The organism is Saccharopolyspora sp. NPDC047091, assembly GCF_040643635.1.
Taxonomy (GTDB): domain Bacteria; phylum Actinomycetota; class Actinomycetes; order Mycobacteriales; family Pseudonocardiaceae; genus Saccharopolyspora_C.
On record NZ_JBEYUS010000006.1, the window covers coordinates 57672 to 114822 of the forward strand.

The 57151-nt window shown below is 72.3% G+C and carries 52 protein-coding genes and 2 tRNA genes (1 of these 54 running past the window's edge); 14 read left to right on the forward strand and 40 right to left on the reverse strand.

Translation table 11 applies throughout. The features are described 5' to 3' along the window. Together ABZ805_RS04955 and ABZ805_RS04960 are read left to right on the forward strand one after the other, a co-directional pair. Positions 1-11, forward strand: partial view of a RecQ family ATP-dependent DNA helicase gene (locus ABZ805_RS04955; RefSeq protein ID WP_358434488.1) — the final stretch only. Its footprint begins 2107 nt before the window's first position; the window shows 11 of its 2118 coding nt (coding positions 2108-2118); its start codon lies off the left edge, out of view; its stop codon occupies positions 9-11. Between the two features lie 83 nt (positions 12-94). Continuing rightward, the gene (locus ABZ805_RS04960; protein WP_358434491.1) at positions 95-1375 is read left to right on the forward strand and encodes an MFS transporter; all 1281 of its coding nucleotides are present in this window, start codon (positions 95-97) and stop codon (positions 1373-1375) included. On the opposite strand, the gene proB is transcribed toward ABZ805_RS04960, so the two are convergent. From proB to rplU, 4 genes are all read right to left on the reverse strand, one after another. Then, complete coding sequence (gene proB, locus ABZ805_RS04965; RefSeq protein WP_358434494.1) at positions 1372-2496, reverse strand: glutamate 5-kinase; 1125 nt, start codon at positions 2494-2496, stop codon at positions 1372-1374. The two genes, ABZ805_RS04960 and proB, sit on opposite strands and share 4 nt — an antisense overlap. Beyond that, complete coding sequence (obgE, locus tag ABZ805_RS04970; protein ID WP_358434738.1) at positions 2493-3980, reverse strand: GTPase ObgE; 1488 nt, start codon at positions 3978-3980, stop codon at positions 2493-2495. Before obgE ends, proB begins: the two co-directional genes overlap by 4 nt. A 109-nt stretch (positions 3981-4089) precedes the next feature. Next, a complete protein-coding gene (gene rpmA / locus ABZ805_RS04975) occupies positions 4090-4350 on the reverse strand; it encodes a 50S ribosomal protein L27 (RefSeq protein WP_224961931.1) in 261 nt (86 codons plus the stop codon). Positions 4351-4364: 14 nt separating this feature from the next. Further along, on the reverse strand, positions 4365-4673 hold the full coding sequence (gene rplU / locus ABZ805_RS04980) for a 50S ribosomal protein L21 (protein ID WP_224961929.1): 309 nt from the start codon (positions 4671-4673) through the stop codon (positions 4365-4367). Positions 4674-5118: 445 nt separating this feature from the next. On the opposite strand from rplU, the gene ABZ805_RS04985 reads away from it, so the two are divergent. The 3 genes from ABZ805_RS04985 to ABZ805_RS04995 all read left to right on the forward strand — a co-directional run bounded on the left by ABZ805_RS04985 (position 5119) and on the right by ABZ805_RS04995 (position 8643). Beyond that, complete coding sequence (locus ABZ805_RS04985) at positions 5119-6858, forward strand: hypothetical protein (RefSeq protein ID WP_358434499.1); 1740 nt, start codon at positions 5119-5121, stop codon at positions 6856-6858. Further along, entirely contained in the window at positions 6855-7826 is a 972-nt protein-coding gene (locus tag ABZ805_RS04990; RefSeq protein ID WP_358434502.1) for a glycosyltransferase family 2 protein, read from the forward strand. Before ABZ805_RS04985 ends, ABZ805_RS04990 begins: the two co-directional genes overlap by 4 nt. A gap of 97 nt (positions 7827-7923) precedes the next feature. Next, positions 7924-8643 carry an ASCH domain-containing protein gene (locus ABZ805_RS04995; protein WP_358434505.1) on the forward strand — a complete coding sequence of 240 codons (720 nt, stop codon included), beginning with the start codon at positions 7924-7926 and terminating at the stop codon, positions 8641-8643. 79 nt (positions 8644-8722) lie between these two features. On the opposite strand, the gene ABZ805_RS05000 is transcribed toward ABZ805_RS04995, so the two are convergent. Then, on the reverse strand, positions 8723-11989 hold the full coding sequence (locus tag ABZ805_RS05000; RefSeq protein ID WP_358434508.1) for a translation initiation factor IF-2 N-terminal domain-containing protein: 3267 nt from the start codon (positions 11987-11989) through the stop codon (positions 8723-8725). Positions 11990-12160: 171 nt separating this feature from the next. Further along, entirely contained in the window at positions 12161-12955 is a 795-nt protein-coding gene (locus ABZ805_RS05005) for a TIGR03936 family radical SAM-associated protein (protein WP_358434741.1), read from the reverse strand. A gap of 270 nt (positions 12956-13225) precedes the next feature. Here ABZ805_RS05005 and ABZ805_RS05010 point away from each other — a divergent pair, with 270 nt between their 5' ends. Beyond that, complete coding sequence (locus ABZ805_RS05010; protein WP_358434511.1) at positions 13226-14596, forward strand: S8 family serine peptidase; 1371 nt, start codon at positions 13226-13228, stop codon at positions 14594-14596. An 87-nt stretch (positions 14597-14683) separates the two neighbouring features. Here the strand turns inward: ABZ805_RS05010 and ABZ805_RS05015 are convergent, their stop codons facing one another. Continuing rightward, on the reverse strand, positions 14684-15727 hold the full coding sequence (locus tag ABZ805_RS05015; RefSeq protein WP_358434514.1) for an aldo/keto reductase: 1044 nt from the start codon (positions 15725-15727) through the stop codon (positions 14684-14686). A 174-nt stretch (positions 15728-15901) separates the two neighbouring features. Between ABZ805_RS05015 and ABZ805_RS05020 the strand changes: the two genes are divergently transcribed. Continuing rightward, the gene (locus tag ABZ805_RS05020) at positions 15902-16807 is read left to right on the forward strand and encodes an AraC family transcriptional regulator (protein ID WP_358434744.1); all 906 of its coding nucleotides are present in this window, start codon (positions 15902-15904) and stop codon (positions 16805-16807) included. Positions 16808-16895: 88 nt separating this feature from the next. Here the strand turns inward: ABZ805_RS05020 and ABZ805_RS05025 are convergent, their stop codons facing one another. Both ABZ805_RS05025 and ndk read right to left on the reverse strand, forming a co-directional pair. Continuing rightward, the gene (locus ABZ805_RS05025; protein ID WP_358434517.1) at positions 16896-18857 is read right to left on the reverse strand and encodes a TIGR03960 family B12-binding radical SAM protein; all 1962 of its coding nucleotides are present in this window, start codon (positions 18855-18857) and stop codon (positions 16896-16898) included. Positions 18858-19166: 309 nt separating this feature from the next. Further along, positions 19167-19577 carry a nucleoside-diphosphate kinase gene (gene ndk, locus ABZ805_RS05030; protein ID WP_224959664.1) on the reverse strand — a complete coding sequence of 137 codons (411 nt, stop codon included), beginning with the start codon at positions 19575-19577 and terminating at the stop codon, positions 19167-19169. A 301-nt stretch (positions 19578-19878) separates the two neighbouring features. On the opposite strand from ndk, the gene ABZ805_RS05035 reads away from it, so the two are divergent. Then, complete coding sequence (locus tag ABZ805_RS05035; RefSeq protein ID WP_358434521.1) at positions 19879-20979, forward strand: zinc-binding dehydrogenase; 1101 nt, start codon at positions 19879-19881, stop codon at positions 20977-20979. 30 nt (positions 20980-21009) lie between these two features. Here ABZ805_RS05035 and ABZ805_RS05040 read toward each other — a convergent pair whose 3' ends face one another. From ABZ805_RS05040 to ABZ805_RS05080, 9 genes are all read right to left on the reverse strand, one after another. Continuing rightward, positions 21010-21168 (reverse strand): hypothetical protein, encoded by a 159-nt coding sequence (locus ABZ805_RS05040; RefSeq protein WP_358434524.1) that lies wholly within the window; start codon positions 21166-21168, stop codon positions 21010-21012. 85 nt (positions 21169-21253) lie between these two features. Then, entirely contained in the window at positions 21254-21682 is a 429-nt protein-coding gene (locus tag ABZ805_RS05045) for a type II toxin-antitoxin system VapC family toxin (protein WP_358434526.1), read from the reverse strand. Then, complete coding sequence (locus ABZ805_RS05050) at positions 21679-21927, reverse strand: ribbon-helix-helix protein, CopG family (RefSeq protein WP_358434529.1); 249 nt, start codon at positions 21925-21927, stop codon at positions 21679-21681. Before ABZ805_RS05050 ends, ABZ805_RS05045 begins: the two co-directional genes overlap by 4 nt. A 56-nt stretch (positions 21928-21983) precedes the next feature. Next, positions 21984-22421 carry a DUF4233 domain-containing protein gene (locus ABZ805_RS05055; RefSeq protein WP_358434532.1) on the reverse strand — a complete coding sequence of 146 codons (438 nt, stop codon included), beginning with the start codon at positions 22419-22421 and terminating at the stop codon, positions 21984-21986. Next, positions 22418-23785: a folylpolyglutamate synthase/dihydrofolate synthase family protein gene (locus ABZ805_RS05060; RefSeq protein ID WP_358434535.1), complete on the reverse strand. Its 1368-nt coding sequence runs from the start codon at positions 23783-23785 to the stop codon at positions 22418-22420. The genes ABZ805_RS05055 and ABZ805_RS05060 overlap by 4 nt, the downstream gene beginning before the upstream one ends. A gap of 154 nt (positions 23786-23939) precedes the next feature. Continuing rightward, positions 23940-24134, reverse strand: coding sequence for a DUF397 domain-containing protein (locus ABZ805_RS05065; protein WP_358434537.1), 195 nt, complete (start codon positions 24132-24134; stop codon positions 23940-23942). A 124-nt stretch (positions 24135-24258) separates the two neighbouring features. Continuing rightward, on the reverse strand, positions 24259-24465 hold the full coding sequence (locus ABZ805_RS05070; RefSeq protein ID WP_358434540.1) for a DUF397 domain-containing protein: 207 nt from the start codon (positions 24463-24465) through the stop codon (positions 24259-24261). Then, positions 24462-24680 (reverse strand): hypothetical protein, encoded by a 219-nt coding sequence (locus tag ABZ805_RS05075; RefSeq protein ID WP_358434543.1) that lies wholly within the window; start codon positions 24678-24680, stop codon positions 24462-24464. Before ABZ805_RS05075 ends, ABZ805_RS05070 begins: the two co-directional genes overlap by 4 nt. Positions 24681-24701: 21 nt before the next feature. Continuing rightward, the gene (locus ABZ805_RS05080) at positions 24702-27338 is read right to left on the reverse strand and encodes a valine--tRNA ligase (RefSeq protein WP_358434546.1); all 2637 of its coding nucleotides are present in this window, start codon (positions 27336-27338) and stop codon (positions 24702-24704) included. Between the two features lie 123 nt (positions 27339-27461). Between ABZ805_RS05080 and ABZ805_RS05085 the strand changes: the two genes are divergently transcribed. Next, on the forward strand, positions 27462-29798 hold the full coding sequence (locus ABZ805_RS05085; RefSeq protein ID WP_358434549.1) for an FdhF/YdeP family oxidoreductase: 2337 nt from the start codon (positions 27462-27464) through the stop codon (positions 29796-29798). Positions 29799-30273: 475 nt separating this feature from the next. On the opposite strand, the gene ABZ805_RS05090 is transcribed toward ABZ805_RS05085, so the two are convergent. Next, positions 30274-30825, reverse strand: a complete 552-nt coding sequence (locus ABZ805_RS05090; protein ID WP_358434552.1) for a hypothetical protein — start codon at positions 30823-30825, stop codon at positions 30274-30276. 375 nt (positions 30826-31200) lie between these two features. Here ABZ805_RS05090 and ABZ805_RS05095 point away from each other — a divergent pair, with 375 nt between their 5' ends. Further along, on the forward strand, positions 31201-32415 hold the full coding sequence (locus ABZ805_RS05095; RefSeq protein ID WP_358434555.1) for a hypothetical protein: 1215 nt from the start codon (positions 31201-31203) through the stop codon (positions 32413-32415). Between the two features lie 11 nt (positions 32416-32426). Here ABZ805_RS05095 and ABZ805_RS05100 read toward each other — a convergent pair whose 3' ends face one another. The 4 genes from ABZ805_RS05100 to ABZ805_RS05115 all read right to left on the reverse strand — a co-directional run bounded on the left by ABZ805_RS05100 (position 32427) and on the right by ABZ805_RS05115 (position 35279). Further along, positions 32427-33353, reverse strand: coding sequence for a restriction endonuclease (locus tag ABZ805_RS05100; RefSeq protein ID WP_358434558.1), 927 nt, complete (start codon positions 33351-33353; stop codon positions 32427-32429). 299 nt (positions 33354-33652) lie between these two features. Next, a complete protein-coding gene (locus ABZ805_RS05105) occupies positions 33653-34045 on the reverse strand; it encodes a hypothetical protein (RefSeq protein ID WP_358434561.1) in 393 nt (130 codons plus the stop codon). Beyond that, positions 34042-34632, reverse strand: a complete 591-nt coding sequence (locus ABZ805_RS05110; protein WP_358434564.1) for a DNA polymerase ligase N-terminal domain-containing protein — start codon at positions 34630-34632, stop codon at positions 34042-34044. Before ABZ805_RS05110 ends, ABZ805_RS05105 begins: the two co-directional genes overlap by 4 nt. A 47-nt stretch (positions 34633-34679) precedes the next feature. After that, positions 34680-35279: a hypothetical protein gene (locus ABZ805_RS05115; RefSeq protein ID WP_358434566.1), complete on the reverse strand. Its 600-nt coding sequence runs from the start codon at positions 35277-35279 to the stop codon at positions 34680-34682. 213 nt (positions 35280-35492) lie between these two features. Here ABZ805_RS05115 and fdhD point away from each other — a divergent pair, with 213 nt between their 5' ends. After that, positions 35493-36338, forward strand: coding sequence for a formate dehydrogenase accessory sulfurtransferase FdhD (gene fdhD, locus ABZ805_RS05120; protein WP_358434569.1), 846 nt, complete (start codon positions 35493-35495; stop codon positions 36336-36338). A 54-nt stretch (positions 36339-36392) separates the two neighbouring features. On the opposite strand, the gene ABZ805_RS05125 is transcribed toward fdhD, so the two are convergent. The 8 genes from ABZ805_RS05125 to ABZ805_RS05160 all read right to left on the reverse strand — a co-directional run bounded on the left by ABZ805_RS05125 (position 36393) and on the right by ABZ805_RS05160 (position 43569). After that, a complete protein-coding gene (locus ABZ805_RS05125; RefSeq protein WP_358434573.1) occupies positions 36393-37289 on the reverse strand; it encodes an alpha/beta hydrolase-fold protein in 897 nt (298 codons plus the stop codon). Positions 37290-37406: 117 nt separating this feature from the next. Beyond that, positions 37407-38030, reverse strand: coding sequence for an alpha/beta hydrolase (locus tag ABZ805_RS05130; RefSeq protein ID WP_358434576.1), 624 nt, complete (start codon positions 38028-38030; stop codon positions 37407-37409). Between the two features lie 174 nt (positions 38031-38204). After that, a complete protein-coding gene (gene clpX / locus ABZ805_RS05135; protein WP_358434579.1) occupies positions 38205-39485 on the reverse strand; it encodes an ATP-dependent Clp protease ATP-binding subunit ClpX in 1281 nt (426 codons plus the stop codon). A gap of 446 nt (positions 39486-39931) precedes the next feature. Then, a complete protein-coding gene (locus ABZ805_RS05140; protein ID WP_358434582.1) occupies positions 39932-40561 on the reverse strand; it encodes an ATP-dependent Clp protease proteolytic subunit in 630 nt (209 codons plus the stop codon). Positions 40562-40598: 37 nt separating this feature from the next. Then, positions 40599-41171, reverse strand: coding sequence for an ATP-dependent Clp protease proteolytic subunit (locus ABZ805_RS05145; protein WP_358434747.1), 573 nt, complete (start codon positions 41169-41171; stop codon positions 40599-40601). Between the two features lie 285 nt (positions 41172-41456). After that, positions 41457-42881, reverse strand: coding sequence for a trigger factor (gene tig / locus ABZ805_RS05150; RefSeq protein WP_358434585.1), 1425 nt, complete (start codon positions 42879-42881; stop codon positions 41457-41459). Positions 42882-43124: 243 nt separating this feature from the next. Then, on the reverse strand, positions 43125-43304 hold the full coding sequence (locus tag ABZ805_RS05155; protein WP_358434588.1) for a hypothetical protein: 180 nt from the start codon (positions 43302-43304) through the stop codon (positions 43125-43127). Between the two features lie 191 nt (positions 43305-43495). Next, a tRNA-Pro gene (locus ABZ805_RS05160) sits at positions 43496-43569 on the reverse strand. Positions 43570-43696: 127 nt separating this feature from the next. On the opposite strand from ABZ805_RS05160, the gene ABZ805_RS05165 reads away from it, so the two are divergent. Further along, positions 43697-43770 (forward strand) — tRNA-Gly (locus ABZ805_RS05165). A gap of 522 nt (positions 43771-44292) precedes the next feature. Here the strand turns inward: ABZ805_RS05165 and ABZ805_RS05170 are convergent. From ABZ805_RS05170 to ABZ805_RS05205, 8 genes are all read right to left on the reverse strand, one after another. Further along, entirely contained in the window at positions 44293-44931 is a 639-nt protein-coding gene (locus ABZ805_RS05170) for an aspartate/glutamate racemase family protein (RefSeq protein ID WP_358434591.1), read from the reverse strand. Between the two features lie 11 nt (positions 44932-44942). Continuing rightward, the gene (locus ABZ805_RS05175; RefSeq protein ID WP_358434594.1) at positions 44943-46268 is read right to left on the reverse strand and encodes an MmgE/PrpD family protein; all 1326 of its coding nucleotides are present in this window, start codon (positions 46266-46268) and stop codon (positions 44943-44945) included. Beyond that, positions 46265-47551 (reverse strand): MFS transporter, encoded by a 1287-nt coding sequence (locus ABZ805_RS05180; protein ID WP_358434597.1) that lies wholly within the window; start codon positions 47549-47551, stop codon positions 46265-46267. The genes ABZ805_RS05175 and ABZ805_RS05180 overlap by 4 nt, the downstream gene beginning before the upstream one ends. A 91-nt stretch (positions 47552-47642) precedes the next feature. Continuing rightward, the gene (locus ABZ805_RS05185; protein ID WP_358434600.1) at positions 47643-49070 is read right to left on the reverse strand and encodes an MmgE/PrpD family protein; all 1428 of its coding nucleotides are present in this window, start codon (positions 49068-49070) and stop codon (positions 47643-47645) included. Then, on the reverse strand, positions 49067-49879 hold the full coding sequence (locus ABZ805_RS05190) for a cyclase family protein (RefSeq protein ID WP_358434603.1): 813 nt from the start codon (positions 49877-49879) through the stop codon (positions 49067-49069). Before ABZ805_RS05190 ends, ABZ805_RS05185 begins: the two co-directional genes overlap by 4 nt. Continuing rightward, positions 49876-50730: a CoA ester lyase gene (locus ABZ805_RS05195; protein WP_358434606.1), complete on the reverse strand. Its 855-nt coding sequence runs from the start codon at positions 50728-50730 to the stop codon at positions 49876-49878. The genes ABZ805_RS05190 and ABZ805_RS05195 overlap by 4 nt, the downstream gene beginning before the upstream one ends. Continuing rightward, positions 50727-51938, reverse strand: a complete 1212-nt coding sequence (locus tag ABZ805_RS05200) for a CoA transferase (RefSeq protein WP_358434610.1) — start codon at positions 51936-51938, stop codon at positions 50727-50729. The genes ABZ805_RS05195 and ABZ805_RS05200 overlap by 4 nt, the downstream gene beginning before the upstream one ends. Then, positions 51935-52723: an IclR family transcriptional regulator gene (locus ABZ805_RS05205; RefSeq protein WP_358434612.1), complete on the reverse strand. Its 789-nt coding sequence runs from the start codon at positions 52721-52723 to the stop codon at positions 51935-51937. The genes ABZ805_RS05200 and ABZ805_RS05205 overlap by 4 nt, the downstream gene beginning before the upstream one ends. 205 nt (positions 52724-52928) lie before the next feature. Here ABZ805_RS05205 and ABZ805_RS05210 point away from each other — a divergent pair, with 205 nt between their 5' ends. Together ABZ805_RS05210 and ABZ805_RS05215 are read left to right on the forward strand one after the other, a co-directional pair. Beyond that, the gene (locus ABZ805_RS05210) at positions 52929-54308 is read left to right on the forward strand and encodes an FAD-binding protein (protein WP_358434615.1); all 1380 of its coding nucleotides are present in this window, start codon (positions 52929-52931) and stop codon (positions 54306-54308) included. Then, on the forward strand, positions 54305-55771 hold the full coding sequence (locus tag ABZ805_RS05215) for a dihydroorotase family protein (RefSeq protein ID WP_358434618.1): 1467 nt from the start codon (positions 54305-54307) through the stop codon (positions 55769-55771). The genes ABZ805_RS05210 and ABZ805_RS05215 overlap by 4 nt, the downstream gene beginning before the upstream one ends. A 45-nt stretch (positions 55772-55816) precedes the next feature. On the opposite strand, the gene ABZ805_RS05220 is transcribed toward ABZ805_RS05215, so the two are convergent. Further along, complete coding sequence (locus ABZ805_RS05220; RefSeq protein ID WP_358434621.1) at positions 55817-56935, reverse strand: type I restriction endonuclease; 1119 nt, start codon at positions 56933-56935, stop codon at positions 55817-55819. Between the last annotated feature and the right edge of the window lie 216 nt (positions 56936-57151).

Consider the following 57151-nt stretch of genomic DNA (forward strand, 5'->3'; position numbering starts at 1 on the left):
CGACCGGCTGACCGAGGTTCCCGGGGGCTGGGAAGGGTTCCCAACCGGCGCGGGCCGCCATAGTGTGGCGCGATCTGTGCGGGGGAGGCTGCGGATGGTCACGTCGAGGTCGGAAGTGCCGGAACGGCACCGGCTTCCGGTGCGCAAGCTGGTCGCGGCCAGCATCGGCAATGCGATCGAGTGGTACGACTGGACGATCTACAGCGCGTTCAGCGTGTACTTCGCGACCCGCTTCTTCCCCGGTGAGCTCGCGCTGGTCAACACGCTGGCGACGTTCGCGCTGGCGTTCTTCTTCCGCCCGCTCGGCGGCTGGCTGCTGGGCCGGTTCGCCGACCTGCGCGGGCGCAAGACCGCGATGCTGCTGACGATCGTGCTGATGGCGGGCGGCTCGCTGCTCATCGGGGTGCTGCCGACCTTCGACCTGATCGGCTGGGGCGCACCGGCGCTGCTGGTGCTGGCGCGCGTCGGGCAGGGGCTGTCGCTGGGCGGCGAGGTGTCGAACGCCTCCGCCTACCTCGCCGAGATCGCCCCGGCGAGCAGGCGCGGCCGCTACTCGGCGTTCTTCTACATCTCCACCGGGGCGGCGCTGCTGGTGGCCTCGCTGCTCGGGTACCTGCTGACCTCGGTGCTGAGCGAGCAGCAGCTGACCGCGTTCGGCTGGCGCATCCCGTTCGTCGTCGGCGGTGTGCTCGGCCTGATCGGGATCTGGCTGCGGCGGTCGCTGGAGGAGACCGAGCAGTTCGCCGACAACCGGGAGAAGGCGCGAGCGCTGCGCAGTCCACTGTGGACGACGTTGCGGTGGCACCCGAAGGCCGTGGGCATGCTCATCGGGTTCAGCATGCTCTCCACGCTCTGCTACTACACGTTCTTCAGCGCGCTCACCCCGTTCGCCGTGGACACCCGGCACGCCGACGCCACGGACGTGTTCCTGGCGCTGTCGGTGGCGACGGTGCTGTTCATCGCGCTGCAGTACCCGATGGGGGCGCTCTCGGACCGGTTCGGCCGCAAGCCGCAGCTGCTCGTGTGGTCGGCCGCGACGGCGGTGCTGATCGTGCCGCTGTCCGCGCTGGTCGGGCCGGGCCTCGGCGGGCTGCTGGTGGTGTTCTGCGTCGGCGTCGGGCTCTACTCGGCGATGACCTCGATCGCACCGGCGATCATGTCGGAGCTGTTCCCGACGGAGCTGCGCGGTCTCGGCATCGGCGCCTGGTACAACCTGACCGTCGCGGTGTTCGGCGGGACGGCGCCGCTGGTGATCCAGGCGTTCGCCGCGTTCGGCGCGGAGGCGCTGTTCTTCTGGTACATCGCGGCCGCGGCCGTCCTCGCGTTCTTCGTGATCCTCGCGCTGCCGGAGACCAGGGGCAGCGAGCTGCGCTAGCGCAGCGGCACCAGGTCGTCGGCGTGCACCACTTCGCGGCGCTGCTCGGCGGGCAGTTCGTGGCTGGACCGGCCGATGAGCTCGGGCAGTTCCGCCGCGTCGTAAGCGACGACGCCGCGCGCCACCACGGCCCCGGCCGGGTCGACGAGTTCCACCACGTCCCCGCCGTCGAACGCGCCCTCCACCGAGGTGATCCCGGCCGCCAGCAGCGACCGGCGCCGCCGCACCACGGCCGAGACCGCGCCGTCGTCGAGCCACAACCGGCCGCGCGCCCCCGCCGCGTGCGCCAACCAGAAGCGCCGGGCGGAGAGCCTGCTGCCGGTGGTCGCGAACGCGGTGCCCACGTCGGCGTCGCCGAGCGCCCGCGCGGCCTGCGCCGCCGAGGTCAGCAGTACCGGGATGCCCGCGGTGCACGCCACCCGCGCCGCCTCCACCTTCGAGGCCATGCCACCGGTGCCCACCCCGGAACCCGAGGCGCCCGCGTCCACCCCGGCCAGGTCGGCGGCGCTGGTGACCTCGCGGATCGCCGACGCCCCGCCGCCGCGCGGATCACCGTCGTACAAGGCGTCCACATCGGACAGCAGCAGCAGCGCGTCCGCACCGACCAGGTGCGACACCAACGCGGCCAGCCGGTCGTTGTCGCCGAACCGGATCTCCGCGGTGGCCACCGTGTCGTTCTCGTTCACCACCGGCACCACGCCGAGGGTGAGCAGCCGGTTCAGCGTGCGCTGCGCGTTGCGGTAGTGCGAACGCCGCACCACGTCGTCGGCGGTGAGCAGCACCTGCCCCACGGTGCGCCGGTAGCGGGCGAAGGACTCGGCGTAGGCGTGGGCCAGCGCCTGCTGCCCCACGCTCGCGGCGGCCTGCTTCGTCGCCAGGTCCCGCGGGCGGCGGCGCAGCCCCAGCGGGGCGATCCCGGCGGCGATGGCACCGGAGGACACCACCACGACCTGGCAGCCGGTGGCGGCCCTCGCCTCCACCGCGTCCACCAGGGACGCGAGCCGCGCCTGGTCCAGCGCTCCCCTGCCGGTGGTCAGCGAGGACGAACCGACCTTGACGACGATGCGGTGCGCCGCCGCGATCGACTCCCGGGTCCGCGAGGACTGCACCGCGCCGGTCACTCGTCCTCCTCGGCTCCCCCGGCGTAGCCGCCTTCGGCGTCGAGGTTCCCGCGGCGCGCCTTCTTCGCCGCCTTCCGGTCGGACGCGCCGATCCGGTCGGTCGCGTCCAGGCGCGAGTCGGTGCCACGGCCGGTGAGCACGGCGGCGACCCCGGCCGGGGTGGACGGCTCCCAGTCGAACGTGACGCCGCCGATGGTGACCTGGCTGCCCGGTTCGGCGCCCGCCTTGCCGAGCGCCTCTTCCACGCCGAGCTTCGCGAGCCGGTCGGCGAGGAAGCCCACCGCCTCGTCGTTGTCGAACGCGGTCTGGCGCACCCAGCGCTCCGGCTTCTCGCCGCGCACGATGAACGCCTCGTCGTCCTCCGGATCGGTCTCCACCGTGAAGCCGCTGTCGCCGATGGCGTGCGGGCGCACCACGACCCGCGCCGGTTCCGGCTCGGGCAGCGACGCCCGGTAGCGCTCGACCTCTTCGCCCAGCGCGAACGAGAGCTCGCGGAGGCCTTCGTGGCTGGCCGTGGACACCTCGAACACGCGCAGGCCGCGGGCCTCCAGGTCGGGGCGGATCAGGTCGGCGAGCTCCCGCGCCTCCGGCACGTCCACCTTGTTCAGCACCACCAGCCGCGGCCGGTCGCCGAGGTCGCCGTGCTCGCCCTCCAGCGCCGGCGTGTACCGGGCCAGCTCCTCCTCCAGCGCATCCACGTCGGATAGCGGGTCGCGGCCCGGTTCCAGCGTGGCGCAGTCCACCACGTGCACCAGCACCGCGCACCGCTCGATGTGCCGCAGGAAGTCCAGGCCCAGCCCGCGGCCCTCGCTGGCGCCGGGGATGAGGCCGGGCACGTCGGCGACGGTGAACACCGTCTCGCCCGCGGTGACCACGCCGAGGTTCGGCACCAGCGTGGTGAACGGGTAGTCCGCGATCTTCGGCTTGGCCGCGGAGACCACCGAGATCAGCGAGGACTTGCCCGCCGACGGGAAGCCGAGCAGGCCCACGTCGGCGACGGACTTCAGCTCCAGCACCAGTTCGTGCTCGCCGCCCGGCTCGCCGAGCAGCGCGAAACCGGGCGCCTTGCGGGCCTTCGAGGCCAGCGCCGCGTTGCCCAGCCCACCGCGGCCGCCTTCGGCCGCGACGAACGTGGTGCCCGGCCCGACCAGGTCGGCCAGCACCTCGCCGTCCGCGGTGAGCACCACCGTGCCGTCCGGCACCGGCAGCACCAGGTCGTCGCCGATCGCGCCGTTGCGCAGGCTCCCGCGGCCCTGCTTGCCGTTGGCCGCGGTCGCGTGCGGGCGGTGGTGGAAGTCCAGGAGCGTGTGCACGCCCGGGTCGACGACGAGCCGCACGTCACCGCCGCGACCGCCGTTGCCACCGTCCGGGCCGCCGAGCGGCTTGAACTTCTCCCGGTGGACCGAGGCGCAGCCATTGCCCCCATCGCCTGCGGCGATGTGGATGGTCACGCGGTCAACGAACCGCGACACGAGTCCCTCCAGGTGCGGGAAGTGCTGACATTCGATGCGTTCCGCGAACGCGAACGAGGGGCGGGCCGGTGCAGAGACCGGACCCGCCCCTCGTCGGGAACTGCTAGTGCCGAGAGCCGGGTCAGACGACCTCGGCCGGCACGATGTTGACGGTCTTGCGACCGCGCTTGCTGCCGAACTCGACCTCACCGGCCGACAGCGCGAACAGCGTGTCGTCCTTGCCGCGGCCGACGTTCAGGCCGGGGTGGAACTTGGTGCCGCGCTGCCGGAGCAGGATCTCACCGGCCTTGACGACCTGGCCGCCGTAGCGCTTGACCCCGAGGTACTGGGGGTTCGAGTCGCGGCCGTTGCGAGAGCTGGAAGCGCCCTTCTTGTGTGCCATGACTACTCAGGTCCTCACTTGGTGATGCCGGTGACCTCAACGCGGGTCAACTTCTGACGGTGACCCTGGCGCTTCTGGTATCCGGTCTTGTTCTTGAACTTGTGGATGCGGATCTTGGGGCCCTTGGTCTGCTCGACCAGCTTCCCGGTCACCGAAACCTTCGCCAGTGCGTCGGCGTCGGCGGTGACGTCGGTGCCGTCGACGACCAGAACAGCCGGGAAGGTGACCTCGGTGCCGGAGTCGCCTTCGAGCTTCTCGACCTCGACGACGTCCCCGACCGCCACTTTGTACTGCTTGCCGCCGGTCTTGACGATCGCGTACATGAGTCGGAAGTCTCCTGCTACTCGGTTCGCTTGGTTCACCCGTTGACGCCCTCTCCGGCGAACCGGAGTTCCTACCGCCCGGCCAGGCCGGGCTTCGGGGGGTTCCTGTGTCGCGACCCTCGTCCCCACGAGGGGCACACCGGGTTCTACAGGCGTTTTGCCTCTCCGCCCGTCCGGCGGCGAGAAGTGCTCACACAGCATACAGACCACCCGGTGGCTCCCGACCGCGAGGGGTCGGAGCAGCCGCGAGCGGGCAGGACGACAGCGTATGCCAAGCCCTGCCCGGCCCGGCGAGCACCCCCGGAACCCGCCCGCCGGAAGCCCGCCGGACCCGCTCGCCGAACGTGGCGAACGGCGCACCGATCAATGCGGGCGAAGGCCCCGGACCGCGCCGGACCGCTTGCTACGGTGGGTCGCCGTTCGACCGTGACATGGGGAAATTCGCGTGACCGAGATCGCCGCCGAGTCCGTTCCGGGGCGCGACGAGCACACCGCAGCCGAGGGCCGGGACGACCCGGCGCGCGACCGCTTCCGGCGGCTGCGCGAAGGTCCGCTCGGGCCCCGGTTGCTGCTGCTGTCGGCCCTCATACCGCCGCTGATGATGCTGCGGGAGGTGCTGCGCGCACCCCAGCTGCACTTCTACGACTACTGGTGGGTCCTGCTGGACATCACCGGCGAGGACGGCTCGCTGCGGCCGGAAGCGCTGTTCGGCTTCCGCAACGAGCACCCGTTCGTGCTCCCGAGCCTGCTGTTCTGGCTCAGCGCCCGGTTCGGGCACGGGCTCAACCACCCGCTGGGGCTGGTGGTGCTGGCGTTCGGCGTGGGCTGCGTGCTGCTGGTGTCGGTGATGCTGCCCGCCTCGCTCGGCCGGTGGCAGCGGGCGGCGCTGGTGGTGGCGACCTCGACGCTGGTGTTCAACCCGCACGGCATCCACAACTTCGTGCGCTCGATGAGCGGCGCCTCGTGGATCTTGGCGATGCTGCTGGTGCTGGGCGCCCTGCTGGCGATGCAGCGGGGACGGCTGCTGCCCGCGGTGCTGCTGGGGCTGCTGGCCTCGATCAGCTACGGCACCTCGTTCGCGGTGTGGCCCGCGCTGTCGGTGGTCGGCTGGATGCGCGGCGAGCGGCGCGGGCGGGTCGCCACCCCGATGGTCGTCGGCGTGGTCGTGGTCGCCGCCTGGCTGCTGCTGCGCGGGCCGCAGGGCGGCGGCGGGGCCTCCCCCACCGACGATCCGGCGCAGGCCCTGCTGGCCGGGCTGAGCATGCTCGGCATGGTGTGGACCGGCACCGAGCCGTCGCTGGCGCTCGTCGCCGGGGTCGCCGGGCTGGCGGTCCTCGCGCTGCACCTGCCCGGCTGCCTGCGCCCGGAGCACCGCGCGGCCAGCGCGCCCTGGTGGGGCCTCGCCGTGTACGCGGTGGGCTGCGCGGTGATGATCTCCGGTTCGCGGGCCGCGTTCGGCGAATCCGCCGGGCTGCAGAGCCGGTACAACAGCATGACCGCGGCGCTGTGGATCGCGGTGCTGGTCATCGCCGTCGCCTGGGCGCGGTGGCCCGGCGTCCGGTCGATCGCGGTGTTCACCACCGTGCTCGGCACCGTCGCGCTGGGCGCGCCGATGGCGCAGGCGGTCCGCGAGGACGCGCCGAACCAGGACCTGCTCGCGGTCGCCGCGAAGGTCGGCACCACCGACGCGTTCACCGACCGCTTCCCGTCCCCCGAGCGGCTGCTGCCGCGGCTGCGCGCGCTCGGCCACTACCCGTTCTCCGACGAGTTCACCCTCGGCTGCGGCGACGGCGTCGAGATCGGCTCGCGGGTGAGCACCGCCGACTGGCGGGTGCCCAGCATCGGCAGCTACCGGGAACCGCGGCCCGCCGGTTGGGACGTGGTCCTCAACGTGGAGACCGACCAGGTGCAGGGCGGTGCCCGGATGCTCAAGGGCTGGGCGATCTCCGGCATCGAACGCGCCCGGTGCGTCGCGGTCCTCGACCAGCAGGGCGAAGTCGTCGGCGGCGGCGTGGTGGACATCCCCCGCTCCGACGCCGAGGGCCAGACCCCCGGCATCGAGATCGGCCTCGGCTACCGCGCGGTGGTCCCCGCCGACACCGCGGGCCCGCTGCGCGTCGCGTTCCGCTTCCCCGACGGCTGGTGGATCCGCCCGCTCACCGAACACCCGGAGGTGACCTCGTGAGCGAATCCGCCGCGACCGTCGAGGTGTCCCTGCTGACCCCGGCGAAGGACGAGGCCGCGAGCCTGCCGAAGCTGTTCGCCGAGATCACCGCCGTGATGGACGCCCAGCAGCGCAGCTGGGAGCTGCTCGTCGTCGACGACGGCAGCACCGACGACAGCTGGCGGATCATCACCGAGCACGCGGCCGCCGACCCGCGCATCCGCGGCCTGCGGATGCGGCGGAACTTCGGCAAGGCCGCCGCGCTCGCCGCGGGCGTCGGCGAAGTGCGCGGGCGGCTGCTGGTCACCCTCGACGCCGACCTGCAGGACGACCCGGCCGAGGTGCCGCGGTTGCTCGCCGAGCTCGACGCGGGCGCCGACCTCGTCAGCGGGCACAAGGCGCAGCGCAAGGACCCGCTGGGCAAGCGGCTGCCGTCGAAGTTCTTCAACTGGATGACCGGCGTGATCACCGGGCTGCGGCTCTCCGACCACAACTGCGGGCTCAAGGCGGCCCGCACCGAGGTGTACCGGCGGGTGCCGCTGTACGGCGAGCTGCACCGCTACATCCCGGCGCTGGCCCACCAGCTGGGCTACCGGGTGCGGGAGCTGGCCGTGCACCACCGGGCCCGCGAGCACGGCACCTCCAAGTACGGGCTGGAGCGCTACGTGCGCGGCGCGCTGGACCTGCTCACCGTGGTGGCGCTGACCCGCTACGGGCGGCGGCCCGCGCACCTGTTCGGCGGGCTCGGCATGGCCGCGGGCACGGCGGGCACCCTGATCCTGCTGTACCTGACCGGGGTGTGGGTGTTCACCGAGCAGTCGATCGGGACGCGGCCGCTGCTGACGCTGGGCATCCTGCTGGAGATCTTCGCGGTGCAGATGATCTCCACCGGGCTGCTCGCGGAGCTGGTGCTGCACCGCACCGGGCGCGATGCGGACGTCACCGACCTGGTCGCCGCGGACACCGAGCCCGCTCGCTCCACCGCGTGAGCCTTGCCCGCACCGCGCTCGTCCGGCCACGAGAACTCGTCCGGCCGCGGGAAGAGGAGCGGACGAGGCGGCACGCCGCGGCCTAGCATCGGGCCCCATGCTCACCGATGCGGACCTCGAACTGGTGCGGCGGGCCACCGCCGTGCTCGACCGCGCCACGCTCAACGACGACCACCAGGTGTCGGCCGCCGCCTACGACGAGCGGGGCGAGGTCTTCACCGGGATGAACGTCTCGCACTTCACCGGCGGCCCCTGCGCGGAACCCGTCGTGATCGGCCAGGCCGCCGCCTCCGGGTCCGCACCGCTGACGACGATGGTGGCGGTGCTGGCCCGCGGCAGGCAGGTCATCCCGCCCTGCGGCCGGTGCAGGCAGCAGCTCTACGACTACTTCCCGGGGTCGCGGGCGATCGTCCACGGCAAGAACGGCCTCGAAGCGGTGCCGATCGCCGACCTGCTGCCGCTGCCCTACGACTACCGGGACTACGCGCCGGACGGGCCGCCACCGGCGCTGCACCTGTGGGACGGCTACCTGGACGCGGTCCGCGACGGCTCCAAGCGCAGCACCGTGCGGGTGCACGACCCGGTGCGGACCGGACCGGTGCGGCTGGTGTTCGAGCACGCGGACGGGTCGGCGACGACGCTGCCCGCCGAGATCACCGAAGTGCGGCGCGAGGCCGTGGACGCGCTCACCGACGAGGACGCGGTGCTGGACGGGTTCGCCGGCCTGGCCGAGCTGCGCGCGGCGCTGGCCGCGCACTACCCCGGGTTGACCGGGACGGCCGAGGTCGACGTGGTGCGGTTCGCGCCGCGCTGGTGACGGCGCCAGGGCTCGGACAGGGGTGAGACGACCGCGGGCGGGGCCGGGAAGTTCCCGGCCCCGCCCGCGGCGGTGCTGCTCAGCTCTCGGAGTTCGCTCCGGCGGTGGCGTCCGCGGCATCACCGGGGACGGCCTCCGGGGAGTTCACCGGCGCGCCCGCGGCCCGGGACGCCGCCCGGCGCCGCGGCCTGCGGGTGACCGAGGCCGTGGCGGGCGCCGGCACCTCCGGAACCCCGTTGGTGGCGGGCTCGGCGGGCTTCTCGACCGCGAGGACCACCGGCTCGGCCGGAGTTCCCGCGCTGCCCGCCGGACGGCTGACCTTGCGCCGCCGGGAGCGGCCGTTGGTCTCGCCGGTGTCCGGGCTGGACTGCTGGGCTGCCGGGGTTTCCGGCTGCTTCACGGGCTGCTCGGCCGGAGCGGCGGGCCGGGCCGCCTGCTCCTGCTGCGCGGGCTCGGCCTCGTTCGGCTTGCCCGACTCCTGCTTGCCCGACTCCTGCTTGGCGGAGTCCTGCTTGCCCGAGTCCTGCTTGGCCTGATCCGGCGTGCCCGAGTCCTGCCTGCCAGCGTCCTGCCTGCCGCCGTCCGCCTTGGCGCCGTTCTGCTCGGCGCCGTGCTCGGCGAACTCCGGCTTGCCCTGCTCGCGCTTCCCGGAGTCGTGCTTGCCCGAGTCGTGCTTGCCGCCGTCCTGCTTGCCCGACTCGTGCCTGCCCGACTCGTGCTTGCCGGAGCCCTTCGCCTGCTCGTGCTTGCCGGAGTCCTGCTTGCCGCCGGAATCCTTGCCGGACTCCTGCTTGCCGGACTCCTGCTTGCCCGAATCCTGCTTGCCGTCCTTGGACGACTGCTCCTGCACGGTCCCGTTCCGCTCGGCGTGCTGCGCGCCGTCCGAGTCCCCGGAACCGTCGTGCTTGCCCTTGTTGCGGTTCCGGCGCGAGCCGCCGCCGTTGCCGCCACCGCCGCCGTTGCCGGAGCCACCGCCGTGCTGGTGCACCACCGGGTCCGTCGAGACCATCAGGCCCCGCCCGCGGCAGTGCTCGCAGGTGCTGCTGTAGGCCTCCAGCAGACCGGTGCCGACCCGCTTGCGGGTCATCTGCACCAGTCCGAGCGAGGTCACCTCGGCCACCTGGTGCCGGGTGCGGTCGCGCCCGAGGCACTCGGTGAGCCTGCGCAGCACCAGGTCCCGGTTGGACTCCAGCACCATGTCGATGAAGTCGATCACGATGATGCCGCCGATGTCGCGCAGCCGCAGCTGGCGCACGATCTCCTCGGCCGCCTCCAGGTTGTTCCTGGTGACCGTCTCCTCGAGGTTGCCGCCCGAGCCGGTGAACTTGCCGGTGTTGACGTCGATGACGGTCATCGCCTCGGTGCGGTCGATCACCAGGTAGCCACCGGAGGGCAGCCAGACCTTGCGGTCCAGCGCCTTCGCGATCTGCTCGGTGATCCGCTGATCCGTGAAGACGTCGCCCTTGCCGGTGTGCTTGGTGAGCCGGCTCATCAGGTCCGGCGCCACGTGCTGCACGTAGGCCTCGATGGTGTCCCAGGCGTCGCCGCCCTGGACGACCAGCGACGAGAAGTCCTCGGTGAACAGGTCCCGCACGACCTTGATCAGCAGGTCGGGCTCTTCGTAGAGCAGCTGCGGCGCCTGGGCCTTCGGGGTGTCGGCCTTCTCCTTGATGACCTCCCACTGGGCCTGCAGGCGGCGCACGTCGCGGTCCAGGGCCTCTTCGCTGGTGCCCTCGGAGGCGGTCCGGATGATGACTCCGGCGTTGTCCGGGACGATCCGCTTGAGGATCTCCTTGAGCCGCTTGCGCTCGTTGTCCGGCAGCTTCCGGCTGATGCCGGTGGCACCGCCGCCCGGCACGTACACCAGGAACCGGCCGGGCAGGCTGATCTGGGTGGTCAGCCGCGCGCCCTTGTGGCCGACGGGGTCCTTGGTGACCTGCACCAGGACGCTGTCGCCGGTGGACAGGGCCTGCTCGATGCGGCGCGCCTTCCCGGCGAGCCCGGCGGCGTCCCAATCGACCTCACCGGCGTAGAGCACGGCGTTGCGGCCGCGGCCGATGTCGACGAACGCGGCCTCCATGCTGGGCAGCACGTTCTGCACGCGGCCCAGGTACACGTTGCCGACCAGCGAACCGGAGCCGGAGGCGGTGACGAAGTTCTCGACGAGGACGTTGTCCTCGAGCACCGCGATCTGGGTCTGGTCGCCGTTCTCGCGCACCACCATGCTGCGGTCCACCGCTTCGCGGCGGGCGAGGAATTCGGACTCGGACAGCACCGGGGCGCGGCGGCGGCCTGCCTCGCGGCCGTCGCGGCGGCGCTGGCGCTTGGCCTCCAGCCGCGTGGAGCCCTTGATCGCGCGGACCTCGTCGTCGCTGCTCTCCTGGCGACCGTGGTCCTGCTGCCGCTCCTCACGGACGTGCACGACGGTGTTCGGCGGATCGTCGTCCCGCGACGGCCCGTCGTCGTCCCCGGAGCCCTTGCGGCGGCGGCGACGGCGACGACGGCGGCTGGAATCCTCGCCACCGCCGTCGGCGGGCGCGTCGGCGGACTTGCCGTCCTTCTCGTCCTCGGCGGTCGTGTCGCCGGAGTCCTCGCGCGCGTCGTCCTTGCGGCCGCCGTCCTTGCGGGAGTCCTTGCGCCCCTTGCCGCCCTTGTCCTGCTTGGCGGGCTTGTCGGCCTCTTCCTCGGGCTGCTCGTCGGCGGCGTCGGACTGCTCGCCCTCGCCGCCCTTGCCCCGGCCCCGGCCGCGACGGCCGCGGCGGCGACGGCGGCGGCCGCCGTTCTCGTCGTCGCCGTCGGCGGAGTCCTCGCCGTCGGCGGAGTGGTCGCCGTCGCCCGAGTAGTCCTGGTCGTCCTGATCGTCCTGATCGTCGCCGGTCTCGGCGGCCGGTTCCGGCTTCGGCGCGGCGGGCGCGGGGCGGGCCGCGACGGGCTCCGGGGCGAGGAACATCGCCTGCGGGGCCGCGAACACCGGGTTCAGCGGGGTGGTCTCGGCAGCCTGCTCGGGCGCCGCGTCCTGCTCGGCGGGCTGCTCGGCCGCGGCCGTCGCCCGGGCGTCCTCGGCCGGCTGCCGCTCGGCGGCGGCCTCGTCGACGATCTGTTCGGGGCGCAGTTGCTGGACCACCCGGAGCGCGACCTCGCGCGTGATGTTGGATTGCGCGCTGCGCACGGCTTCACCGAGCGAATCGAGGGAGGTGATGACCTCCCGGCTGCTGGCGCCCAGCAGCTTCGCCAGCGCGTGCACGCGCAGCTTGGCGGGCAGCTCGAACGTGTCCGAGCCGCCTTCCTGGGTGGATGTGGGCGATGGCCCGCTGGCGTTCCCAGCGGGCGTTTCCGTGTTCGACATTCAACTCCTCCGCCCCCGGGCGCGTCCGTGGACGCGGCCGCACAGGAGCATGTGCGTTCTGCGGTCTTCCGTCGCCCGTGGGCGACGGCAATTCTGCTGGTCCCCTCCGTCCCGGATCTGGGTGAACCGGGAAGTCCCACGGTGGGTCCGACGGTGTCCGCGCCTGGCACGTCACCCGGCCGGGATTGTCTCCCGATGGGCCACGGCCGTCGCCCTGTCCTGGGCGAACGGGTCGGCGAGCCCTCCCTCGTCGTCTAGCCGACCTTGTTCCCACCGGGTCGCTCGAGCGGCCGCGGACGGGTCCAGATCGGCGACGACGCGCAGAGCGTTCAGCACATCGTCGGGTCGAACGACGGGTGTTGTCTGCCGCACGACCGTTACGAGTATCCCATACGGTGCACGACCCTTCGGCCAATCGTCCACTTGGGCGACGGAAGCGAAATCTTGGTCACGCACCGCAGTTGGATCTGCACTGTCCAGGACTTCCGCCGACACGAGCGCCGCTCGGGCGTCCAAAGTCCGGCGCCCGTCCTTGGTCATCCGCTCCACTTCGACCGACTCGGCGGCGAGCAGTGCGGCGACGGCGGCCCGCAGCGGTTCGACGCCGATGTCCGGCAGCTCGATCGCCCAGCGGCTCGCGGTGAGGCGTTCGGCCAGCGCTCCCGGCCCGGCGACCACGGCCTCGACCAGCTCCATCCCAGGTGGCAGCACCCGGTTCAGCTCCGAGCGCAGCAGTTCCGGGTCCACCTCCTGCACCAGCTGGAGCTCGACGTACTCGGCTTCGCTGGCCACGCCGGTCGGCACCGCACCGGCCCAGGAGATCTTGGGGTGCGGGCTGAAGCCCTGCGAGTACGCCATCGGTACCCCCGCGCGGCGCACCGCCCGCTCGAACACCCTGGCGAGGTCGCGGTGTGAGCTGAACCGCAGGCGTCCTCGTTTGGCGTAGCGCAGGCGCAGCTTCTGCACCGGCGCCGCGGACGGGTTGGGGTGGTCGCGGCGACTCACCAGGGCTCCTCCCGGGTGCGGCCGCACGAGGCGGCCGGTGGCGATCAGCGACGGTCCGGGAGCGGAGCCACCGGGCCGTGCCCCGACGGTACCGCCTGGTTCCGCGCAGGTGGTCGAGGACCGCGCGGTATGTTCGTCCGGCCCTTGTACCGCCCGGTGCGAGCTGGCTACCGTCGCGCGTGTCCCGGCGGCCGCCAGCGGGCGATCGCCCGGTCACGTGGGAGGTTCGACGTGCCCCTCGCCCGGTCGGCCGGCGTCGCCGCGACCAGCCTGTCGTTGCTGGGTCTGCTGGTCGGCACCGGCCCCGCAGCCGACGCGGAACCGGCCCGGTCCTGCACCGCGGACGGGCCCGAGCTGCGCTACGTGGTGCTGTTCGAGCCCGGCCTGTCCCGCACCGCGGCGGCGGCCGAGACGGCGGCCGACTGCGGCTCGACGGCCGCGTACTACCCGGAGATCGGGGTGGGCGTGGTGGACTCGGCCGAACCGGACTTCACCGCGCGGATGGGGCGGGACCGCGCCTACAGCGCCGAGCGGCAGGTCCTCGCCGACCGCGCCGAAGCGGGCGACGACGACGCGGGCGGCGCCCAGCAGGACTCCGGCACCGGGCCCTCCAGCGCCGAGCAGTGGAACCTCCGCGCCGTCCACGCCCGGGAAGCGCACGCCACCACCCGCGGCGCGGGCGCCGTCGTCGGAGTCCTCGACTCGGGCATCGACGCGGCGCACCCGGAACTGGCCGCGGCGGTGGACGTGTCCCGCTCGGCGAACTGCCTCACCCCGGAGGACCCCGAGCTGGACGCCGCGCCGGAAGGCGACGCGCACGGCACCCACGTGGCGGGCATCATCGCCGCCGCCGACGACGGCGCCGAGGTCACCGGGGTCGCCCCCGAGGCCCGGCTGGCCTCGATCCGGGTGGTCAACGGGGACGGGTACGTGCACCCGGAGGCCGCGGTGTGCGGGTTCGTGTGGGCCGCCGAGCACGGCGTGGACGTGGTGAACAGCAGCTTCCTGGTGGAGTCCGCGCAGCTGGGCTGCTCCCGCGCCGGGTCCCCGGTGCCGCAGGAGGCGGTGCGCCGGGCGGTGCGCTACGCGACCGAGCGGGACGTGCTCACCGTCGCCGCCGTCGGCAACGAGCGGACCGACCTGACCGCGGTGCCGCCGGAGCGCGAACCGGTGTGCGAGGCCGTGCCCGCCGGGCTCGACGACGTGGTTTCGGTGGCGGCGGTCGGCCCCGACGAGGTCAAGTCCGGGTACAGCTCGTACGGGCTGGGCGCGGTGGACCTGGCCGCGCCGGGCGGGGAGCAGCGCGGCGAGCAGTGCGTGCGCTCCACGGTGCCGGGCGGCGACTACCGCTCGACCTGCGGCACCTCGATGGCCGCACCGCACGTGGCCGGTGTGGCGGCGCTGCTGGCGGCCCGCGATCCGGGTGCGAGCGCCGCGGAGCTGCGCCGCACGCTGCTGGAGACGGCGCGGCCGCTGCCCTGCCCCTCGGACTACGACCTGGACGGCGACGGGCTGCAGGACGCGCTGTGCCGCGGCTACGCCACCTACAACGGCTTCTACGGCCACGGCCTGGTGGACGCGCAGGCCGCGGTGGCGGGGTGAACGCCCGTCCGGTCCGGAGCACGGCGCGGCCCCGTCCGGTGACGCGGCGCCCCGGGCCGACGGGTCTCCGGGGCGCGCCGCCGTCCGCTACCGGACGCCGTGCCGGGGGACGTCGAGCAGGTCCGCGTTGCCGCCCGTGATGGCGTTGATCGATCCCGGATCCGCCAGCAGCTCCTGCGGATAGCCCAGCGGGAACGCGCTGACGGCGTCCAATCGGGCGACCTGCTCCGGGTTCAACCGGAGCTCCGCCGCGGCGAGGTTCGTGCGGAGCTGATCCGCCGTCCGCGGGCCGATGATCGGGATGACGCCCTTCGCCATCGACCACCCGATCGCCACTTCCTCCGGAGTCGTGGCGGATTCCTCGGCGACGGCCTCCACCACGTCGAGGACCTCCGCCTTGTTCCCGTCGGATTCGCGGTGCAGGAACCTGCTGATCGAACTCTGCGCGCGGCCGCTCTCGCCGCGGCGGTACTTCCCGGTCAGCACGCCGCCGCCGAGCGGCGAATAGCCCAGGACGCCCATTCCGAAAGCGTCCGCCATCGGCAGCAGGTCACGTTCCGCCGCCCGTTCGACGAGGCTGTATTCGACCTGGATCGCGACCAGCGGCGACCATCCGCGCAGCGCGGCGATCGTCGCTCCCGCCGCGGCCCGCCACGCCGGGAAGCTGCACAACCCCACGTGCAGGACCTTTCCCGAGCGCACCAGATCGTCGAAGGCCCGCATGATCTCCTCGATCGGCGTCGCGCCGTCCGACGCGTGCGCCCACAGCAGGTCGACGCGGTCCGTCTTCAGCCGCCGAAGGCTGGCCTCGAGCGACTGCACCATCGACTTCCGGCCGTTGCCGGTCATCTGGAGGCCGCTGTCGATCGTCGTGCCCATGGAGTACTTCGTCGCCAGGACGACGTCTTCGCGATCGGTGGCGATCATGTCCGACAGGTATTCCTCGGCGTCGCCGAATTGGTAGTTCGTGGCGGTGTCGATGAAGTTCCCGCCGGCCGCGCGATACCGGTCGTACATGTCGCGAGCCGCCGCGACCGTCGCGCCGTGCCCCCATCCGCCGCCGAAATTCCCCGTTCCGAGCGCCAACGCCGAGACGCGCAGTCCCGACCGCCCCAGAAATCGATAACGCATGGTTCCGACCACTCCCTGGCTCGATGTCCGCACCGGGGAACGCGTTCGGATCACCCCGAGCGCATTCCCGCTCAGATCACCCTGCCGCCAGGCGCTGATACGGTCCATAACGTGGCGTCCGAACTTCTTTACGCATCGTCCGGCGGTCAGGAGCTGGGGACCCGTGACCCGCTAGTGGACGTCATGGAGCTGCTCCGCCCGCGGGCCGTCGTGCCCGCACCGCTGCACGCCGCCGGCCGGTGGGCGGTGCGGTACGACCCCTTCCCGCACGTGAAGCTCGGCGTCGTCGTCGACGGCGAATGCCGGCTGAGCCTGGACGGTCTAGAACCGGTGCTGTTGCGCGAGGGGGACTTCTACCTGCTCGGCAACCCGCCGCCGTACGTGCTGGGCAGCTCGCTCGACGCGGCGCCCAGGGCGGCTGCGACGTTGCCGCCCAACGCGGTGGGCCGCGGGTTCCGCATCGGAGCCGCCACCGATGAGGACACCTACACGTGCGGCGTCGATTTCACGTTCGCCGCCGACGACGCGGCACTGCTGCTCGACGTGCTCCCGCCGATGGTGCTCGTCCGCGCGCAGGACCCCAGGGGGCCGTTGTTCATGCACCTCGCCTCCCTGCTGGTCGCGGAGATCGAGTCGAGCGGCGTCGGGCGTTCCCTCGTGCTGGAGCAGATCGCGAAGATGATCTTCGTCCACATGCTGCGGGCGCACGCCGACGACGTCGAACGACCCGGCGGTTGGCTCGCCGCCCTCGCCGACGACGGGATCGGCGCGGCCTTGCGGGCGATGCACGCCGACGTCGGGCGGCGGTGGACCCTGGACGAGCTCGCCGAGATCAGCCGGATGTCGCGGTCCACGTTCGCGGGCACGTTCAAGGAGAAGGTCGGCACGGCCCCGCTGGGTTATCTGATCGAGTGGCGCATGCGGCTGGCCCGCGACGCCCTGCGCACCGGCGACCGCACCCTCTCGGAGTTGGCGGTCGCCGCGGGCTACCGCTCGGAGAGCGCCTTCAGCACGGCGTTCCGGCGCGTGGTGGGGACCTCGCCGCAGCAGTTCCGCAACGCGGCGCGGCGCGACGGCTAGGACCGCCGCCCGGCAGGCGCGGCGAGCTCCACCGGCCCGGTTCGCGGCCGGTCCCCGCCCGGCCGACCGAGACCGGCCGGGCGGGCGCTCACTCGGTGAACGCCGGATTGCTGACCGGGGAGCCCTTGCCGACCGGGCTGATCGGCAGCAGCACGCGCCCGGAGGGCCCGATCTCGATGTCGGTGCCCATCGTCGGGCACACCCCGCAGTCGAAGCACGGCGTCCACCGGCAGTCGTCCTGCTCCCGCGCGTCGAGGGCGTCCTGCCAGTCGGCCCAGAGCCACTCCTTGTCCAGCCCGGAGTCCAGGTGGTCCCACGGCAGGATCTCGTGCTCCGCGCGTTCCCGGGTGGTGTACCAGGCGACGTCGACGTCGAACCGCGCGAGCTCCTCCGCGGCGCAGTCCACCCAGCGCTGGTACGAGAAGTGCTCGTTCCACCCGTCGAACCGGCCGCCCTCGCGCCACACCCGCTCGATGACGGCGCCGAGCCTGCGGTCACCCCGGGACAGCAGTCCTTCGACCAGCGACGGCTTGCCGTCGTGGTAGCGCATCCCGATGTTGCGGCCGAGGGAGCGATCCGAGTTGACGGCGTGGCGCAGCTTGCGCAGCCGCTCGTCCACGGTCTCCGGGTCGCACTGCGCGGCCCACTGGAACGGGGTGTGCGGTTTGGGCACGAACCCGCCGATGGAGATGGTGCAGCGGATGTCCTTGCGCCCGGAGACCTGCCGACCGGCCCGGATGACCTCCTTGGCCATCTCGGCGATCTGCAGGACGTCCTCGTCCTCCTCGGTGGGCAGGCCGCACATGAAGTACAGCTTCACCTGCCGCCAGCCGTTGGCGAACGCGGCGGACACGGTCCGGATGAGGTCCTCTTCGGACACCATCTTGTTGATGACGCGGCGGATGCGTTCGCTGCCGCCCTCGGGGGCGAAGGTGAGCCCGGAGCGGCGGCCGTTGCGGGACAGCTCGTTGGCGAGGTCCACGTTGAACGCGTCGACGCGGGTCGACGGCAGCGACAGGCTGGTGTTGGAGCCTTCGTAGCGGTCGGCGAGGCCCTTGGTGACCTCGGCGATCTCGGAGTGGTCGGCGGAGCTCAGCGACAGCAGCCCGACCTCCTCGAACCCGGTCGCTTCGAGGCCCTTCTGCACCATCTCGCCGATGCCCTCGGGCGAGCGCTCCCGCACCGGCCGGGTGATCATCCCGGCTTGGCAGAACCGGCAGCCGCGGGTGCAGCCGCGGAAGATCTCCACGCTCATCCGCTCGTGCACGCTCTCGGCGAGCGGCACCAGCGGCTGCTTCGGGTACGGCCACTCGTCGAGCTCCATGGTGGTGCGCTTGAACACCCGGTACGGCACGCGCTCGTGGTTCGGCACGACCTCGGCGATGGTGCCGTCCGCGGCGTAGCGCACGTCGTAGAACTTCGGCACGTACACGCCACCGCTCTCGGCGAGGCGCAGCAGCAGTTCGTCGCGCCCGCCGGGGCGGCCCTCGTCCTTCCAGCGCCGGATGGCGGCGGTGATCTCCAGGACCGATTCCTCGCCGTCCCCGAGCACGGCGGCGTCGAGGAAGTCGGCGACCGGTTCCGGGTTGAACGCGGCGTGCCCGCCCGCGAGCACCACCGGGTGCTCCTCGGTGCGGTCGACGGCGTGCAGCGGGATGCCCGCGAGGTCCAGTGCGCTGAGCAGGTTGGTGTAGCCGAGTTCGGTGGCGAAGCTGACGCCGAGCACGTCGAAGGCGCCGACCGGGCGGTGCCCGTCCACGGTGAACTGCGGGATGCCGTGCTCCCGCATGAGTTCCTCGAGGTCCGGCCACACCGAGTAGGTGCGCTCGGCGAGCACGTCGGAGAGCTCGTTGAGGATCTCGTAGAGGATCATGACGCCCTGGTTGGGCAGCCCGACCTCGTAGGCGTCGGGATACATCAACGCCCACCGCACGGTGGTGGCGTCCCACTCCTTGACGGTCGCGTTGAGCTCCCCGCCCACGTACTGCACGGGTTTGGAGACGCGGGGCAGCAGCGGCTCCAAGCGGTCGAACACGGACTCCACACTCACACCGGCCAGGGTAGTGGCCGGGGTCGCAGCAGGTCCGGGGGTGGTGGGCGCGGCCCCGATCAGCGGTGCCGGGGCCGCGCCGCGGTCCGTCCCGGCGGCGGTCGCGCCGCGCGGTCGGACCGCGCCGGGACCGTCCGGGTTCGAAGCCCGTACGAGCTCAGGGCCCGTCCGAGCCCGGGTCTCGTCCGAGCCCAGCGGCCGTCCGAGTCCCGGGCCGTCCGAGTCCAGCGGCCGTCGGCGCCCAGCGGCCATCAGTGCCCGGAGGCCGGCTGTCCTCAGCGGTCGCCTGCATTCAGCGACCGTCGACGCTCAGAGGCTGGGGAACCAGAGCTTGATCTCGCGCTCGGCGGACTCCGGCGAGTCGGAGCCGTGCACCAGGTTGTACTGCACCTCCAGGCCGAAGTCGCCGCGGATGCTGCCCGGGGCGGCCTTCTCGACCGGGTCGGTGCCACCGGCGAGCTGGCGGAACGCCGAGATGGCGCGGGGGCCCTCGACGACGGCGGCCAGCACCTGGCCGGAGGTGATGAACTCCAGCAGCGAGCCGAAGAACGGCTTGCCGTCGTGCTCGGCGTAGTGCTGCTTGGCGAGGTCCTCGTCGACCTGGCGCAGTTCCAGCGCGACCAGCTTGAGGCCCTTGCGCTCGATCCGGCCGATGACCTCACCGACCAGGCCGCGCTCGACCCCGTCGGGCTTGACCAGGACCAGGGTGCGCTCGCTCACGTTGCTCTCCTTCGGGTGGACGGCGCGGATTCTCCGCGCCCGTTTTGCGGAAAAGGGTATCGGCGCAGGTGACACGCCCTCCCCCGGGGCGACCGGGGACCCGCTGACCTCGGCCGCGGTGATCATCGGCCGCGGGGTGGCCCGCGGCCGCGGTCCGCCCGCTGGTGTACCCGGATCCGGCGTCGGCCCGGCGACCTGCGGGCGACGAGCGGCTGAACCTCCGGCCCCTGGTGCCCCCGGAGATCGCGGGCTAGATTCGCCCCCGGCCGTACCGACCGGCCGGTCCGACGAGGAGGTCCGGATGCGAGCAGCCGTGCACACCGCCGTGAACGAGCCGATGACCATCGAGGAGATCGCCGACCCGCACCCGAAGGCCGGGGAGGTCGCGATCGACGTGCTCTCCTGCGGTGCCTGCCACTCGGACCTGCACGTGCTCAAGGGCGAGCTGCCGTTCCCGGTGCCCGCCGTGCTCGGCCACGAGGTCGCCGGCGTCGTCTCCGAGGTCGGGCCGGGCGTGACCGGGGTGCGGGTGGGCGACCGGGTGGTCACCAGCTTCATCATGCCGTGCGGCCGGTGCGCGCAGTGCACGCGCGGGAACTCGGAGATCTGCCTGGAGTTCTTCGCGCACAACCGGGCGAAGGGCCTGCTCTATGACGGCCAGACCCGGCTGTTCCGGCCCGGCGGCGAGCCGGTGTGGATGTACTCGATGGGCGGGCTGGCGGAGCGTTCGGTGACGCCGGTGACCTCGGTGTACCAGGTGCCGGACGAGGTGGAGCTGGCCGACGTGGCCTCGGTGGGCTGCTCGACGATGACCGCCTACGGGGCGCTGCGGCACGCCGCGGACGTGCGGGTCGGCGATGCGGTGGCGGTGGTCGCCGCGGGCGGGGTGGGCAGTTCGCTGATCCAGCTGGCCGCGCTGTTCGGGGCGTCGACGATCGTGGCGGTGGACATCTCCGAGGACAAGCTGGACGCGGCGAGCGCGCTGGGCGCGACGCACGTGGTGAACTCGGCGGAGGTGGACGCGCCGGCGGCGATCCGGGAGCTCACCGGCGGTCGCGGCGTGGACGTGGCCTTCGAGGCGCTGGGCAGCCCGGCGACGTTCGGCGTGGCCCGCGACTCCGTGGTGGAGGGCGGTCAGGTCGTGGTGGTCGGCATCGCCCCGAAGGGCAGCGTCGGCGAGTTCGACCTGGCGACCATCGCGCGGCGGAAGCTGCAGATCAAGGGCTCCTACGGCGCGAAACCGCAGCGGGACATGCCGGTGCTGCTGGACATGGTGGCGCGCGGGCAGCTGCGGCCGCAGGACACCGTGAGCCGCCGGTTCGCCTTCGACGAGGTGCAGGACGCCTACGACGCGCTGAACCGGCGCGAGATCCGCGGCCGCGCGGTCATCGACATCGCCTGAGCACCCGGGCGCGCCGAACACCCCGGGCGCTCAGCGCCGCCGGTCGGTGTCCAGGCATTCCACCAGCGCGGCGTCGTCGTTGACGACGATGCCGGGCCGGGGTTCGGCGAGGTCGCCAGGCGGGAACGGGAAGCTGCGGGTGCGCAGCGGCGGCTGCCGGTCCTGCGCACGGTCCTTGTTGATCTCCATGTGCCATGGATACCGATGATCAACACGGGCGTCGAGGCCACGATCAGGTGCCGTCGCCGAACGGCCCCGCGTTCCCGAACGGCTCCTAGTCCAGCGGATGGCGCCAGCGCAGGCCCGGGTACCGCGCGAAGCCCCGATCGGCCGTGATCCACTCCGCGCCGTGCTCGATCGCGATGGCGGCGAGGTAGGCGTCGGGGACGTGGTTGCCCGACACCTCGGCTTTGCGGCACAACTCGGTGAAGATCTCCCAATGCCGCGGCCCCGGATCGAGCGAGACGAACGCCGGGGCCGTCCGGATGGCCGCGATCTCCTCCAGCGCCTCCTCCGCCGTGAAACGTCGAGGGAACAACCGGGTGTTCGTGATGATGCGCAGGTACCCGCTGAAGACGATCGAGGGGATGCCCACCGGGGTGGATCCGTTGAGCGCGTCCTCCAACCACGACGCGTACTCCTCGTGCTTCGGCGCGGACACGTTGTGCGCGTTGATCAGAACGTTGACATCGCAGGCGATCACGCTCGGCGCTCCATGGCGTCGAGCACGGCCGCGTTGTCGTTGATGTCGACGCCCGTGCTGGGTTTTCCCAGGTCGTAAGTGCGCAGCCGGAAACGTCCGCGTTCGGGCGCGGCTTGCTGAGCGCGTCGCAGTTCCCCTAGCCGGACATCGTCCTCGATGAGCGCGCTGACCGTCGTGTTCTCCTGAGCCGCCCTGATCTTGAGCTGATCGAGCAGGGCGTCATCGATCGTGATGGTCGTTCTCATGCACGCGAGAATACGCAACCCGCATCATGATGCACCACTACCCGATCGGGCGGTGATCACTGCTCCGGCGGGTAGCCCTCGGGGTGGCCGAGCTGGTCGTACAGGCGGCCTTCGCGCATCCGCTTCGCCACGTCGTGCCGCAGGTACAGCATGTAGCCCCACACGGCCGCGAACAGCAGACCCATGATCCCGACGGCCGGGTGCACCAGGTAGCAGGCGACCATCGCCACCTGCAGCACCAGCGCGAACGGCAGCCCCCACGGCTTCCGCTGGGTGAACCCGGCGAAGAGCATGAGCACGGTGAGCACCGCGACGGCCGAGAACCCGACGCCGGTGACGCCGCCACCGAACTGCCACACGACGGGCAGCGCGAGCCCGAAGGTGAGGAACTCCATCACCAGCGTGCCCGCCATGACGCCGCGCAGGCCCTTCCACGGGTCGCGCACGCCGTCCGGCGCGGTGGGCAGGGACAGGAACGATCCGATCTCGGTCACAACGGCTCCTTGCCGAACAGGGCGCGCCCCTCACCGGCGGTCACCACGGACCCGGTGATCACCACGCCGCCACCGGAGACGGTGTCCGAATCGCCGGTGGTCTCCTCCGCCATCTGGATGGCGGTCTCCACGGCGTCGTCCAGGCGGGGCTCCACGACGATGCGTTCCGCGCCGAAGATGTCCTTGGCCAGGGCGGCGAGCTCGTCGGGGTCCATCGCCCGCGGCGAGGAGTTCTTGGTGAGCACGACCTCTTCCACGACGGGTTCGAGTTCCCGCAGCAGCCCGCGCACGTCCTTGTCGGACAGCACGCCGATCACGGCGACGAGGCGGCGGAAGGAGAACTCGGAGCTGAGCGCGTCGGCGAGGGCGCGGGCGCCGTGCGGGTTGTGCGCGGCGTCGACGAGCACGGCCGGTGCGGCGCGGACGCGCTCCAGGCGGCCGGGCGTGATGACCCCGGCGAACGCCTCCTGCACCGCTTCCGGGTCGAGCTTCTGCTCGGCCCCGGCGCCGAAGAACGCTTCGACGGCGGCGAGCGCGAGGGCGGCGTTGCGCGCCTGGTGCTCGCCGTGCAGCGGCAGGAAGATCTCGTCGTAGGTGCCGCCGAGGCCCTGCAGCTTCAGCATCTGGCCGCCGACGGCCACGGTCCGGGACAGCACGCCGAACTCGTTGCCCTCGCGGGCGACGGTGGCGCCGACCTCGGCGACCCGCTCCAGGATGGGGGTCTGCACTTCGGCGGTCTGCGCGGCGAGCACCACGATCGAGTCCGGCTTGATGATCCCGGCCTTCTCCCGGGCGATGCCCGCGAGGTCGGTGCCGAGGTAGTCGGCGTGGTCCAGCGCGATCGGGCAGAGCACCGCGATGTGCGCGTCGGCGACGTTGGTGGCGTCCCAGCCACCGCCGAGCCCCACTTCCAGCACGGCGGCCTCGACGGGCGCGTCGGCGAAGGCGGCGAACGCCATCCCGGTCAGCACCTCGAACTTCGACATCTTCACGTCGTGGTGCGAGTCCACGATGGACACGTACGGCGCGATGTCGCGGTAGGCCTCGACGTAGGCCTCCGGGGTGATCGGCTTGTTGTCGATGCTGATGCGCTCGGTGGCCAGCTGCAGGTGCGGGCTGGTGTAGCGGCCCGTGCGCAAGCCGATGCGGGTCAGCAGCGAGTCCACCATCCGGGAGACCGAGGACTTCCCGTTGGTCCCGCCGATGTGCACCACCTGGTAGCTGCGCTGCGGCTCGGCCAGCAGGTCGGTGAGCGCCCGGATGCGGTCCAGCGACGGCTCGATCTTCGTTTCCGGCCAGCGCTCGTTGAGCTCGGCCTCCACCACGCGCAGCTCGTGCAGCGCACCGGATTCGGTGCCGGACAACTGGCACACTCCCCTACCCCGACGACAAACGTCCAGCTCAAGTCTACGTCGGTAAGTCCCGACCCCGACCCCGCGCCCCAACCGCCCCAGGTGAATGGCCCATCAGCCCAGCCGCACGAGGCGAATGGGCCATTCACCTCGGCGGCGCCGGTCGTCAGGACAGGAAGTCGAAGCGCCCCACCTTCGCCTGCGCCATGAACGCCCCCCATACCGACGAGGAGAACGCGAACGCCGGACCCGACCGCTCCTTGGAGTCGCGGAGACCGACCTCGCCGGACGAGATCCGCACCTCGACGCAGTTGTCGCTCCCGCCGGAACTCCGGCTGCTCTTGAACCACCCGGTGTCCACCACGCCTCCCGACCCCAGCCGATCCACCACATTCCAGTCTTACAACCCGGCCCCGCCAGGTGAATGGCCCATCAGCCCAGCCTCACGAGGCGAATGGGCCACTCACCTCGGCCAACTCAAGGCGTCAGGCCGGGAGGTCGAAGCGGCCCGCCTTCGCGTCCGCCACGAAGGCGCCCCACGCACCCGGCGAGAACGCGAACGCCGGTCCCGACCGCTCCTTCGTGTCGCGGACGCCTACCTCGCCCGAGCAGAACCGCACCTCGACGCAGTTGTCGCTGGCCGCCGCGCTGCGCCTGCTCTTGAACCACCCGGTGTTCGCTGAATTCGTCATCGGCTCATCTCCTCCTCCGTGCGATGGATCAACTTGAGCGCGTCATCGCCGGATGCCGCAAGCCCGGTGAGCGTGTCGAAGGCACGTCGCAACACCACGTCGTGGCAGCGGGCACGCGGGCGCTGGCGGAGCTCGCCGCCCCGGCCGCCGAGCGCTGAGCCCGGGAAGGCGAACGGCCCGCCCGACCAATGCGGCTGGTCGAACGGGCCGTTCACCTCAGGTGTGGACCGGAGCGGTCACGCCGTCGGCAGGGCCGCCAGGCGGGATTCGATGCGGGCGATGTCGGTCTGCGCCGTCTCGCGGCGGACCTTGATCTTCTCGACGACCTCGGCGGGAGCCTTGTCGGTGAAAGACGGGTTGCCGAGCTTCTTCTCGGTGCCCTCCAGCTCCTTGCGGGCCGCCGCCAGGTCCTTCTCCAGCCGCTTGCGCTCGGCGGCCACGTCCACCGCGCCGGAGAGGTCCAGCTCCACCTCGACGTTGCCGCCGACCAGGCCGATCTCCAGCGACGCCGAGGAGGTGAAGTCCTCGCCGGGTTCGTTCAGCTTCGCCAGCGACCGCACCGCGGGCAGGTGCTCCACCAACCCGAGCGCGTCCAGGCCGCTCAACCGCGCCGCGACCCGCTGGCCGGGCTTCAAGCCCTGGTCCGAGCGGAACCGGCGGATCTCGGTGATGAGCTTCTGGGTGGCCTCCACCCGCCGCGCCGCGTCCTCGTCGGCGGACGTGCCCGCCGCCTTCGGCCAGTCGGCGATGACCACGGACTCGCGGCCGGTGAGCGTGGTCCACAGCGTCTCGGTGACGAACGGGATCGTCGGGTGCAGCAGCCGCAGCAGCACGTCCAGCACGTGCCCCAGCACCTCGCGGGTGCGTTCCGCGCGGTCACCGCCCGCATCGATCTGGACCTTCGACAGCTCCAGGTACCAGTCGCAGAACTCGTCCCAGGTGAAGTGGTAGAGCGCCTCGGTGGACTTGGCGAACTGGAAGTCCTCCAGCAGTTCGTCCACATCGGACGTCAGCTGGTCGGTGCGGTCCAGGATCCAGCGGTCCGCGTCGGTCAGCTCCGCGCGAGCCGGCAGCTCGGACGGCACCCGCGCACCGTTCATCAGCGCGAACTTGGTGGCGTTGAACAGCTTCGTGCAGAAGCTGCGCGAGCCGGCGACCCACTCCTCGCTGATCGGCGCGTCCGCGCCCGGGTTCGCGCCGCGCGCCAAGGTGAACCGCAGCGCGTCGGTGCCGTAGGTGTCCATCCACTCCAGCGGGTCGACCGTGTTGCCCGCGGACTTCGACATCTTCTTGCCGTGCGCGTCGCGGACCATGCCGTGCAGCGCGATCACGTCGAACGGCGGCACGCCGTCCATCGCGTACAGGCCGAACATCATCATCCGGGCGACCCAGAAGAAGAGGATGTCGTAGCCGGTGACCAGCACGCTGGTCGGGTAGAACTTCGCCAGGTCCGGCGTCTCGTCCGGCCAGCCCATCGTGGAGAACGGCCACAGGCCCGAGGAGAACCAGGTGTCGAGCACGTCCTCGTCCTGGTACCAGCCCTCGCCGGACGGCGGCTGCTCGTCCGGGCCGACGCACACGACCTCGCCGTTCGGGCCGTACCAGATCGGGATCCGGTGGCCCCACCACAGCTGCCGCGAGATGGCCCAGTCGTGCAGGTTGTCGACCCAGTCGAAGTAGCGCTTCGCCATCTCCGGCGGGTGCACCGCGACCCGGCCGTCGCGCACCGCGTCCCCGGCGGCCTGCGCGAGCGGGCCGACCTTGACGAACCACTGCAACGACAGCCGCGGCTCGATCGGCTCTTTCGACCGGGAGCTGTGCCCGACGCTGTGCAGGTAGGGGCGCTTCTCCGCGACGATGCGGCCCTCGGCGCGCAGCGCCTCGCGGACGGCGACGCGGGCCTCGAAGCGGTCCATGCCGTCGAACTCGGTGCCGGTGCGGGCGATGCGGCCCTGCTCGTCCATGATCGTGAGCATCGGCAGGTCGTGCCGCTGCCCGATCTCGAAGTCGTTCGGGTCGTGCGCGGGGGTCACCTTCACCGCGCCGGTGCCGAACTCGGGGTCGACGTGCTCGTCGGCGACGACCGGGATGCTGCGGCCGGTCAGCGGCAGCTCCACCTCGGTGCCGACGACGTGCCGGTAGCGCTCGTCGTCCGGGTGCACCGCGATCGCGGTGTCGCCGAGCATCGTCTCCACCCGGGTGGTGGCCACCACGATCTCCGCGTCCCCGGAGCCGTAGCGCATCGAGACGAGCTCGCCCTCGACCTCGCGGTGCTCGACCTCGATGTCGGAGATCGCCGAGCGCATCGTCGGCGACCAGTTCACCAGGCGCTCCGCCCGGTAGATCAGGCCGTCGTCGAACAGCTTCTTGAAGATGGTCTGCACCGCGCGGGACAGCCCCGAGTCCATCGTGAAGCGCTCGCGGCTCCAGTCGACGCTGTCCCCGAGGCGGCGCATCTGGGACAGGATCGAGCCGCCGTGCTGCTCCTTCCACTCCCACACCCGCTCCAGGAACTTCTCCCGGCCGAGCTCGCGGTGGTCGACGCCCTCCTCGCGGAGCTGCCGCTCCACCAGGGCCTGGACGGCGATGCTGGCGTGGTCCATGCCGGGCAGCCACAACGCCTCGTAGCCCTGCATCCGGCGACGACGGGTGAGCACGTCCATCAAGGTGTGCTCGAAAGCGTGGCCGATGTGCAGGCTGCCGGTGACGTTCGGCGGCGGGATCACGATCGAGAACGGCGGCTTGTCGCTGTGCGCGTCGGCGGTGAAGTACTCGGCGGCTACCCAGCGCTGGTACAGCTCGGCCTCGACGTCGGCCGGGTTCCAGCTCGACGGAAGTTCACGGGGCTGTGCGGGTGCGCTGGTCTGTGTCACACGCCGATTCTACGAACCGCCCGCGGCGGCCTCACCGGGCCTCACCTCCCGCGTTGAGCCAGGTGTGTGAACCACATCACGCGGACTGTGCCGACCCGACCTTGACGGGGGACCCTGGGAGGCATGTCGCGCAAAGCCCCCGAACAGGACATCGACGAGTCGGCGCTGTCCACGCACCACCCGAAGGACCACGCAGCAGGCGTGAAGGCGGTGATGGTGTCGTTGCGCCGCGGCTGGGAGCAGATGGGCGCCGGCCGCACCATGCTCACGTTGCCGCTGCTCAACCAGCGTTCCGGGTTCGACTGCCCGGGCTGCGCGTGGCCGGATCCGCAGGAGGCGGACGGCGACAAGCGCAGCCCCGCCGAGTTCTGCGAGAACGGTGCGAAGGCCGTCGCCGAGGAGGCCACCACCCGGCGCGTCGACGCCGAGTTCTTCGCGAAGCACTCCGTCGAGGAGCTCGCGGGCATGAGCGACTACTGGCTGGGGCAGCAGGGGCGGCTCACCCAGCCCATGATCAAGCGCAGCGGCGACACGCACTACCGGCCGATCGACTGGGACGCCGCGCTCGACGTCGTCGCCGACGGGCTGCGCGCGCTCGACCACCCGGACGAGGCGGCGTTCTACACCTCGGGCCGCACCAGCAACGAGGCCGCGTTCCTGTACCAGCTGCTGGTGCGCAGCTTCGGCACCAACAACCTGCCGGACTGCTCGAACATGTGCCACGAGTCGTCCGGCTCGGCGCTGACCGAGACCATCGGCATCGGCAAGGGCTCGGTGTCGCTGGCCGACGTCGAGCACGCCGACCTGGTCATGGTGGTGGGGCAGAACCCGGGCACCAACCACCCGCGGATGCTCTCCACCCTGGAGAAGGTCAAGGGCCACGGCGGTCAGATCATCGCGGTGAACCCGCTGCCCGAGGCCGGGCTGATGCGGTTCAAGAACCCGCAGAACGTGCGCGGCGTCGTCGGCAAGGGCACCGCGCTGTGCGACGAGTTCGCCCAGATCCGCATCGGTGGCGACCTCGCCCTGTTCAAGGCGCTGACCGCGCTGCTGGCGAAGGCCGAGCAGGACGCGCCCGGCACCGTGCTGGACCGCGAGTTCATCGAGCAGCACACCCACGGCTTCGACGAGTTCTACGCGCAGGCCACCGACATCGACTGGGACGCGACGCTCAAGGCCACCGCGTTGTCCCGCGAGCAGATCGAGAAGATCGCGCGGATGCTCATCGAGTCCGAGCGGACCGTGATCTGCTGGGCGATGGGCCTCACCCAGCAGAAGAAGGCCGTGCCGACGATCCGCGAAGCGGTGAACCTGCTGCTGATGCGCGGCATGATCGGCAAGCCGGGCGCGGGCGTCTGCCCGGTCCGCGGCCACTCCAACGTGCAAGGCGACCGGACGATGGGCATCTGGGAGAAGATGCCCGAGAAGTTCATGGACGCGATGGAGGCCGAGTTCGGCATCCCCATGCCGCGCAAGCACGGCTACGACACCGTCGACGCGCTGCACGCCATGCAGGCCGGCGAGGTCAAGGCGTTCTTCGCCGTCGGCGGCAACTTCGTGTCCGCCACCCCCGACACCGCGGGCACCGAGCGGGCGCTGCGCGGCTGCGACCTGACCGTGCAGGTGTCGACCAAGCTGAACCGCTCGCACGCGGTCGCCGGGGACACCGCGCTGATCCTGCCGACGCTGGGCCGCACCGAGAAGGACGTGCAGGAGTCCGGGCCGCAGTTCGTCACCGTCGAGGACTCGATGTCGGTGGTGCACGCCTCCCGCGGCAGGCTCTCCCCCGTCTCCGGCACCCTGCTGTCCGAGGTGGCGATCGTGTCCCGGCTGGGCCGCAAGCTGCTCGGCGACGGGCACCCGGTGCGGTGGGAGGCGTTCGAGAAGGACTACGACGCGGTGCGCGAGCACATCGCCGCCGTCGTGCCCGGCTGCACCGACTACAACGAGAAGGTGCGCCGCCCGGACGGCTTCGTGCTGCCGCACCCGCCGCGGGACAGCCGCACCTTCACCACCACCACCGGCAAGGCCAACTTCACGGTGAACGAGGCGGAGCCGCTGGAGGTGCCGGAAGGACGGCTGCTGCTGCAGACCCTGCGCAGCCACGACCAGTACAACACCACCATCTACGGGCTCTCGGACCGCTACCGCGGCATCGAGGACGCGCGCCGGGTGGTCATGGTCAACGAGAAGGACATCGCCGCGCTCGGCTTCGCCGAGGGCGACCTGGTGGACATGGTCTCCGAGTGGCCGGGCAAGCCCGGACCCGACGGCGAGTCCACCGTGGAGGAACGGCGGGCGGAGGCGTTCCGCATCGTCGCCTACCCGACCGCGCGGGACTGCGCCGCCGCCTACTACCCGGAGGCGAACCCGCTGGTGCCGCTCGGCGCGGTGGCGGAGAAGTCGAACACACCGGTCTCGAAGGCCGTGCTGATCCGCCTGGAGCGCTCGGCGGGCTGATCCGCGCACGACTGCACCCGAACCGGGCCGTCCGCACCGCGCGGGCGGCCCGGTTCGCGCAGCGGGCCGGATCACGCGGCAGGCCGAATCGCGCAGCGGGCCAGATCGCACAGCGGCCGGATCACGCAGCAGATCGAATCGCACGGCAGGCCGGTTCGCGCAGCGGGCCAGATCGCACAGCACACCAGATCGCACGGTGACCTGAGCCCGGGCGGCGGCCGGGATTCCCAGCGTCCGCGCTTCCGGCGGCGTGGCCGGGTCCCCGCGGCGCCGGCCCCTCGGTGCACCCCGCGTACCCGCAATGGCCGGACTTCCCGGCGCGTCCCAGGTCCCCGCGGTAGCCGGACCTCCCGGCGCACCCCGCGTCCCAGCAGCGGCCGGCCCCCGGCACCCCGGCCACCCCGCGACGGCGATCCCCGAAGCCGCCCGGGTTCCTACCGCGGCCCGTCCGCCGGAGCCGCCGGCAGCGCTCGGTTCAGGCCGCGAGCCGGTCCGGCAGACCCCGCGCCAGCTTGTCCGCCGCGGCCCGCGCCCCGAACCGCTCCACGATCGCGCGGCGGCACGGGCAGCGCCCCACCTGGTCGACGGACGCGCAGGAGAACACGCCGAGCAGGCGGATCGCGAACACCACCTCCGCCGGATCACCGACCCGGCGGGACACCGCGACCGCGACCGCGGCGGCGACCCGCCGCACCGCCTGGTCCCGCTCCCCCTCGCCGAGCACCAGGTCGTGCAGCCGCTCGACCGGCAGCCGGTCGGCCCGCTCCACCCGGGCGGCGAGGGCGGCGAGGACCCGGCAGGCCCGGCTCGCGCGCTCCGCCAGGAACTCCTCCCACGCCGGGCCGTCCACGACGGCCAGGCAGCGCTGCTGGACGGTGCGCGGCCACGGGTCGGTGACGAGCACGGCGATCGCCTCCCGCTCGCGCCGCCGCCGGTCCCGGACGTCGTCCGCGTGCACCCGGAACGCCCCCCGACGTCCGCAGAACCGGTGCTCCTTGCAGTACCGCGACGGGTAGCTCGAACTCACCTTGTTCCGGCAGGGACGCCCGGACAGCGTCCGCGCGCTCCCGCACAGGTGGGAGCGCCCTCGTTTGATCCCCATCCCACCGAGATCGGCAGGGCCCGCGAGGCCGCGTACCGCCCATCCAGCGGTCCCGCTCCGCCGAACGTGGGCATCGCCGCCGGAGCCGCCGGAGGACCGGCCAGGTCGGGTCGCGCGTCGGAGCTCACCGGCCGGGCCCCGGTCCGCGCGCACCGGAGCAACCCGGCGGACCTCGGCGGACGGGCGGCCACCTCGGCACTCGGGGCAGCGGCGCCCGCCGTCCGGGGCAACTCGGGGCAAGATCGACGACGTAGCGGAACGAGATGGATACACTCCGTACTCGTTGGGAGGCTGATCATCATGACCGGCGATTCCTCCGCCCGACCCCGACCCGAGCGCAACGAGCGGCTGCGCCGCGCCCGGGAAGCCCTGCCCTCGCGGGTGGCGCCCGGCGAACCGCTCTCCCGCGCCGAGCTCGCCGAGGCCGTCAACGACCACCTGCTGGAGTCCACCGGCAAGCGGTGGGCGCTCGACGCGCACCACATCGCCAAGTGGGAGCGGGGCGCGGTGCGCTGGCCCACCGCCGCCTACCGGGCCGCGTTGCGGGCCGTGCTGGGCGCCGTCGACGACGCGGCGCTCGGCTTCCGGCCCCGGGGCACGACCAGCGCACCCAGCGGCGCCCCTTCGTCCACTGTGGACTCCATCCGGGTGGTGTCGGCGTCCTTCCAATCGGCCGACCGCAGCGTGGGCGGCGGCACGCTCTACGAGACGGTCCGGCACTACTTCACCACCGCGGTGCTGCCGCTGGTGCGGGCCGAACCGCAGCGAGCCGAGGTGCTGGCGGCGGCGGCCTCGGTCGTCGAGCTCGCCGGGTGGATGGCGCACGACAGCGGCAACGACGTGCCCGCGCGGGAGCACTTCCACACCGCGTACCGGCTCGCCGCGGGTGCCGCCGACCACGCGCTGCAGGCCGAGGTGTGCGCCTCGCTGTCGCACCTGTCCACCGAACTCGGCCAGCCGAAGTCCGCCGCCGATTACGCGTTGAACGGCCTCACCCACACCATCGGCACCGCGGGCACGTCCCGCCTCGTCGCCCGGTTGCACGCGTTGCACGCGCGGGCGCTGGCCGCGCAGGGCGACCGGTACGGCACCGAACGGCGCCTCGCGCTGGCCCGGGAGCAACTGGCCGTCGTCGACGAACCCTGCCGCTGGATCGCCCCGTTCGACCGGGCGTCGCTGGCCAGCGAGACCACCGAGTGCTGGCGCAGCCTCGGCGACCTGCGCCGCGGGGAACGGCACGCCCGCGAAGCCGTCGGGCTGCGGCCACCGGAACGGGTGCGCAGCAAGGCGTTGAGCCTCGTCTCGCTGGCCCAGGTGCTGTTCGACGCCGGGCGCTACGACGAGGCGGCGGCGACCGGCAGCACGGTGCTCGCCGCAGCTCCCGCCCTGTCCTCGGCCCGCGTGCACGAGCGCCTCACCGCCTTGGCGAACGCGCTGCTGCCGCACCACCGCGACCCGGCCGTCGCCGACTTCCTCGCCGCCCGCGCCACCCACCACCTCCGCGACACCGCCTGAGCCGGACCGCGTCAGCCGGTCTCGTCCACCAAGGTCCATACCTGCTTAAGGGGCAACTCAGCCTGTATATCCGCAGGAAGTTTCCGGTAATGACGGAACACGGCTTCCAGAACATTCTCCGAATTCCACGCCCGCAGAACGAAACGCCGCGAATTCATCTCGCGCTGAGCTGCACCGGTCACTCCACCCCAAGCGACGAGCAATCCCTGGTCCGCCCCCTGGCGCGATACCACTCCCTCGAGCTGCTGAACCACTCCATCGCCGACAGCCCCGAGCTCGGACTTCACTTGAACGACCACTTTGGGCGAGTCGAGACCGAACGGCCCCATCCCCGCGACGATGTCCACTCCTTGATCCGGCCCGGCAGGGGACACCCGACATACGAAACCCTCAGCCTCCAGCAAGGCAGCCACCAGCTCGGCGAGCCGGTGCCCGGAGAAGATCTCGATGACGCGTGCAGCTATCTGGTCCCGCGCATAGCGTTCGACGTCGAGACCCACGTCGTCCGCGTCCGAGTCGTCCGCCGCAGCCGGACTTCCCGTCGGATTCTTGCCCACCTCGCGCTGGATCGGGCGTACCCGCGCCCCGGGATCGACACCACGCTCCGCGACCTGCTCCAGCCGACGTGCAGCGTCGTTCCGCGAGATGCCGCAGATGGTCATGAATGCGCCCAACGAGTGCAAGAGATCCTGCTTGATCACGGTCCGAGGCAGGTCCGTGATGTTCCATTCCACCGGCCTGACGTGGCGGAATTCGGCATCCGGTTCGTCCGCGCGGTACCGGTAATCTCCCTTGATCCGGCCGATGGCTATCTGCGATGTGGATTTCATCGGCATGACCATGAGGTCCCCGACCTCCATCACCCCGCGCAACGTCCACAACTGCGCCGTGAAGTTGCGAATCCTATGTTCACCGTCTCCTCGGTAGGCGGTGTCCACGACCGCTGCCACCGCCGACCTGTCAGCACATCCCGACAGGTCGGGGACCGCTGCGAACCCACCACCGGTGCAGCCCTGCTCGAGCGCCTTGTGCTCACGTTCGCCCGAACGCCCCGCTCTGGCCAGCCATGCTCGGACCACGCACATCACCCCAAGATCGCGTTCATCGGCACCCAGAGTGAATCATCCGACACGGCACGTCTACCAAGGCGTCCGCTGCGGGCGTGCGCGAGTGCGTGGGAGGTCGGTGGTGATCCGATCCGGGAGCGCGGCCTACGCCCTGCGGCGCCGAGCTCACCTCACCGACTCCGCTGGTGGCCTGTCGGCGGCGCTACCGCCTGGAAATCCTCGCCGAGGGCCCCTCGCGCACCACCGACCCGCGAGTCCACGAGCCCCATGTCCGGCGACATATCGAGGTCCACCACAGTGAGCGGCCGGTCCGGATCGCCTCGCACCGGCCCGAGAAACGATCGGACGCGATCTCCTGGACGGGACCCGGTGCCCACCCCGTCCGGGGAGCGGCGCAGCGTCAGCGGTCTGCTACGCAGGTGCGGCACCATTCGGTCGGCGACGGCCCGGTAGTACTCGGCGACGTCCCGCTTCCGGTAGCCGTCCGCCGGGTACAGCACCTTGTCCGGGTGCGTCAGATCGATGCGCTCGTCGCCCGCCGCCAGCGCTTCGGTGCCGGTCACCGCTCCGCGTCCCGTTCGGCGGCGACGTCGGCGTTGGTGCGGCCGGAGAGCACCGACTCCGGCCGGGTGCGCGCCGGGTTCCGCCGCCGGTCGGCGCCGTCGTCGTCGACCTTCACCAGCAGCCACTCCTCGCGGCCGCGCAGCGGAGCGCGGGTGAGGGCGAACGCGCCGGTCAGCTTGCTCCCCTCCAGCAGCACCTTCACGTGGCCGCGGTCGAGCGCCTCGGCCATCTCCACCGGTCGCCCGCGGTGCTCGGTGAGGTTCCGGTACCGGCCGGTGTCCCAGACGACAACGGTGCCCGCGCCGTAGCCCTCCGGGATCGTGCCCTCGAAGGACGCGTAGTCCAGCGGGTGGTCTTCGGTAGGCGTGGCCAGCCGCTTCTCGCTCGGGTCGGTGGACGGGCCCTTCGGCACCGCCCACGACTTGAGCACGTCCCCGACCTCCAGCCGGAAATCGAAGTGCAGCGTGGAGGCGTCGTGGCGCTGCACCACGAACAACGGCTCCTCCCCCGGCGCACCACCGCCGGGTTCGCCCGACCGCGCCAGGTCGCGCTTGTCCCGGTACTCGCCGAGCTCGTCCCGTGCCATGCCGCAGCCGTACCCGCCGCGGGCGCCCGGCACACCCGCAGGTCAGATCAGCTGCACTGCCACAGGAAGCGGCCCTGCCCGCTGGCCTCGTCGAGGAACGCGTACCCGACCCCGGCGTCGCCGAAGTCCACCTCGAACGGGAAGTCGACCGAGCTGTCGAACTGCCCCACGAAGCGGAACGGCTCCCCCGGCGACTCGTCGCCCTGCAACCACTGCGGTGCCCCGCCGAGCCGCGTCGCGAAGTCGTCCACGTCCACCTCGCCGTCGAACGGCGCGAGCTCCACCCGGTGGTCCGGCCCGAACGTCGGCCCCTTCGCGATCGTCGCCACCTGGTAGAAGTCGGCGGGCTCGCCGGGCTGGGCGAAGAACGCGTTCTCCCCCGAGTCGGGCGCGAACGTGTCCACCACCTCGTCCGCCGTCTCCGGGTAGTCCTCGGTCAGGAACAGGTAGGCCAGGCGCACCTGCTCGCCGGGCAGCCGGATCTGCCCGAGGAACCGCATCGGCCTGCCGTGGTCCTCGGACATCGGCCACTGCGGCGTCGACAGCCACACCGGCTGCCCGCCGAACTTCGTGACCGGCTCGGTGATGGGCTCCTCGGATTCGACGAAGCGGAGGCTCTGGCGGGGCTGGGCGGCGAGGTCGGGCATCGGAATCCTTGCTGTAGCGGGGTTCCCCGGCGCATGTCCGGCGTCCCGCGAGACCCTAGCGATCTCACCCGTCCGAACCATCCTCCGCCGGTCGGGCGGTGCCGATCTCACACCCGAACGGAGCAGTCGCGGAGGCCTGGCCGGGAGCCCGGGCGCGCGGCGCATACTGGGGCCGTTGCGGCATCCGAGCCGACCCGACCCAGGAGGCTGACGATGGGACGAGTCACCGTGCGGCGCCCCGTGCTCCGCGTGACCGAGAGCGGTTCCCGAACCAGGCCGGACACCCTCGCCGCCGAGGAGCCGCTGGAGATCCGGGTCAACGGCCGCGCCCTGTCGGTGACGATGCGGACCCCCGGCCACGACGTGGAGCTCGCGCACGGCTTCCTGCTCACCGAACGCGTCATCGCGGACAAGGACGACCTGCACAGCGCCCGCTACTGCGACAGCCCGGGGCCGGACGGGCGCAACACCTACAACGTGCTGGACATCCTGCTCGCGCCGGGCGTGGCGCCGCCGGACACCTCGGTGGAGCGCAACTTCTACACCACCTCCTCCTGCGGGGTGTGCGGGAAGGCGGCGCTCGACTCGGTGCGGCTGAGCACCCGGCACTCCCCCGAGCACGATCCGCTGGAGATCACCCCGGAGACCCTCTCCGCGCTGCCCGACCGGCTGCGGGCCGCGCAGAAGGTGTTCGACTCGACCGGCGGGCTGCACGGTGCCGCGCTGTTCGACGCCGACGGGAACCTGCTGGTGTGCCGGGAGGACGTGGGGCGGCACAACGCGGTCGACAAGGTCCTCGGCTGGGCGGTGCTGGAACGCCGGGTGCCGCTGCGCGGCTGCGTGCTCATGGTGTCCGGGCGGGCCTCGTTCGAACTAGTGCAGAAGGCCGCGATGGCCGGGGTGCCGCTGCTGTCCGCGGTGTCGGCGCCGTCCTCGCTGGCGGTGGAGCTGGCCGCCGAGCAGGGCATGACGCTGATCGGTTTCCTCCGCGGCAGCTCGATGAACGTCTACACCGGCGCGCACCGCGTCCTCGAACCCGAACCCACCCCGGCGCTCTGAGCGAGCGGGCCGCCGACCGGCGGCGCTCAGCGGCAGGTGGCGGACCCCGCCACGTCAGCCGTGCTCGGACTTGTCCGGCGCGTAGCCGCCGATGAAGTCGACCACCTCCGGCAGCGCCAGCCGGTAGTAGCGGCTGTTGTGGCCGCCGGGGGTGCTCACGGACGCGATCTCCGGGCGGGCCTTGCGGACGAACTTGCGCGTGCCGGAGATGAACCGGTCCCGGGTGCCGCACCACACGCCGAGCGGCACGTTCCCGAGCTCCGGGATGTGCCGCATCGGGTCGATGTCGCTCCAGTCGGCCTCGTCGGCGAACGCGCGGCGCCGCGCCATCTCCGGCCAGTTGGTGATGAGCGCCGGGGACACCACGGCGGTGGCCTCCACCGGGATCTCCAGCTCGTTGCGGCGCCGGGTGTAGAGCAGCGCGCCGAACCCGCCCATCGAGATCCCGGACACCGCGAACGGCTGCCCGTCGTCGCCGCCGATGCCGCGTTCCGCCAGCCAGCGCGGCACCTCGTCCAGCAGCATCCACATCGGATCATCGCCGAAGCGCTGGTGCCAGTAGCTGTTGCCGCCGCCGTCGACGGCGAGGAACGCGAACGGCGGCACCTTGCCGGTGGCGACGGCCGTGGTGAGCCAGCTGGGCAGGCCACCGGCCGACTTGCGGGCGTCACCGAACCGGCCGTGCAGCATCAGGCACACCGGAATCCGGTCCCGGGACACCCCCTGCGGGTACATGGTGACGATCTCGACCTCGCGGTTGCGGGCCTGCGAGTGCACCCGCTCCACCGAGACGTTGCTCTGCTTCGCCAGCGGCAGCGGCTCGGCGGGCACCAGCGCGCCACCGGTGTCGCTGGTCAGCCCCAGGCCGAGCGCCCCGGCCCCGGCCAAGCCGGAGGCGAGCAGGGTGCGCCGGTTCGGCATCGGGACGTTCCGCGGCTTCCCGCGCTGCATGGCACCTCCGGGCCTTCGTTCCCTCCGACCGTCCATCGTGCCAACGCCCGTCGGCGCTACCGGACCTGCCCCGCCGTGACCGAGAGCTCACCCACGTCGCGCCGGTCATGACCTCCGTCAACGGGCCCCTTCGGGCACCGCGGACCAGCCCGCGACGTGCGGGGCGGTGCCGAACCGGTCGGCCACCGGGACCGAGCCGTACATCGCCCAGCGCAGCAGGGCCGGCCACGGGCCGTAGCCGGCGGCGAGGTCCAGGCCGCGGCCGTCGGCGAGCACGTCCAGCTCGACCCGCAGCCGGTGCGCGAGCGCGTGCGCCGCGCACACCGACAGCTCCGGGTCCTCGGTGCCCGCCACGATCCGCGTCGGACCGCCCGCCGCGCGCAGCGCGGGCGCATCCGGCTCCCCCGGCACGTCCGGACCCGCGCCGGGAACGCCCGGCTCGGCCGGGGCGACCAGCAGCACCCGGTCGGCCCGCCGCACCTCGTCCTCGCCCGGATCGGCCGCGTGCCGCAGCCAGGTGCGGGCGCCGCCGCGGTGCGCGACCACGGCCAGTTCCGCGTCCGGCGGCACCGCGGCCAGCTCGGCGCGCAGCGCGGCCGTCCAGCCCGCCGGCTCCACCGGGCCGGGGCACCGGGTGACGGTGGCGCCCGCTTCCCGCGCCCGTGCCGTCAGCCACTGCTGCCAGTGCCAAGGCCCGGAATCGGCCCCGTCCGGCACCAGCAGCACGTGCAGCTCGCTCATCGGCCCTCCCCCAGCCGGACGACGCAACCTCCATCCCGCATGATCATGCATGGCGCGCGGTGCCGCTGGGCGATCTGGAGATCCGGAGCGGGAAACCACCCGCGCGGGACCCGGACATGACACCGCCGCCGCCCCGGAACGGGACGGCGGCGGCAGTGCGTGCGATGCGCGCGGTCAGGCGGACTTCTCGCGGCGCTCCCGCCGCGTCGCCTGCCGAGCCACGATCGTGGGGTTGACGTTCTCCCGGACGGTCTGCTCGGTGATGACGACCTTCGCGACGTCGGTGCGGCTCGGGATGTCGTACATCACCGGCAGCAGCACCTCCTCCAGGATCGCGCGCAGGCCGCGGGCGCCCGTGCCGCGCAGGATCGCCTGGTCGGCGACCGCCTCCAGCGCGGTGCGGGTGAACTCCAGCTCCACGTTGTCCATCTCGAACAGCCGCTTGTACTGCTTGATCAGGGCGTTGCGCGGCTCGGTGAGGATCTGCACCAGCGAGGGCTTGTCCAGGTTCGTCACGCTGGCCACCGTGGGCAGCCGGCCGATGAACTCGGGGATCAGCCCGAACTTGATCAGGTCCTCGGGCAGCACCTCGGAGAACCGGTCCGCGGAGTTCGCCTCCTCCTTCGAGCGCAGCTGGGCGCCGAACCCGACGCTCGCCTTGCCCACGCGGTCCTCGACGATCTTCTCCAGCCCCGCGAAGGCCCCCGCCACGATGAACAGCACGTTCGTCGTGTCGATCTGGATGAACTCCTGGTGCGGGTGCTTGCGGCCGCCCTGCGGGGGCACGCTCGCCGTGGTGCCCTCCAGGATCTTCAGCAGCGCCTGCTGCACGCCCTCGCCGGAGACGTCGCGGGTGATCGACGGGTTCTCGCTCTTGCGGGCGATCTTGTCGACCTCGTCGATGTAGATGATGCCCGTCTCGGCGCGCTTCACGTCGTAGTCGGCCGCCTGGATGAGCTTGAGCAGGATGTTCTCGACGTCCTCGCCGACGTAGCCCGCCTCGGTGAGCGCGGTGGCGTCGGCGATCGCGAACGGCACGTTGAGCATCTTCGCCAACGTCTGCGCCAGGTAGGTCTTCCCGCAGCCCGTGGGACCGAGCATCAGGATGTTCGACTTCGCGAGCTCGACGTTCTCCTCGCGGCTGTCCCGGGCGCGCTCACCCATCTGGATGCGCTTGTAGTGGTTGTAGACCGCGACCGAGAGGTTGCGCTTCGCCGGGTCCTGCCCGATGACGTACTGGTCGAGGAACTCGTGGATCTCGGTCGGCTTGGGCAGCTCGTCGAGCTTGACCTCACCGGCCTCCGCCAGTTCCTCCTCGATGATCTCGTTGCAGAGATCGATGCACTCATCGCAGATGTACACGCCGGGGCCGGCGATGAGTTTTTTCACCTGCTTCTGGCTCTTCCCGCAGAAGGAGCACTTCAGCAGGTCGCCGCCGTCACCGATACGTGCCATGACCGCTGACCCCGTCCCCTCCGACACGCCGTCCGGTGACGTGCCTGACCGTATGTGCTCGTTCCGACGGTACCTGCCGCTCCCCGGATTCGGGGAGACTCGCAGACTCCGCTGCTCGCCAGTCTCCGGCATGCACCGGGTGCGGCGGCCGGTGGCCGCGCTCCCGGCGTGTCGCGGACGCCCGGCGCGTCGAGCGCACCACAGCATCCCACTCACCGGAACGCTCCCGCGAGCGGCTTTCCCGCACCGCACCGCCGTGATCAGCGGAGCAGGGCGCCGCGCAGGCACCGTCGTAGATCAACATCTTCGCAGCGGCGGCACTCCGTGCCGCGACCACCCCGGGTGCGCGGCGACCCCCTCACCTCGACCCCGCCGGCCGAACCGACGGGCCGGGCGCGAGGAGGCCACCGCGGCACCACCTCCGGTCGCCACGCGGGCCGACCGGATCAGGACTGCGCGGACAGCTTGCGGTAGGGCAGGACCTCGTCGACGATCCCGTACTCCCGCGCCTGCTCCGCCGTCAGGATCTTGTCCCGCTCCACGTCCCGGCGGACCTGCTCCTTGTCCTTGCCGGTGTGCGTGGCCAGCGTCGTCTCCATCAGGTCGCGCATCCGCTGCACCTCGTTGGCCTGGATCTCCAAGTCGGAGACCTGGCCGTAGATGCCCTCGGTGGACGGCTGGTGGATCAGGATGCGGGAGTTCGGCAGCGCGAGCCGCTTGCCCTTCGTGCCCGCCGCCAGGATGACCGCCGCCGCCGACGCCGCCTGCCCCAGGCAGATCGTGCGCACGTCCGGGCGGACGTACTGGATGGTGTCGTAGATGGCCATCAGGGCCGTGAACGAACCACCCGGCGAGTTGATGTAGATCTGGATCTCGCGGTCCGGGTCGTCCGACTCCAGGAACAGCAGCTGCGCCATCACGTCGTTCGCCGACGCGTCGTCCACCTGGACGCCGAGGAAGACGATGCGCTCCTCGAACAGCTTGTTGTACGGGTTCGACTCCTTCACCCCGTACGCGGTGCGCTCGACGAAGGAGGGCAGCACGTACCGGGACTGCGGAAGCTGGAATGAGCTCACGACAGGTGACTCCTCGTTAGTGGTTCCGGGCGCGCGGTCAGCTGGGCAGGTTCGCCGCGGAGGCGATGTGGTCCACGAAGCCGTAGTCGCGGGCCTCTTCCGCCGTGAACCAGCGGTCGCGGTCCGAGTCGGCCGTGATCTTCTCCACCGTCTGGCCGGTCTGCTCGGCGATCAGCTCCGCCATCTCCCGCTTGTGCTTGGTGAACACCTCGGCCTGGATCGCGATGTCCGAAGCCGTGCCGCCGAGACCCGCCGACGGCTGGTGCATCATGATCCGCGCGTGCGGCAGCGTGAACCGCTTGCCGCGAGCACCGGCGGACAGCAGGAACTGCCCCATCGACGCCGCGAAGCCCATCGCGACGGTCGCCACGTCCGGCTTGATCAGCTGCATGGTGTCGTAGATCGCCATGCCCGCGGTCACCGAACCGCCCGGCGAGTTGATGTAGAGCGAGATGTCCCGCTCCGGGTCCTCGGCCGCGAGCAGGAGCAGCTGCGAGCAGATCTGGTTGGCCATGGTGTCCTCGACCTGGGAACCCAGGACGATGATCCGCTCCCGCAGCAAGCGCTCGTAAACCGAGTCGTTGAGCGAGAGCCCGTTCGTCGACCGCATGTGCGGCGTCGAGTCCGACGCCGGAACAGTCAGGTGCTGCGTCACGTCTCCCCTGCCTTCTTCCACGATGGGGGCTTCCACAAAGGACCGGCCACACCGACTGCGGCCGCCGACCCGCTGGGAACGCCTTGCTTTTCCGTCTCCGGTGATCCGCTTGCAACCGACCCTAACGAACGTGGGCGGCACCAGCTTCCCGGTACCGCCCACGTTCGCTCAGAGCTTGTGCATTGCTCCCGCCGTTCGCAGAATCCTTCCGCTCACGGCGAAATCATCGCGAAAGAACCGTCACTCGGACTTCGCCGCGGCCGACTCGTCCTTCGCGTCGGACTTCGCGTCCTCGGCCTGCTCGACCTCGCCCGGCACGACCTCCGGCTGCTCGCCCGCGTCGTCCTGCGAGCCGAACAGCTCGTCCAGGTCCAGCTCAGCGCCGGACGCGTCCACCACGGTGGCCTGGCGCACCACGGAGAACAGCGCCTTGCTGCGCCGCACGTCCGCGTAGATCGCGCCGAGCTGGCCGGACTGCTGCGCCTGCTGGACGTACTGGTCCGGGCTCACGCCGAAGCGCTGCGCCTGGTAGATGATCCGCTCGGTCAGCTCGTTGTCCGAAACGGAGACGTTCTCGGCGTCGGCGATCGTGTCCAGCACCAGCTGGGTGCGGACCGCCTTCTCCGCCTCCTCGCGGGTCTCCGCGTCGAACTGCTCGCGGGTCTGGCCCTGCTGCTCCAGCCACTCCGCGAACTTCGCCTCGTCGTGGTCGAACGGGTGGATCGCGTCGTGCTCGCGAACCTCCACCTCGGACTGCACCACGTTCTCCGGCAGCGGGACCTCGACGGTCTCCAGCAGCGCCTCCAGGACCTTGTCCCGGGCCTGCATGCCCTGCTGCATCCGCTTGACGCGGCCCAGCCGCTCCCGCAGGTCGGCGAGCAGCTCCTCGGCCGTGTCGAACTCGCTGGCCATCTGGGCGAACTCATCGTCCGCCTCCGGCAGGTGCCGCTCCTTCACCGACGCCAAGGTCACCGTGACCTCGGCCTCGCGGCCCGCGTACTCGCCGGCCACCAGGTCGGTGTTGAAGGTGTTCGTGTCACCCGCCGACGCGCCGATCAGCGCGTCGTCGATGCCCTCGATGAGCTGGCCGGAGCCGATCTCGTACGACAGGCCGCTGGTGCGCGCCTCCTCGACGTCCTCGCCGTCGACCGTGGCCGACAGGTCGATGCTGACGAAGTCGCCCTGCTGCGCCGGACGGTCCACGCCGGTCAACGTGCCGAAGCGGGCGCGCAGCTCGTCCAGCTGCTCCTGCACCTCGTCCTCGGTCGTCTCGACGTCGTCCACCGACACCGACAGCTCGCCGAACGCCGGAACGGTGATCTCCGGGCGCACATCGACCTCGGCGGTGAACTCGATCTGGTCCCCGTCCTCGATCTTGGTGACCTCGATCTCCGGACGCCCGAGGGTGCGCACCTCGGTGCCGTTGATGGCCTCCATGTACTTCGCCGGAACCGCCTCGTTGACGACCTCGTCGAGCACAGGACCCCGGCCGATGCGGCTCTCCAGCACCCGGGCGGGAACCTTGCCCGGCCGGAAGCCCGGGATGCGGACCTGGTTGGCCAGTGCCTTGTACGCGCGGTCGAAGTTCGGCTTGAGCTCGTCGAACGGCACCTCGACGTTGATCCGTACGCGCGTCGGGCTCAGGTGCTCGACGGTGCTCTTCACGTGGTCTCCTAGTGCGAACGTGCTTCGGAACCCCGGCGGTGCCGGCGGGAGCGCCACCCCACGTCGGGGGCGCTCCGGCGACGCCGGGCTGACCTCCGAGTCTATTGCCCAGGCGAGACCCGGGCCCCCGGGGGTTGCCTCAGCCGGCCACGGGTCGCGTGCGCGCGGGCCCGCGCGAACCCGCGCACCACCGCCGATTCCACGCGAGGAACGCGAAAACCCGGCATCCGGCACCGCGCCGGATCAGCGCGGCGCCGAGAACACGGCGTCACCCAGACCAGGCCCCGACGACCCCAGCGGAGTCGGGATCACCGCGGTCCCGATGCCCACCGTCGGCGGCGCCATCTGCCCACCCGGGACGTCCACGAACAACGACACCCCGACCAGCAGCAGCACCGCGAGCGCCAACAACACCCCCACCACCAAGGCGGGGATCCGGACCCGGCGCGTGGTCCTCGACACAGCAACGTGAACGTGCACGACCGCGAAATCGGGCCACGACTGCTCACCGTTACCGGAAGTCGAACGAATCACCCGCGAAGATCACGTTCCGTGAAGCGCCCCGAACGCGAAAAGGAGGCGCGGCCGCACGACCACGCCTCCCCGAAGGACCGTCGGGGTGGCGGGATTTGAACCCACGACCCCTCGCACCCAAAGCGAGTGCGCTACCAAACTGCGCCACACCCCGTCCTACCTGCGCCGCACCCCCACCGCCCGGGTGCGTTGCGAAGAGCCTATCGCGACCCGTTAAGCTGGGGCACGCAAGGTCGGGAAGACCGCGGCGGGACACCGCCGGGAGACGTCCGACCGGGCATGCGGGCGTAGCTCAATGGTAGAGCCCCAGTCTTCCAAACTGGCTACGCGGGTTCGATTCCCGTCGCCCGCTCCAGGTCGTGGGAGAGCTGTGCCAGATCTTTGATCTTGGCCGCTCTCCCTTTCGCATTTCCATACGGGGGCCGAGCCCCCGTACGCCCCCACGGTGCGGTGGGCGCTTTTCTCGGCCTTCGGCCTTCGGCGGTGGGTGGGCTGGGTGACGGCCCCGCGTCGTTCCTCGGTTGCTCGGCTTTCGCCTGCGCGCTCCGGTCAGCAGGGTGCCGGACCATCAGCCCTGGCCGGAATCCCCTTCGCATCTCTCTCCCCCCGGTACGCCCCGCACGGTGCGGTGGGCGCTTCTCTCGGCCTTCGGCCTTCGGCGGTGGGTGGGCTGGGTGACGGGTCGGCGTCGTTCCTCGGTTGCTCGGCTTTCGCCTGCGCGTTCTGGTCGGCAGGGTGCCGGACCATTGGCGCTGGCCGGTCTGCCTTTCGCATCTCCCTGCGGGGGCCGAGCTCCGGGTTCGCCCTTGCTGGGGGCGCCTTTCTCGGCCTTCGGCCTTCGCCGGCGGGGTGGGGGTTGCGCGACCTGGGGGCTTGGTCAGGGGGTGGGGGTCAGGGCTGCTAGGACCGTCAGGGCCGTTCTGATCGGGTCGAGGACGGTGGGGGTGCCGGGGGGTTGTTCGGTTTCGACCGCGGAGCAGCCGTTGATGACGGCGGTGACGCCCGCGGCTCCGAACGCTTCCAGGGGATCTCTCATCGCCGCCGACCAGCGGGCCGGGTCGGTGATGTCCTCCACCCGCAGGTCCAGGACCGCGACCTCGTCGAAGGAGTGCGACCAGCCGTAGTCGTCGATGCGGTGGCGCAGCTCGGCGGCGATCGCCGCGTTGCGGGTCACCGCGCCGATCCGATGTCCCGCCGCGACCGCGGCCCCCACCGTCAACCGGAGCAGGCCCAACGCGGGGCGGCCGCCGAGCAGGCCGCCGTCCGCGGGCACCGCCGGATCCAGCACGCAATCCGGCAGCACCGCATCGCACTCCGGCGCGGCCGCCAGCGACTCCGCGACCAGCTCCGTCGACCGGCGCACGTCCGCCGCGGACTCCAGGGCGCGCGGGCCGCCCGCGGGCAGGTCCGAGAGCACCACGCGCACCCCCGCGGGCGAGAGCGCGTCGTAGCGGGCCTGCCTGCGGGCGACCTCCCGCGGCCCGACGACGATCGGCGTGACGGCGTGCACGAGCATGGCGTTCCTCCTCATCGGAACTGGCACAACGCGCCCAGCGCGCGCAACTCCGCGGCGGCGTCCACCGCGTCCGGCAGCGCGGCGCACCGCTCCCGGACGTCCGCCACCACCTCCGGCTCGCCCAGCAGCCCGCCCAGCACGCGGACCCGGTCCGCGGCGGAGAACGGGTGGTAGGCGGCATCGCCGACCGGATTCGGGCGCTCCACCACGACCCCGGAGGCGGTGAGCCGCACCGGCCGCTCCGCGGGCAACCGGGCGTCCAGGTCCGGCGCCGCGCGCACCTCGACCCGGCGGGCCAGCTCGGCCGTGGCCGGATCGGCCAGCGCCGCCGCCGAGAACTCGGCAGGCCCGACCCGACCGCGCCGCAACGCCGTCGCCACCGCGAACGGCAGCGAGAACCGCGCCGCCAGCGCCGTCGGCCAGCTCGTCCGGTCCAGCCCGGCGCCCAGCGCGTGGATCTCCACCAGGACGTCCGCCGGATCCGGCCCCACCTGGTCCCGCACCGCCAGCGCCGCATCGATCGCGGCGTGCGTGAACGAGCACGACGAGTGCTGCTTGAAGTAGCCGCCGAGCACCTCCCAGCCGTCACCGGCCAGCACCGCCGGGTCGAGCTCGCCCAGCAACCCGCCCAGCGCGTCCGCCGCGACCCCGGTGACCAGCCCGGCCCCGGACGCGGCCAGCCGCGCCGCCGCCAGCCCCGACTGGTTCGCCGCGCCGACCCAGGCGTCCCGCACCGGGTTGCCGTCCAGCGCCGCCGCGAACGGGCCCGCGACCGGCAGGCCACCGCCCGCGTCGATCGCCGCCGCCGTCTCCGCCGGGCCCAGCTCCAGCACCCGCGCGCAGCCCGCCGCCGCACCGGTCACACCCCAGTTGCCGTGCGGATGGGTGCCCGGCCGCAGCCGGGTCGCCCGGCCGAACCGGGCCGCGACCTCGTACGCCGCCAGCAGGGCGCAGCACAGCTCCGCACCGCGCACCCCGCGCCGGGCGGCCAGCGCCAGCACCGCCGGGAAGCCGTGCGCCGCCGGATGCCCCGCGGCGAGCCGGTGTCCGTCGTCCAGCTCCAGGCGCACCGCGGCCACCGCGTTCAGCCACGCCGCCGCGTCCACCGCGACCGCGCGGCCCGTCCCGAACAGCGGGGACACCCCGTCCGGCGCGTCCCACGCGGCGACCAGCGCCCGCTGCTCCGGCTCCCGCGAACCGAGCGCGGTCACCGCGATCGACTCCGTGAGCACCGCCGCCAGCCGCTCCCGCACCTCCACCGGCACGTCCTGCCAGCTCAGCTCGGACACCCACCGGCCGAGCCCGGTCACGGCCTCCCGGACCGCCGCCGCGCTCACGCCCGCTCGCTCACGGCTCGCGCCGCCGGTCCGGCCGCCGGGACCGGTTCCCGCGGCACCAGCAGCATCAGCAGCGCACCCGCCACCGCCAGCCCGGCCATCACGACGAAGCCGCTGGTGAAACTCCCGGTGCCCGCTACGATGAACCCCATCACCGACGGCGCCACGATCCCCGAGGACGCGAACGCCGCATCGGCGAACCCGGCGGCGCTGCCCGGCTGGTCCGGGGCCGCGTCGATCGACGCGACCCACCAGATGCCGCCGGTGATGAACCCGAAACCGACGCCCAGCGAGATCGAGATCAACGCCACCGTCAGCGTCGGCGCGATCGCGAGCGGGATCAGCGAGCAGCCCGCCAGCAGCAGCGCCACCCCCATCACCGCGAACCGGGTGCGGATCCGCGGGCTGCGCCGGTACACCCGGTCCACCACGTACCCGCCGACCAGCGCGCCGACGATGCCGCACGCCCACGGCGCGATGGAGAACGCGCCCGCCTGCTCCACGCTCAACCCGTAGGCGTTCGACAGGAACGACGGCAGCCAGTACATGAAGCCCCAGAACATGAAGCCCCACGCGAAGTAGCCGCCCGCGACCACCCACAGGTTCCGGTTGGTCAGCAGCGGCCGCCACCGCACCCGGGACCGGCCCGGCGCCGAATCGGACTCCTGCCCGGCCGCGATCAGCGCCCGCTCCGCGTCGTTCACCCGCGCCGACTCCGACGGCAGGTCGCGCAGCAGCAGCGCCGCCAGCACCGCCCACACCACGCCGAACAGCGCCAGTGTCCAGAACATGCCGCGCCAGCCCACCAGATCGGTCAGCCCCGTCAGCAGCGGACCGGAGATCAGCAGGCTCCCGGAGACCGCGACCCCGCCGCACAGGGCAAGCGCCACGCCGCGTTCCCGGATCGGCAGCCACCGGCTCACCGTGCGGGTCGCCGCCGGGAACGCAGGCGACTCCCCGATGCCCAGCAGCAACCGGATGACCAGCAGTCCCGCGAACGAACCGGCGACCGGGATGAGCGCGGTCGTCACCGAGAACAGCGCGATCGCGGACAGCAGCACCCGCCGCGTCCCGAACCGGTCCACCAGCGGCCCGGACAGGAACGCGGCGACCATGTAGCCGATGGAGAAGACGGAACTGATGATCCCGTACTGCGCGGTGGTGATCCCGAACGCCTGCTCCAGCGGTTCCACCGCGTAGGAGACCGCGCTGCGATCGATGTAGTTGATGACGATGAGGCCGATCACCAGCCCCAGCGTCACGAAGCGAAACCGTGTGCTCATGGGGAATTCCTCGATTCCGGGTGGGGAATCGTTCGTTCCGTTCGAACGGAGCGGACGAGACGTCGTTGTCTGCCGGTGCTCGGTGCGCGGTTCAGCCGTCCACTTCGGACTCGGCGAGCGCGGTGCGGACGCCGTCCAGCACCTCGGCGACCGCGCGGTCCGCGCGCAGGTCCCACACCGAGGCGACGACGTCCGCCGCCCGGTCCGGTCCCACGGCCCGGCTCGCGTTGCCGGTGAACTTCGCCGCCAGCTCGTCGGCGGACAGCGGGCGACCGGGGCCGCCGCGGTTCTCGGTGATCCGTTCGGTCACCGTGCTGCCGTCGGCGAGCTCGGCGGTGAGGACGGCGGGGAACTGCCGGGGGAATCCGGCGGTGGCCTGCTCGTCGGCGACGACCCGCACCCGCCCGGCCAGGTCCAGGCGCCGCGGGTCGGCCGCGGCGGCGTCGGTGAAGTCCTCGTGGAACACGCCGAGCCCGCCGCCGCCCAGCAGCGCCGCCGCCACGGTGTACGGGCCGGAGAACGCGGCGTGGTAGCCGGAGCGCGGATGCCGCTTCTCCTCGGCGGGTTCGGCGATGGTGCGCAGCACCGGGGCGGGCACCCCGAGCACCAGTTCGCGGACCTGCTCGGCCACCACGCCCCGCTCCCGCAGCCGCAGCGCGGCGTCGATGCCGGCGTGCGTGAAGTGGTTGCAGGGGTAGGGCTTGAAGAACACGCCAGGTGTCTCCCACTGCTCGCCGAGCCCGTCGGTGACCCGTTCCGGGTGCGCCCGTTCGCCGCAGAACGCGCGCAGGAACCCGAACCGGCCCTCGATCACGGTGGGCGGCCCGGTGAGGCCGTGCCGCGCCAGGTCGGCGGCGGCGACCCCGGAGTGCGCGGCCCAGCCGCAGTGCACCCGCTTGATGGTGCCGCCGGTGCGGTTCGCCTCGATGACCCCGGCGCCCATGCTGGCGGCGATGCCCACCGCGGACGCCAGTTCTTCCGCGCCGAGCCCCTGCAGCATCCCGGCGGCGACGGCGGCGCCGATCGCGCCGCAGATCGCGGTGGCGTGCTGCCCGTGCTCGAAGAACACCGAGTTGCCGAGCTCCTCGTCGTAACCGGCCATGCCGAGGCGGCAGGTGACCTCGATGCCCATCGCCGCCGCGGCCAGCACCGCGCGTCCCCCGGCGCCGGTGCGTTCCGCGGTGGCCAGCGCCGCGGGCACCACCGAGGCCGACGGGTGCAGCACCGACGGCAGGTGGGTGTCGTCGAAGTCCAGGCTGTGCGCCAGGGTTCCGTTGACCAGCGCCGCCGACGGTGCCGGCACCCGGCCGGGCAGCCCGATCGCGGTCGCGGCGGGGTGCCCGCCCCACTCGGCGGCGACCGCCCCGGCGATCCGCGCCGGTTCCGCGCCGACCGCGGCGAGGGAATTGCCGAGCACGTCGACGATCCGGCCCGCCACGTCGTCGGCCAGCGCGTCCTCGATGCCGTCCGCGGCCAGCCGGGCGCCGACCTCGCCGATCCGCTGCGCGGGAGTGGTCACGGCTGCACCACCGCCAGCGGCCGCACCGGGGCGCCGGTGCCGCCGACGATGCGCAGCGGGGCGAACACGGCGAGGAACTCACCCAGCCCGGCTTCGGCGGCGTCCTCCAGCGCGAGGTGCTCGACGATGTGGATGCCGTGCTCCACCAGCAGCACCCGGTGCACCGGCAGCACGCGGTGTCCCGCGCCCGCCGGGATCTGCTCGTAGGCGGTGGTGTCGCCGCCGGTGGCGACGATGCCGCGTTGGACGAGCCATTCGGCGCCGTCCACGGTCATCCCGGGCACCCCGGTCTCCTTGCCGACGTAGGCGACCGGGTCGCCGAACAGCCCGCCCCACCCGCTGCGCACCACGGCGACGTCGCCGGGGCCGGGTTCGGCGCCTGCGCGCTCCGCGGCCAGCGCCAGGTCCTCGGCGGTGATGCCGTAGCCGGGTTCCAGCACGTCCACGCCGTGCGCCGCGGCCACGTCGAGGAACACCCCGCGGGTCACCATCGGCGGAATCGTCTCCGCGCCGTGCACGGTGTGCTTGCCGCCGCGCTGCGCTTCGGCCGCGTCGGCGCCGCCGTGCAGCTTGCCGTCGTGGCTGACGTGGGCGAGCGCGTCGACGTGGGTGCCGGTGTGCCCGCCGGTGACGATCACCTCGTTGGACGCCGAGCCGCCGTCGGGGCGGACCGCGTCGCCGTGGCGGCGTTCCAGGGTCATCCGGAATCCGGGGTGGTTCGGCGAGCCCGCCATCCCCGTGTACAGCGGGTGGCCGAGCTCGATGATGCGGGTCCCGGCGCGCACGGCGCCGAGCAGGGCGTCGGTCACGGGTTCTCCTTCCCGGCCGCGGCACGGCCCGGTTCGTGGTGCTGCTGCAGCTCATCGGCCAGTTCGGCGACCCAGCGGGCCCCGGCGACGACGGCCGGATCGACGAAGCGGCCGTCGGAGTCCACCCAGGCGGCGGCGCCCGCGGCGCCGACCGAGGCCAGCAGGGACCGCGCCCGCGCCACCTCGTCCGCGTCGGGGGTGAAGGCCTGGTGGACGGGGTCGATCTGGCGGGGGTGGATCACCGAGCGGCCGAAGAACCCGGCGTCGCGCAGGGCGGCGCTGTCCGCCGCGAGGCCCGCGGTGTCGGCCAGGTCGGTCCACACGCTGGCGACCGGGCTGGGCAGCCCGGCCGCCCGGTTGGCGGTGACGATCCGGGACCGCGCCCAGCCGAGCTCGGTGCGGTCGCGGATCCGCAGGTCCGCGGCCAGATCGGTCTCGCCCGGGGAGATCCCGGCGACCAGCGGGTGGCAGGTGGCGAGTTCGAAGGCCCGCTCCAGGCCGCGGGCGCTCTCCACCAGCAGGTGCAGCGGCAGCCCGGTCCGCTCGGCCAGCGCGGCGACCGCGGCCGGGTCCTCCGCCTTCGGCACCCGCAGCCCGGCGGCGCCGGACCCGGCCAGCGCTTCGGCGTCGGCCGCGGCCCACGGGGTTCCGGAACCGTTGATCCGCACCCAGGTCCGCTCGCCCGCGCGGGCCGCCGCGCAGCCGCGGGCGCGGTCCTTCGCCGCGGGCGGGACCGCGTCCTCCAGGTCCAGGACCACGGCGTCGGCCGCCCCGTCGAGGGCCTTGGTGACCAGGTCCTCCCGGTGCGCGGGCACGTACAGCCAGCTCCGCGCCCGGCCGAGGGCGCTCACACGACCCCCTGCTCGCGCAGCCGGTCCAGCTCACCGGCGTCGACGCCGAGGGACCCCAGCACCTCCGCGGTGTGCGCGCCGAGCCGCGGGCCGGTGGTGCGGACCGAACCGGGCGTGTCCGACAGCCGGAACGGGGTGTTCTGGAAGCGGACCGGGCCCAGTTCCTCGTCGTCGATCGTCACGATGCTGCCGAGCGCGTTGAAGTGCGGATCGGCGAGCACGTCGGCCGCGGTGTAGATCGGGGCGACGGCGGCCTGCGCCTCTTCGAAGCCGGCGACGACCTGGTCCCGGTCGCGGGCGGCGATCCAGGAACCGACGGCCGCGTCCAGCTCCGCCACGTGCTCGGCGCGGCCCGCGCCGCTGGCGAACCACGGCTCGTCGATCAGCTCCGGGGCGCCGACCAGCCGCATCACCCGCTCGGCGATCGACTGGGCGCTGGTGGAGACCGCGACCCAGCGGCCGTCGGAGCACCGGTAGGTGTTGCGCGGCGCGTTGTTCGACGAGCGGTTCCCGGTGCGCGGCTGCAGCACCCCGAGCTGGTCGTAGGCGATCAGGCCCGGCCCGAGCAGGTGCAGCAGCGGCTCGATGATCGCGGTGTCCAGCACCTGCCCGCGCCCGGTGCTCTCCCGCGCCCGCAGCGCGGTGAGGATGCCGAACGCGGTGGTGAGCGCGGCGACGCCGTCGGCGAGCCCGAACGGCGGCAGCGTCGGCGGCCCGTCCGGTTCCCCGGTCATGGCGGCGAATCCGCTCATCGCCTCGGCGAGGGTGCCGAAGCCGGGCCGCGACGAGTACGGGCCGGTCTGCCCGAACCCGGTCACCCGCGCCAGCACGAGCCGCGGGTTGCGGGCGGACAGCTCCTCCCAGCCGAGGCCCCAGCGCTCCAGCGTGCCGGGCCGGAAGTTCTCGATCACCACGTCGGCGTCGGCCGCGAGGTCGAGGAACAGCTCCCGGCCGCGCGGCGTGGACAGCACCAGGGTGATCGCCCGCTTGTTGCGGGCCAGCATCTTCCACCAGAGCCCGACGCCGTCCTTCTGCGCGCCGTGCGTCCGCGCCGGGTCGCCGCGCGGGTGCTCGATCTTGATGACGTCGGCGCCGTGGTCGCCCAGCAGCGTGGCGGCCAGCGGCCCGGCGAACAGGGTGGAGGCGTCGAGGACCTTCAGGCCGTCCAGCGCCGGGAGGACCGAGTCCGCGGGGTGGTCGTGGGTCATCGCGTTCCTCCACTGGTGACGGGTCGCTGCGGGACGAGTCCCCCGAGGCGGGCGGTGACGCGGTCCGCGGTCTCGATCAGCTCGGGTGCGGTGGCGGCGACGAACTCGTCGGTCACCCGGTAGCGGGGCCCGCACACCGAGACCGCGCCCACCAGCCCGCCGGGGCCGAACACCGGGACCGCGACCGAACCGGCGTCGCTCTGCCGCTCCCCCTCGGAGGCCGCGTAGCCGAGCCGCCGGATCCGCTCCAGCTCGGCGCGCAGCGCGGCCGGATCGGTGGGCGTCGCGGGGGTGAGCGCGGCGAGTTCCCCGGCGAGCAGCCGGTCCACCTCATCCGGCGCGGAGTGGGCGAGCATGCACTTGCCGGACGATCCGGCGTGCAGCGGGAACCGGCGGCCGAGCTCCACCGACATGGTGATCTCGTGGGTGCCGACGACCTGGTCGAGGTAGACGCGGCCGCCGTGCACCTTCGCGCTGATCGTGACGGTCTCGTGCAGCCGGTCGCGCAATTCGGCGAGGAACGGCAGCGCCGTGGTCCGCAGGTCGGATTCGCGCAGCGCCCGGCTGCCCAGCGCGGCCGCGGCCGGTCCGAGCCGGTACTCGCGGCTCGCCGCGTCGTAGGCGATCAGGTCCCGCGCGGTCAGCGATTGCAGGATGCGGTGCACCACGGCCTTCGAGAGGCCGAGTTCGCGGGACACCCGGCTCACGCCGAGCGTCGGCGGCCCGTCGGTGAACAGCAGCAGCACGTCCGCCACCCGTTCGGTGGCCCCGGTGCCCCCGGTCATCTCCGCCACGTCGTCCCTCCGATTGCCCCGATCGTCGTACCGCTTACCGGAACGACAGTGAGTGCTCGAACCGCGCAATGTCAAGAAATTCGTGCAGGTTCTTGCATAGAGCCAGGCAGAGTGCTCTTATCGAAACACCAGCCGCATTCAATTCCGTTCCGCTCAGCGAAACAAATTGAACCGTGCTGGTAGTGAGGAGAAAGCGATGACGATCGATGTCGATCTCGTGGTCGCCGGAGCGGGCGGCGGGCTGATCGCCGCGATCCGCGGGGCGCAGCTGGGGCTCGACGTGCTGGTGGTCGACTCGGACGCGGACTTCCGCCGCGGCAACAACACCTCGATGTCGACCGCGATGATCCCGGGGCCCGGATCGCGCTTCCAGGCCGCCGCCGGGATCTCCGACTCACCCGAGCTGTTCCTCGCCGACGTCGACCGCAAGACCGGCGGCACCGCCGACCGGCGCATCGCGGCGGCGCTGGCGCGGGTGGGCGCCGAGCTCGTGGAATGGCTGGCCGACGACGTGGGCCTGCCGATCGAGCTGCCCACCGACTTCGACTACCCGGGCCACGCGGTCCCGCGGGTGCACAGCCTCCCCGGGCGGCACGGTTCGGCGCTGCTCGGGCACCTGCTCGACGCGGTGGACCGCAGCGAGCGCATCGACCTGCTCGCCCCGGCCCGGCTCGTCGGCGTCGAACCGGCGCCGGACGGCCGGACCGCCGTGCTGGAGAACCCGGCCGGGGAGCGCGAGGAGATCACCGCCCGCGCGGTGCTGCTGGCCACCAACGGCTACGGCGCCGACCGCGAGCTCGTCGCGGCCCACCTGCCGGACATCGCGGACGCGCACTACCACGGCGGCGAGCACTCCCGCGGCGATGCGCTGCGGATCGGCCGGGAGCTCGGCGCCGCCACCGGGTTCCTCGACGCCTACCAGGGCCACGCCGCGCTGTCCGCGGCCGCCCGGACCCTGGTGACCTGGACGGCGGTGATGCACGGCGGTGCCGTCGTCGACTCCGGCGGCACCCGGTTCGGCGACGAGACGACCGGCTACTCCGAATACGCCGCGGTGCTCGCCGGGCGGCCCGGCGGCCGCGGCTGGCTGGTCTTCGACGAGCGGATCGACGGGCTGTGCCGCGCCTTCGGCGACTACCGGGACGTGCTCGCCGCGGGCGCCGTGCGGCGCGCGGCCGATCCGGCGGGGCTCGCCGAGCTGATCGGGGTGCCCGCCGCGGCGCTGGAGCGGGAGCTCGCCGACCTCGCCGCCGTGGCCGCCGGAACCCGCGCCGACCGGTTCGGCCGCGCCGCGACGGCCGCGCTGCACCCGCCGTACCACGCCGTCGAGATCGTCCCGGCGCTGTTCCACACCCAGGGCGGGCTGCTCGTCGACGAGCACGCCCGCGTCCTGGACCTAGCCGGGGAACCCGTTCCCGGCCTGTACGCCTCCGGTGGCGCCGCCGCCGGGATCTCCGGCCACGGCGCGGCCGGCTACCTGGCGGGCAACGGACTGCTGCCCGCGCTGGGCCTCGCCTACCTGGCCGCCGGGCACCTCGCCCGGTCCACCCGCAACCCCTCGGAAGGTGCCCGATGACCCGACCCGACCTGATCGTCCGCGACGTCCGAGTCGTCCGCCCCGGCGGCGGCGAACCGTTCCGCGCCGACATCGCGATCGCCGACGGCGTCGTCGCCGAGGTCGGACCGGACCTGGCGGTACCGGAGGGCACCGAGGTCCACGAGGGTCGCGGGCTGCTCGCCTTCCCCGGCGTCGTCGACGCCCACCAGCACTGGGGCATCTACAACCCGCTGGCCGAGGACACCGCCACCGAGAGCCGCGCCTGCGCGCAGGGCGGGGTCACCACCTCGCTCACCTACATGCGGACCGGGCAGTACTACCTGAACCGCGGCGGCCCGTACGCCGAGGTGTTCCCCGAGGTGCTCGGCGCGGCCGAGGGCCGCTCGTACGTGGACTACGCGTTCCACCTCGCCCCGATGCAGTCCTCGCACATCGACGAGATCCCGGCGCTGGTCCGGGAGCACGGCGTCACCTCGTTCAAGATCTTCATGTTCTACGGCAGCCACGGGCTGCACGGGCGCTCCACCGACCAGAGCGACTTCCTGATGATCCCCGAGGGCGAGCGCTACGACATCGCGCACTTCGAGTTCGTCATGCGCGGCATCCAGGCCGCCCGCGAGGCCAACCCGGACATCGCCGACCAGATCTCGCTGTCGCTGCACTGCGAGACCGCGGAGATCATGACCGCCTACACCCGGCTCGTGGAGGAGGAGGGCGAGCTCTCCGGGCTGGAGGCCTACAGCGCGTCCCGCCCGCCGCACTCCGAAGGCCTGGCGGTCACCATCGCCTCCTACCTCGCGCACGAGACGGGCCTGCCCACCATCAACCTGCTGCACCTGTCGTCGGCGAAGGCGATGGAGGCGGCGATGGTGATGGCGAAGGCCTTCCCGCACGTCGACTTCCGCCGCGAGGTCACCATCGGCCACCTGCTCGCCGACGTCAGCACCGCCGACGGCGTCGGCGGCAAGGTCAACCCGCCGCTGCGGCCCCGCGCCGACGTCGAAGCCCTCTGGGAGCACCTGCTGGCGGGCGACGTCAGCTGGGTCGTGTCCGACCACGCCTGCTGCAAGGAGGAGAAGAAGTTCGGCGACGACCCGTCCGACGTGTTCGCCGCGAAATCCGGGTTCGGCGGCACCGAATACCTGCTGCCCGGCCTCGTCGGCGAAGGCCGCAGGCGCGGGCTGCCGATGTCCTCGGTCGCCGAACTGCTGTCCACCAACCCGGCCCGGCGCCTCGGCCTGCCCACCAAGGGCGACATCGCGCCCGGCTTCGACGCCGACATCGCCCTCGTCGACCCGGACCGCTCGTTCGTCGTCGACCCCGGCGACTCCGAATCCACCCAGGAGTACACGCCGTTCCGCGGCATGGAGATCGGCGCCACCGTCGAGACCACGTTCCTGCGCGGCAGGCGGATCTTCGACGAGGGCACCGTCCGCGGCGACCCCGCCGGCCGCTACCTCCACCGCCCCACCGGCCGCTGATCCCGGCCCGTTCGGCCGCCGACCTGGCGGCCGAACGGCCGGCCGTCAGGCTTCGCGGTTCAGATAGGCCGACACCGTCTTCCGGAGGACGTCGGCGTGCTGGTAGATGTCCTGCGGTGAGTCGATCGGCACCCTGTTCTCGTTCTTGTCCTCGTCGAACACCCCGAGGTACTTCTGCGCGCGGTTGAACCACAACCGGGCGATCGGCTTCCTGTTGTTGTCGTCGAAGAGGATGCCGAAGTAGGTCTGGGTGTCACGGGCGGCGACCCGGTCCACGTCGACATCGCTGCACACGATCGCCCGCACGATCTGGAACCCCTCGATCTCCTCATCGGTGGTGACGACGAGCTTCGCCGCCTTCGCGGGATCCGCAGTGCCTTCGACGACATCGCCGGTGGCGGCCCTGCTCACGCCGGATTCCACGGACTCGGGGAGGGCGGGCGAGGCGTCCTCCCCGAGCGCGGTCTTGAGCCGGGAGTTGACCTGTTCGGCGAGGAACTGCGCGGAAGCCTTGGACACCAGCGTCGCGAACTGCTCGCGCACCTTCGACGTCACGTTCTTCTCGTACACGCGCGAAGCGAAGAACTTGACCCACTCGGCGCTCGGCTCGCGGAACTCGGCGGCCAGCACCCGCTTGATCTGCCCGACGTACTTGAGCTCACCGGCGGCGTTGAGCACCGAATCCAGGTCGAAGGACTCCTTCGTCAGCTTCGCCAGCTCGGGCAGCACCGTGGGGTCGACGGCACCGAGGTCCAGGACCAGGAACGGCTTCTCGTCCATCTTGTTCGGGGCGTCGAGATCCGTGTAGAACTCGTAGACCTGACCGTTCGTCAGAACGGCGACGCGGGCGTTCGTGACGGCGAAGTAGCGGAACAGCTGGGACGAGTGCTCGATCCTGAGCGGCTGCCCGATCTTCTTCGCCTCGACCAGGACCTGGACCTCGCCACCGTGGACCAGCGCGTAATCGATCTTCTCGCCCTTCTTGACCCCGACGTCGGCGGTGAACTCCGGGATGACCTCCGACGGGTTGAACACGTCGTACCCGAGGACGGTTCCGATGAAAGGCATCACGAACGCGTTCTTGGTCGCCTCTTCGGTTTCGATGGCCGCCTTCTGCTGGAGCACCTTGTTCGCCAGTTCGTAGACGCGGTCGTTGATGCTCATGGCGTGCCTCCACCGTCCCGCAGCTCCCGGATCAGGAGCCCGTCGCAGAACGAATCGATGACACCCTCCGCATCCGTTACAACACTCTCCGCGCAGGAACTCGGGCGCTTTCTCCCCTTCGGCCGCTGCGAAGCTCTGCGTCGAGTTCCGGCTCGCCAGGACACCGGTTTTCCCCGTTCTTCCCCGAAAACGTGCGGGAACGGGCGTTTCCGCTGG

Excerpts from the sequence above, each read along its gene's own strand:
- ABZ805_RS04960 (WP_358434491.1), top strand. The coding sequence starts at position 95 with ATGGTCACGTCGAGGTCGGAAGTGCCGGAACGGCACCGGCTTCCGGTG.
- rpmA (WP_224961931.1), bottom strand. The coding sequence starts at position 4,350 with ATGGCACACAAGAAGGGCGCTTCCAGCTCTCGCAACGGCCGCGACTCG.
- rplU (WP_224961929.1), bottom strand. The coding sequence starts at position 4,673 with ATGTACGCGATCGTCAAGACCGGCGGCAAGCAGTACAAAGTGGCGGTC.
- ABZ805_RS04995 (WP_358434505.1), top strand. The coding sequence starts at position 7,924 with ATGCTCACCGATGCGGACCTCGAACTGGTGCGGCGGGCCACCGCCGTG.
- ABZ805_RS05000 (WP_358434508.1), bottom strand. The coding sequence starts at position 11,989 with ATGTCGAACACGGAAACGCCCGCTGGGAACGCCAGCGGGCCATCGCCC.
- ABZ805_RS05015 (WP_358434514.1), bottom strand. The coding sequence starts at position 15,727 with ATGCGTTATCGATTTCTGGGGCGGTCGGGACTGCGCGTCTCGGCGTTG.
- ABZ805_RS05035 (WP_358434521.1), top strand. The coding sequence starts at position 19,879 with ATGCGAGCAGCCGTGCACACCGCCGTGAACGAGCCGATGACCATCGAG.
- ABZ805_RS05040 (WP_358434524.1), bottom strand. The coding sequence starts at position 21,168 with ATGGAGATCAACAAGGACCGTGCGCAGGACCGGCAGCCGCCGCTGCGC.
- ABZ805_RS05050 (WP_358434529.1), bottom strand. The coding sequence starts at position 21,927 with ATGAGAACGACCATCACGATCGATGACGCCCTGCTCGATCAGCTCAAG.
- ABZ805_RS05070 (WP_358434540.1), bottom strand. The coding sequence starts at position 24,465 with ATGACGAATTCAGCGAACACCGGGTGGTTCAAGAGCAGGCGCAGCGCG.
- ABZ805_RS05085 (WP_358434549.1), top strand. The coding sequence starts at position 27,462 with ATGTCGCGCAAAGCCCCCGAACAGGACATCGACGAGTCGGCGCTGTCC.
- ABZ805_RS05095 (WP_358434555.1), top strand. The coding sequence starts at position 31,201 with ATGACCGGCGATTCCTCCGCCCGACCCCGACCCGAGCGCAACGAGCGG.
- ABZ805_RS05110 (WP_358434564.1), bottom strand. The coding sequence starts at position 34,632 with ATGGCACGGGACGAGCTCGGCGAGTACCGGGACAAGCGCGACCTGGCG.
- ABZ805_RS05115 (WP_358434566.1), bottom strand. The coding sequence starts at position 35,279 with ATGCCCGACCTCGCCGCCCAGCCCCGCCAGAGCCTCCGCTTCGTCGAA.
- fdhD (WP_358434569.1), top strand. The coding sequence starts at position 35,493 with ATGGGACGAGTCACCGTGCGGCGCCCCGTGCTCCGCGTGACCGAGAGC.
- ABZ805_RS05125 (WP_358434573.1), bottom strand. The coding sequence starts at position 37,289 with ATGCAGCGCGGGAAGCCGCGGAACGTCCCGATGCCGAACCGGCGCACC.
- ABZ805_RS05130 (WP_358434576.1), bottom strand. The coding sequence starts at position 38,030 with ATGAGCGAGCTGCACGTGCTGCTGGTGCCGGACGGGGCCGATTCCGGG.
- clpX (WP_358434579.1), bottom strand. The coding sequence starts at position 39,485 with ATGGCACGTATCGGTGACGGCGGCGACCTGCTGAAGTGCTCCTTCTGC.
- ABZ805_RS05145 (WP_358434747.1), bottom strand. The coding sequence starts at position 41,171 with ATGCGGTCGACGAACGGGCTCTCGCTCAACGACTCGGTTTACGAGCGC.
- ABZ805_RS05170 (WP_358434591.1), bottom strand. The coding sequence starts at position 44,931 with ATGCTCGTGCACGCCGTCACGCCGATCGTCGTCGGGCCGCGGGAGGTC.
- ABZ805_RS05180 (WP_358434597.1), bottom strand. The coding sequence starts at position 47,551 with ATGAGCACACGGTTTCGCTTCGTGACGCTGGGGCTGGTGATCGGCCTC.
- ABZ805_RS05200 (WP_358434610.1), bottom strand. The coding sequence starts at position 51,938 with ATGACCCACGACCACCCCGCGGACTCGGTCCTCCCGGCGCTGGACGGC.
- ABZ805_RS05205 (WP_358434612.1), bottom strand. The coding sequence starts at position 52,723 with ATGACCGGGGGCACCGGGGCCACCGAACGGGTGGCGGACGTGCTGCTG.
- ABZ805_RS05210 (WP_358434615.1), top strand. The coding sequence starts at position 52,929 with ATGACGATCGATGTCGATCTCGTGGTCGCCGGAGCGGGCGGCGGGCTG.
- ABZ805_RS05215 (WP_358434618.1), top strand. The coding sequence starts at position 54,305 with ATGACCCGACCCGACCTGATCGTCCGCGACGTCCGAGTCGTCCGCCCC.
- ABZ805_RS05220 (WP_358434621.1), bottom strand. The coding sequence starts at position 56,935 with ATGAGCATCAACGACCGCGTCTACGAACTGGCGAACAAGGTGCTCCAG.